General features: G+C 70.9%; 56 protein-coding genes and 2 pseudogenes (2 of these 58 cut by a window edge). 23 read left to right on the top strand and 35 right to left on the bottom strand.

The features are described 5' to 3' along the window. Nucleotides 1-150, top strand: the end of a protein-coding gene (locus tag AB0J74_RS08855; protein WP_363446152.1) for an MFS transporter. Its footprint begins 1089 nt before the window's first position; only the last 150 of its 1239 coding nucleotides appear in the window; its start codon lies beyond the left edge, outside the window; its stop codon occupies nt 148-150. A 23-nt stretch (nt 151-173) separates the two neighbouring features. Here AB0J74_RS08855 and AB0J74_RS08850 read toward each other — a convergent pair whose 3' ends face one another. Further along, on the bottom strand, nt 174-605 hold the full coding sequence (locus tag AB0J74_RS08850) for a VOC family protein (RefSeq protein ID WP_363446150.1): 432 nt from the start codon (nt 603-605) through the stop codon (nt 174-176). Between the two features lie 104 nt (nt 606-709). Here AB0J74_RS08850 and AB0J74_RS08845 point away from each other — a divergent pair, with 104 nt between their 5' ends. Together AB0J74_RS08845 and AB0J74_RS08840 are read left to right on the top strand one after the other, a co-directional pair. Further along, a complete protein-coding gene (locus tag AB0J74_RS08845) occupies nt 710-1621 on the top strand; it encodes a helix-turn-helix transcriptional regulator (RefSeq protein ID WP_363446148.1) in 912 nt (303 codons plus the stop codon). Nucleotides 1622-1638: 17 nt separating this feature from the next. Next, entirely contained in the window at nt 1639-2256 is a 618-nt protein-coding gene (locus AB0J74_RS08840) for an RraA family protein (protein WP_363446146.1), read from the top strand. On the opposite strand, the gene AB0J74_RS08835 is transcribed toward AB0J74_RS08840, so the two are convergent. The 3 genes from AB0J74_RS08835 to AB0J74_RS08825 are packed head-to-tail and all read right to left on the bottom strand — an operon-like array spanning nt 2243 to nt 4006. Further along, the gene (locus AB0J74_RS08835) at nt 2243-3253 is read right to left on the bottom strand and encodes a DUF5937 family protein (RefSeq protein WP_363446145.1); all 1011 of its coding nucleotides are present in this window, start codon (nt 3251-3253) and stop codon (nt 2243-2245) included. The two genes, AB0J74_RS08840 and AB0J74_RS08835, sit on opposite strands and share 14 nt — an antisense overlap. After that, the gene (locus AB0J74_RS08830) at nt 3253-3777 is read right to left on the bottom strand and encodes a hypothetical protein (RefSeq protein WP_363446143.1); all 525 of its coding nucleotides are present in this window, start codon (nt 3775-3777) and stop codon (nt 3253-3255) included. Before AB0J74_RS08830 ends, AB0J74_RS08835 begins: the two co-directional genes overlap by 1 nt. Before the next feature lie 58 nt (nt 3778-3835). After that, the gene (locus tag AB0J74_RS08825; RefSeq protein WP_363446141.1) at nt 3836-4006 is read right to left on the bottom strand and encodes a hypothetical protein; all 171 of its coding nucleotides are present in this window, start codon (nt 4004-4006) and stop codon (nt 3836-3838) included. A 325-nt stretch (nt 4007-4331) separates the two neighbouring features. On the opposite strand from AB0J74_RS08825, the gene AB0J74_RS08820 reads away from it, so the two are divergent. Beyond that, nucleotides 4332-4769 carry a GNAT family N-acetyltransferase gene (locus AB0J74_RS08820; protein ID WP_363446139.1) on the top strand — a complete coding sequence of 146 codons (438 nt, stop codon included), beginning with the start codon at nt 4332-4334 and terminating at the stop codon, nt 4767-4769. On the opposite strand, the gene AB0J74_RS08815 is transcribed toward AB0J74_RS08820, so the two are convergent. Then, the gene (locus tag AB0J74_RS08815; RefSeq protein ID WP_363446137.1) at nt 4756-5724 is read right to left on the bottom strand and encodes a helix-turn-helix domain-containing protein; all 969 of its coding nucleotides are present in this window, start codon (nt 5722-5724) and stop codon (nt 4756-4758) included. The genes AB0J74_RS08820 and AB0J74_RS08815 overlap by 14 nt on opposite strands. A 57-nt stretch (nt 5725-5781) precedes the next feature. On the opposite strand from AB0J74_RS08815, the gene AB0J74_RS08810 reads away from it, so the two are divergent. Both AB0J74_RS08810 and AB0J74_RS08805 read left to right on the top strand, forming a co-directional pair. Beyond that, the gene (locus AB0J74_RS08810; protein WP_363446135.1) at nt 5782-6219 is read left to right on the top strand and encodes a VOC family protein; all 438 of its coding nucleotides are present in this window, start codon (nt 5782-5784) and stop codon (nt 6217-6219) included. A 13-nt stretch (nt 6220-6232) separates the two neighbouring features. After that, complete coding sequence (locus AB0J74_RS08805; protein WP_363446133.1) at nt 6233-6766, top strand: pyridoxamine 5'-phosphate oxidase family protein; 534 nt, start codon at nt 6233-6235, stop codon at nt 6764-6766. On the opposite strand, the gene AB0J74_RS08800 is transcribed toward AB0J74_RS08805, so the two are convergent. Beyond that, on the bottom strand, nt 6747-7670 hold the full coding sequence (locus AB0J74_RS08800) for an NADP-dependent oxidoreductase (protein WP_363446132.1): 924 nt from the start codon (nt 7668-7670) through the stop codon (nt 6747-6749). The genes AB0J74_RS08805 and AB0J74_RS08800 overlap by 20 nt on opposite strands. Nucleotides 7671-7691: 21 nt before the next feature. Next, on the bottom strand, nt 7692-8330 hold the full coding sequence (locus AB0J74_RS08795; RefSeq protein WP_363446131.1) for an HD domain-containing protein: 639 nt from the start codon (nt 8328-8330) through the stop codon (nt 7692-7694). A gap of 126 nt (nt 8331-8456) precedes the next feature. Between AB0J74_RS08795 and AB0J74_RS08790 the strand changes: the two genes are divergently transcribed. Both AB0J74_RS08790 and AB0J74_RS08785 read left to right on the top strand, forming a co-directional pair. After that, a complete protein-coding gene (locus AB0J74_RS08790) occupies nt 8457-9428 on the top strand; it encodes a GlxA family transcriptional regulator (RefSeq protein WP_363446129.1) in 972 nt (323 codons plus the stop codon). Nucleotides 9429-9546: 118 nt separating this feature from the next. Beyond that, the gene (locus AB0J74_RS08785) at nt 9547-11232 is read left to right on the top strand and encodes a hypothetical protein (RefSeq protein ID WP_363446601.1); all 1686 of its coding nucleotides are present in this window, start codon (nt 9547-9549) and stop codon (nt 11230-11232) included. Here the strand turns inward: AB0J74_RS08785 and AB0J74_RS08780 are convergent. Continuing rightward, entirely contained in the window at nt 11214-11939 is a 726-nt protein-coding gene (locus AB0J74_RS08780) for a TetR/AcrR family transcriptional regulator C-terminal domain-containing protein (protein ID WP_363446600.1), read from the bottom strand. The two genes, AB0J74_RS08785 and AB0J74_RS08780, sit on opposite strands and share 19 nt — an antisense overlap. 92 nt (nt 11940-12031) lie before the next feature. Here AB0J74_RS08780 and AB0J74_RS08775 point away from each other — a divergent pair, with 92 nt between their 5' ends. Both AB0J74_RS08775 and AB0J74_RS08770 read left to right on the top strand, forming a co-directional pair. Further along, nucleotides 12032-13015, top strand: coding sequence for an NAD(P)-dependent alcohol dehydrogenase (locus AB0J74_RS08775; protein WP_363446127.1), 984 nt, complete (start codon nt 12032-12034; stop codon nt 13013-13015). Beyond that, the gene (locus tag AB0J74_RS08770) at nt 13012-13677 is read left to right on the top strand and encodes a DUF2306 domain-containing protein (RefSeq protein WP_363446125.1); all 666 of its coding nucleotides are present in this window, start codon (nt 13012-13014) and stop codon (nt 13675-13677) included. Before AB0J74_RS08775 ends, AB0J74_RS08770 begins: the two co-directional genes overlap by 4 nt. A gap of 214 nt (nt 13678-13891) precedes the next feature. On the opposite strand, the gene AB0J74_RS08765 is transcribed toward AB0J74_RS08770, so the two are convergent. Genes AB0J74_RS08765 through AB0J74_RS08750 form a run of 4 tightly spaced genes read right to left on the bottom strand, consistent with a single transcriptional unit; the run spans nt 13892 to nt 17803 of the window. Further along, nucleotides 13892-14935 (bottom strand): ABC transporter ATP-binding protein, encoded by a 1044-nt coding sequence (locus tag AB0J74_RS08765; RefSeq protein ID WP_363446123.1) that lies wholly within the window; start codon nt 14933-14935, stop codon nt 13892-13894. Further along, nucleotides 14935-15753 (bottom strand): ABC transporter permease subunit, encoded by an 819-nt coding sequence (locus AB0J74_RS08760; RefSeq protein WP_363446122.1) that lies wholly within the window; start codon nt 15751-15753, stop codon nt 14935-14937. The genes AB0J74_RS08765 and AB0J74_RS08760 overlap by 1 nt, the downstream gene beginning before the upstream one ends. Beyond that, a complete protein-coding gene (locus tag AB0J74_RS08755; protein WP_363446120.1) occupies nt 15741-16667 on the bottom strand; it encodes an ABC transporter permease subunit in 927 nt (308 codons plus the stop codon). Before AB0J74_RS08755 ends, AB0J74_RS08760 begins: the two co-directional genes overlap by 13 nt. A gap of 5 nt (nt 16668-16672) precedes the next feature. Then, complete coding sequence (locus AB0J74_RS08750) at nt 16673-17803, bottom strand: ABC transporter substrate-binding protein (RefSeq protein WP_363446119.1); 1131 nt, start codon at nt 17801-17803, stop codon at nt 16673-16675. A 291-nt stretch (nt 17804-18094) separates the two neighbouring features. On the opposite strand from AB0J74_RS08750, the gene AB0J74_RS08745 reads away from it, so the two are divergent. After that, a complete protein-coding gene (locus tag AB0J74_RS08745; protein WP_363446117.1) occupies nt 18095-18952 on the top strand; it encodes an alpha/beta hydrolase in 858 nt (285 codons plus the stop codon). A gap of 13 nt (nt 18953-18965) precedes the next feature. After that, nucleotides 18966-19409, top strand: a complete 444-nt coding sequence (locus AB0J74_RS08740) for an SRPBCC family protein (RefSeq protein ID WP_363446115.1) — start codon at nt 18966-18968, stop codon at nt 19407-19409. On the opposite strand, the gene gcvH is transcribed toward AB0J74_RS08740, so the two are convergent. The 4 genes from gcvH to AB0J74_RS08720 form a co-directional block, all read right to left on the bottom strand. Further along, the gene (gcvH, locus tag AB0J74_RS08735) at nt 19399-19794 is read right to left on the bottom strand and encodes a glycine cleavage system protein GcvH (RefSeq protein ID WP_363446113.1); all 396 of its coding nucleotides are present in this window, start codon (nt 19792-19794) and stop codon (nt 19399-19401) included. The genes AB0J74_RS08740 and gcvH overlap by 11 nt on opposite strands. Before the next feature lie 88 nt (nt 19795-19882). After that, nucleotides 19883-20404 (bottom strand): GNAT family N-acetyltransferase, encoded by a 522-nt coding sequence (locus AB0J74_RS08730; RefSeq protein WP_363446111.1) that lies wholly within the window; start codon nt 20402-20404, stop codon nt 19883-19885. A gap of 39 nt (nt 20405-20443) precedes the next feature. After that, nucleotides 20444-21694 (bottom strand): hypothetical protein, encoded by a 1251-nt coding sequence (locus tag AB0J74_RS08725; RefSeq protein ID WP_363446109.1) that lies wholly within the window; start codon nt 21692-21694, stop codon nt 20444-20446. Further along, a complete protein-coding gene (locus tag AB0J74_RS08720) occupies nt 21691-22200 on the bottom strand; it encodes a SigE family RNA polymerase sigma factor (protein ID WP_363446108.1) in 510 nt (169 codons plus the stop codon). Before AB0J74_RS08720 ends, AB0J74_RS08725 begins: the two co-directional genes overlap by 4 nt. Before the next feature lie 35 nt (nt 22201-22235). On the opposite strand from AB0J74_RS08720, the gene AB0J74_RS08715 reads away from it, so the two are divergent. After that, nucleotides 22236-22706, top strand: a complete 471-nt coding sequence (locus AB0J74_RS08715; RefSeq protein WP_363446106.1) for a hypothetical protein — start codon at nt 22236-22238, stop codon at nt 22704-22706. A 5-nt stretch (nt 22707-22711) separates the two neighbouring features. Here the strand turns inward: AB0J74_RS08715 and purH are convergent, their stop codons facing one another. Together purH and purN are read right to left on the bottom strand one after the other, a co-directional pair. Then, nucleotides 22712-24268, bottom strand: coding sequence for a bifunctional phosphoribosylaminoimidazolecarboxamide formyltransferase/IMP cyclohydrolase (gene purH, locus AB0J74_RS08710; RefSeq protein ID WP_363446104.1), 1557 nt, complete (start codon nt 24266-24268; stop codon nt 22712-22714). Further along, entirely contained in the window at nt 24265-24876 is a 612-nt protein-coding gene (purN, locus tag AB0J74_RS08705; RefSeq protein ID WP_363446102.1) for a phosphoribosylglycinamide formyltransferase, read from the bottom strand. Before purN ends, purH begins: the two co-directional genes overlap by 4 nt. Before the next feature lie 144 nt (nt 24877-25020). On the opposite strand from purN, the pseudogene AB0J74_RS08700 reads away from it, so the two are divergent. Beyond that, nucleotides 25021-25302 (top strand): annotated as a pseudogene (locus AB0J74_RS08700) (hypothetical protein); the annotation flags it as partial. Between the two features lie 31 nt (nt 25303-25333). Here the strand turns inward: AB0J74_RS08700 and AB0J74_RS08695 are convergent. After that, complete coding sequence (locus tag AB0J74_RS08695) at nt 25334-26767, bottom strand: DUF6350 family protein (protein ID WP_363446100.1); 1434 nt, start codon at nt 26765-26767, stop codon at nt 25334-25336. A gap of 771 nt (nt 26768-27538) precedes the next feature. Between AB0J74_RS08695 and AB0J74_RS08690 the strand changes: the two are divergent. Beyond that, a pseudogene (locus AB0J74_RS08690) lies at nt 27539-27760 on the top strand (DUF4190 domain-containing protein); the annotation flags it as partial. A 53-nt stretch (nt 27761-27813) separates the two neighbouring features. Here AB0J74_RS08690 and sucD read toward each other — a convergent pair. The 3 genes from sucD to AB0J74_RS08675 all read right to left on the bottom strand — a co-directional run bounded on the left by sucD (nt 27814) and on the right by AB0J74_RS08675 (nt 30600). After that, nucleotides 27814-28701, bottom strand: a complete 888-nt coding sequence (gene sucD, locus AB0J74_RS08685; RefSeq protein WP_363446098.1) for a succinate--CoA ligase subunit alpha — start codon at nt 28699-28701, stop codon at nt 27814-27816. Between the two features lies 1 nt (nt 28702). Continuing rightward, nucleotides 28703-29881: an ADP-forming succinate--CoA ligase subunit beta gene (gene sucC / locus AB0J74_RS08680; protein WP_363446096.1), complete on the bottom strand. Its 1179-nt coding sequence runs from the start codon at nt 29879-29881 to the stop codon at nt 28703-28705. Nucleotides 29882-30195: 314 nt separating this feature from the next. Then, a complete protein-coding gene (locus AB0J74_RS08675; protein ID WP_363446094.1) occupies nt 30196-30600 on the bottom strand; it encodes a cobalamin B12-binding domain-containing protein in 405 nt (134 codons plus the stop codon). Nucleotides 30601-30945: 345 nt separating this feature from the next. Between AB0J74_RS08675 and AB0J74_RS08670 the strand changes: the two genes are divergently transcribed. Together AB0J74_RS08670 and AB0J74_RS08665 are read left to right on the top strand one after the other, a co-directional pair. Beyond that, nucleotides 30946-31653 (top strand): M23 family metallopeptidase, encoded by a 708-nt coding sequence (locus AB0J74_RS08670; protein ID WP_363446092.1) that lies wholly within the window; start codon nt 30946-30948, stop codon nt 31651-31653. A 292-nt stretch (nt 31654-31945) separates the two neighbouring features. Beyond that, nucleotides 31946-32815, top strand: a complete 870-nt coding sequence (locus tag AB0J74_RS08665) for a peptidoglycan DD-metalloendopeptidase family protein (protein ID WP_363446090.1) — start codon at nt 31946-31948, stop codon at nt 32813-32815. Between the two features lie 65 nt (nt 32816-32880). Here AB0J74_RS08665 and pcrA read toward each other — a convergent pair whose 3' ends face one another. Next, the gene (gene pcrA, locus AB0J74_RS08660; protein WP_363446598.1) at nt 32881-35271 is read right to left on the bottom strand and encodes a DNA helicase PcrA; all 2391 of its coding nucleotides are present in this window, start codon (nt 35269-35271) and stop codon (nt 32881-32883) included. Between the two features lie 209 nt (nt 35272-35480). On the opposite strand from pcrA, the gene AB0J74_RS08655 reads away from it, so the two are divergent. Beyond that, the gene (locus tag AB0J74_RS08655) at nt 35481-37313 is read left to right on the top strand and encodes a bifunctional metallophosphatase/5'-nucleotidase (protein WP_363446088.1); all 1833 of its coding nucleotides are present in this window, start codon (nt 35481-35483) and stop codon (nt 37311-37313) included. A gap of 278 nt (nt 37314-37591) precedes the next feature. Further along, entirely contained in the window at nt 37592-37885 is a 294-nt protein-coding gene (locus AB0J74_RS08650; protein WP_363446086.1) for a chorismate mutase, read from the top strand. Nucleotides 37886-37927: 42 nt separating this feature from the next. Here AB0J74_RS08650 and AB0J74_RS08645 read toward each other — a convergent pair whose 3' ends face one another. Continuing rightward, the gene (locus AB0J74_RS08645; RefSeq protein WP_363446084.1) at nt 37928-38677 is read right to left on the bottom strand and encodes a GNAT family N-acetyltransferase; all 750 of its coding nucleotides are present in this window, start codon (nt 38675-38677) and stop codon (nt 37928-37930) included. 70 nt (nt 38678-38747) lie between these two features. Here AB0J74_RS08645 and AB0J74_RS08640 point away from each other — a divergent pair, with 70 nt between their 5' ends. Further along, nucleotides 38748-39680 carry a MerR family transcriptional regulator gene (locus AB0J74_RS08640; RefSeq protein ID WP_363446082.1) on the top strand — a complete coding sequence of 311 codons (933 nt, stop codon included), beginning with the start codon at nt 38748-38750 and terminating at the stop codon, nt 39678-39680. On the opposite strand, the gene AB0J74_RS08635 is transcribed toward AB0J74_RS08640, so the two are convergent. The 7 genes from AB0J74_RS08635 to AB0J74_RS08605 all read right to left on the bottom strand — a co-directional run bounded on the left by AB0J74_RS08635 (nt 39673) and on the right by AB0J74_RS08605 (nt 48467). After that, entirely contained in the window at nt 39673-40710 is a 1038-nt protein-coding gene (locus AB0J74_RS08635) for a dipeptide ABC transporter ATP-binding protein (RefSeq protein WP_363446080.1), read from the bottom strand. The two genes, AB0J74_RS08640 and AB0J74_RS08635, sit on opposite strands and share 8 nt — an antisense overlap. Further along, a complete protein-coding gene (locus AB0J74_RS08630; protein WP_363446078.1) occupies nt 40707-41789 on the bottom strand; it encodes an ABC transporter ATP-binding protein in 1083 nt (360 codons plus the stop codon). Before AB0J74_RS08630 ends, AB0J74_RS08635 begins: the two co-directional genes overlap by 4 nt. Nucleotides 41790-41808: 19 nt before the next feature. After that, on the bottom strand, nt 41809-42801 hold the full coding sequence (locus AB0J74_RS08625) for an ABC transporter permease (protein WP_363446076.1): 993 nt from the start codon (nt 42799-42801) through the stop codon (nt 41809-41811). A gap of 102 nt (nt 42802-42903) precedes the next feature. Next, complete coding sequence (locus AB0J74_RS08620) at nt 42904-44655, bottom strand: ABC transporter substrate-binding protein (RefSeq protein ID WP_363446074.1); 1752 nt, start codon at nt 44653-44655, stop codon at nt 42904-42906. Between the two features lie 92 nt (nt 44656-44747). Then, a complete protein-coding gene (locus AB0J74_RS08615; protein ID WP_363446072.1) occupies nt 44748-45800 on the bottom strand; it encodes an ABC transporter permease in 1053 nt (350 codons plus the stop codon). Between the two features lie 726 nt (nt 45801-46526). After that, complete coding sequence (locus AB0J74_RS08610) at nt 46527-47198, bottom strand: response regulator transcription factor (RefSeq protein WP_363446070.1); 672 nt, start codon at nt 47196-47198, stop codon at nt 46527-46529. 6 nt (nt 47199-47204) lie between these two features. Then, complete coding sequence (locus tag AB0J74_RS08605) at nt 47205-48467, bottom strand: PspC domain-containing protein (protein ID WP_363446596.1); 1263 nt, start codon at nt 48465-48467, stop codon at nt 47205-47207. Between the two features lie 152 nt (nt 48468-48619). Here AB0J74_RS08605 and AB0J74_RS08600 point away from each other — a divergent pair, with 152 nt between their 5' ends. The 3 genes from AB0J74_RS08600 (at nt 48620) to AB0J74_RS08590 (ending at nt 51743) form a co-directional block, all read left to right on the top strand. Beyond that, complete coding sequence (locus tag AB0J74_RS08600; protein ID WP_363446068.1) at nt 48620-50065, top strand: PspC domain-containing protein; 1446 nt, start codon at nt 48620-48622, stop codon at nt 50063-50065. Beyond that, nucleotides 50062-50370: a hypothetical protein gene (locus AB0J74_RS08595; protein ID WP_363446066.1), complete on the top strand. Its 309-nt coding sequence runs from the start codon at nt 50062-50064 to the stop codon at nt 50368-50370. The genes AB0J74_RS08600 and AB0J74_RS08595 overlap by 4 nt, the downstream gene beginning before the upstream one ends. Nucleotides 50371-50495: 125 nt before the next feature. Further along, complete coding sequence (locus AB0J74_RS08590; RefSeq protein WP_363446064.1) at nt 50496-51743, top strand: phosphatidylserine decarboxylase; 1248 nt, start codon at nt 50496-50498, stop codon at nt 51741-51743. Here the strand turns inward: AB0J74_RS08590 and AB0J74_RS08585 are convergent. The 4 genes in view from AB0J74_RS08585 to AB0J74_RS08570 are tightly spaced (each overlapping or abutting the next) and all read right to left on the bottom strand, a layout consistent with a single transcriptional unit that may run on beyond the window. Next, entirely contained in the window at nt 51740-52336 is a 597-nt protein-coding gene (locus AB0J74_RS08585) for an energy-coupling factor transporter transmembrane protein EcfT (protein ID WP_363446062.1), read from the bottom strand. The genes AB0J74_RS08590 and AB0J74_RS08585 overlap by 4 nt on opposite strands. Next, the gene (locus AB0J74_RS08580; protein WP_363446060.1) at nt 52333-53031 is read right to left on the bottom strand and encodes an ABC transporter ATP-binding protein; all 699 of its coding nucleotides are present in this window, start codon (nt 53029-53031) and stop codon (nt 52333-52335) included. Before AB0J74_RS08580 ends, AB0J74_RS08585 begins: the two co-directional genes overlap by 4 nt. Then, nucleotides 53028-54155: a thiolase family protein gene (locus tag AB0J74_RS08575; RefSeq protein ID WP_363446058.1), complete on the bottom strand. Its 1128-nt coding sequence runs from the start codon at nt 54153-54155 to the stop codon at nt 53028-53030. The genes AB0J74_RS08580 and AB0J74_RS08575 overlap by 4 nt, the downstream gene beginning before the upstream one ends. After that, nucleotides 54148-54868: the 3' portion of a fatty acid--CoA ligase family protein gene (locus AB0J74_RS08570; protein ID WP_363446056.1), read on the bottom strand. The gene runs 518 nt beyond the window's last position; the window shows 721 of its 1239 coding nt (coding positions 519-1239); the start codon falls outside the window, past its right edge — the gene reads right to left on this strand; the stop codon is at nt 54148-54150. The genes AB0J74_RS08575 and AB0J74_RS08570 overlap by 8 nt, the downstream gene beginning before the upstream one ends.

The raw sequence follows: 54868 nt of genomic DNA, 5'->3' as shown, positions 1-54868 counted from the left end.
ATAGGCCTGGGCGAACCCGGCTGGCTGGCCCTGGCAGCGATCTTCGCGGCGGCCGGCCTGGTCTACCCACCGATCGTCCGCTGGGCCCTCCGGCCGGCGTTGCCGGCAGGTCAGCAGGTTCCTGTCGCGGCCTGCTACCCCGCCAAGTGATCGACACCTCGGTGCGAGATCGATCAGTGCTGTCGACCAGCGGGCCAGGTGCCAGGCTCGGCGAGCTCGATGATGTTGCCGAGGTTGTCGGTGATGAACGCGATCCGCTGACCGATCTCTGCTACCTCCATGGGGCCACCGATCGTTTCCACGTCGAGGTCGCGCAGCTGGGAGAGGGCCGCGTCAAGATGTTCGACGGCGATGCAGAAGTGGTGCAGGCGCGCCGGGTCCATGCTCGTCAGGACGTCATCGGTCGGCGCCTGACGGTTCGATGCGCCTGCCAGGATCTCGATCTTGACGTCACCGCTGACGATATAGACAAACGTCGTGCCGTGGGAATCGAACCGCTGGTCAACGGTGAAGCCGAGCTTGCTCGAGTACCAACCGACGGTGGCGTCAAGGTCCTCGGCAGTCACGCTGATGCCGACATGGTCGTGGGAGAGAGAAATACTCATGCGACCGAGGTTCTCCGACGGTCGCGCCCGCAACCAGAGACGGGTCGACGGTAGGAACAGGGGTACCACCCTCGACTGGGCGGTCAGGAGCGACAATCAACGGTGTGACTACGGAAGAGACGACGCTGGGTGCGACGTTGCGCGCCTGGCGCGACCGTATGTCTCCAGCAGCGGCAGGGCTGCCCAATGGGCGCGCGCGCCGGGCAAAGGGACTGCGTCGGGAGGAGCTGGCAGAACTCGCCGGGATCTCGGTCGACTACGCCGTGCGTCTGGAGCAGGGGCGGTCCACGACCCCATCGGCGCAGGTGGTCGCCGCACTCGCACGCGCCCTGCAGCTCACGGACGCCGAACGAGAGCATCTCTATTGGCTGGCCGGTCTTGTTCCGCCGTCCCACGCGGAGATCCCCGACCACATCCCCCCAGGTCTTCGCCGCCTCGTCAACCGACTGGATGACACCGCCGCCGCGGTTTTCGCCGCCGACTGGCAGATGATCTGGTGGAACCGCGGCTGGGCGGCGCTCCTGGGCGACCCATCGGCGACGCCGTCCCAGCTACGCAACTTCGCTCGCGACACCTTCCCGATCGACGGCGAGGGTCCACGCCTGTCGCACTGGCCTGTGACCTCGCTCGCTCAAGACACAGTTGAGTCGGCCGTCGTGTCCGACCTGCGCCGTGCGACGGGACGCTTCCCGGACAGCAACCGGCTGACCGACCTGATCCAGGTACTCAAAACGGGCAACGAACGCTTTGCCGAGCTGTGGGCCTCCGGCGCGGTCGGTGCACATCGCGAGGACCACAAGATCGTCCAACATCCCACGGCCGGCCCGATCGCGGTGGACTGCGACGTGATCACCGACGGCGACGCGGAACGGAAGATCGTCATCCTCACGGCGGCCCCGGACACCGAAGACGAGACCAAGTTCCGACGGGCGCTCCTGTCATGGGTCCCCGACCCGGCAAGGGCGGCCGACACAGAGCCCGAGGGCTCGACTCCTTTACCTTCCGCGCGACGCTGACCCACGGAGGACCCGCGTTGACCGACTTCGCCGCCATTCCGACGACGACGCTGGCCGACCTGGTTGGCCGCCCGCAGGTGCTCGATTCCGGCGTTCGGCCACTGTGGACGCCGGTGCCGCGGATCGCCGGCCCGGCGTTCACGGTCCGTTGCCCGGCGGGCGACAACCTGATGCTGCACGCCGCGATCTACCGCGCCGCTCCCGGCTCGATCATCGTGGTCGAGGCCGGCGACGTCGACTACGCGGTGGCGGGCGGCAACGTCTGCGCCGTGGCCCACCGCCGCGGCATCGCGGGGTTCGTCGTCGACGGCGTGATCCGCGACCTGGCCGAGGTGCGCGAGACGGGCTTCCCGGTCTTCGCCCGCGGCGTCATCCCGATTCCCGGCACGAAGGCGGCGGTCGCGCCCCTGAACGCCCCGATCTATTGCGGCGGCGCCCTCGTCAACCCGGGCGACACGGTGGTGGCCGACGAGGAGGGCATCGTGGTCGTGCCGCAGGCCCGGCAGGAGCAGATCCTCCGCGACGCACGGGCAAAACTCGCCAAGGAATCGGAGGAGTCACTCGACGATTGGGAAAACGCCCACCGCGCCCGCATCGACGCCCTCCTGCGCGACGGTGGTTTCACCGAGACATAGGCGCTGCCCGGCCGGCCTTGTCGTGACCGCACGCCGCGACGACGCTGGAGCCCAGGCCGGTGCGCTGGTAGAGGACCCGCCGTCCGCTGCGCCAGCAGGTCACCAGGCCGCCGCGACGCAGGATCGCGAGATGGGAGCTCACGGTGGGTGGGCTCAGGCCGATCGTGCGAGCCAGATCGGTCGTCGACCGCGGCAGGTGGAGGGCGACGAGAAGTTCCGCGCGGGTACGCCCCAGCAGCGCGCCGAGCGCATCCTCCTCCTCGGCCGGGATGGCACTGCCGTCCTGCCACCACGAGCCGATGCCGCGGGCACCGTAGGTCAGGCTCGGGTCCCCGGCGAGGCCGAACTCGATCCAGAGGTGCGGCCAGATGAACACGCACGGGACCAGCGTGAGGCCGCCGCCGTGTAGATCGCCCTCGGTGCGGCTGGCGACCCGGATCGCGTGCTCGTGCAGCTCGATCGACGGATGCAGGTCGGCCATGAGATCCGCGATGCCGCCCCGGGTGAGCTTGCCAGCGCGGTAGGCGACATCGGCGTCCAGGACCGCGCGCAACCGCGGCCAGTAGGGTGCCACGCCGACCCGCCAGTAGTGCTCGAGCGCGCGCGCCACGTGCGGCGGACCGTCCGCGCCAAGGTCGATGAGTCGGCGCGCGGCGGCCGACAGACCGTGGCCGCCGTGAGCCTGCGTCAACTCACTCGCGAAATGGGGCACCGGCCAGTCGGCGACGAGCTGGAGCTGCTGCTCGATCGTTGTCGTCGTCGCCGTCGCGCCCACGAACAGGAACTCGGCGATGTGTCCCCCCGGCGGGACGACCGCGTTGAGCAGCTCGCGGTCGACCCGCCCGAGGTCCGAGCGGACGCGCTCGTACCAGCCGCGGTGCGGCGGCTGGATGGTGCCAGAATTGATCATGTAGAGGCTCTTGGCCGTTTCGGCCAGCGGCGAATAGGCGAAGCGCATTCGCGCCAGGGCGGCCGGGTTGAGCCGGAACCGGATCATCAGGACAGAGTTTCGCACATGTCTTCTACGGTGCCCCGATTCTTGGTGAACTGCCGGGTTCCATCCGGGTTCGCGACGAGCACATGGTTGCCCGAAACCAGGTAGATGCCCGGGGCCGGACTACCGGCGAAGATGGGCGCGATGCCGTTGCCGTAGAAGACGAACGTCGTGCTCCCATCGCCGGCGTGGGTCGCCCGCAGGGTGCCGGAGGCGTCGCGCCGCGCCGACACCCCGGTCTCCACGTTGGAGAACACGACGCCGAGCGGACCGGCCCAGTCCTGCACCTTCGGGCTGCCGTCCGGGAACGTCTCCAGCACCCGGGTGAACTCGTGGTCGTACACGATCTCGCCGTGCAGTTCGAATGAGCAGGCCTCCCCCGCAGGCACGGTGAACGGCGGGGTCCGGAACGGCACCCAGCCCGAGTCTTCGCCGTGCGCGGCATTGGCCGAGGCCGCGCCGGCGGGAGACGCGGCCAGCATCACCGCCGTGCCGAGCACCGCCAGCGCCTTGACAAGTGTCTTCATGCCCTACAGCGTGTGCGGCTCGGTGATCCGCGTCCACGATTAGGTTTCGCTCGAATCGTCATCGGCTCCGAACGTGGCTGGCTACCAGCCCGGCGACCTGGTGACCGAGGTGTGCCCCGTCGACCAGGGACTTGCGGAAGCGGAGCCCGGCCCAGATGCGGGCACCGGTGACGTCGGCGGCGGCCGGCAGACACGGGTAGGTGCGGGTCGTCCCGGCCAGGCGGAGCATCCGGGCGGCGGTGACGGTGCCCTGCCGTCGCTGGGGCGCCGAGACCGCGCAGGGTGCGGCTCCACTGCGTGAAGGTGTTCTCGGCCCAGAACATGGCCGTTTCGGTTTGCGTGGGGCTGCGCACGGTGGAATCGACCCGGCCGTAGGCGGCGACCTCTGCCAGATCCGCAGCGTACTCCCCGCTGGCCAGGGCGCTGGCCGGCGATCCCGCCTTGATCCGGGTCTTTCCCACCTGGTTCACGTGGAGCTCGTTCTCGTCCATCGTCCGAGCCACCGCCGGCTCGGCCGCATGACCGCACCCGTGCGAGGTTGCCAGAATGCGGGCATGGATCTTCAGCTTCGGCCGATTCGACGAGATGATGTTCCCGGGCTGACCGCTCTGCTGGGCCAACTCGGATATCCGACAACCGACGCCGCCGTCCACAAACGACTTGACTATTGGCTCGACGACCGCGCGTCCTGGCTCATCGGCGCGGCCGACGACGACGGGCTGGTGGGCGTCGCGGCATTGCACGTCGCGCCGATGCTCGAGGTGACCGGGAAGCTGGGTCGCCTGCTCGCGCTGGTCGTCGACGAGCGCCGCCGCGGCCGCAGCGTCGGCCGGTCGCTGGTCACCGCGGTCGAAGACCAGGCGCGCGCGGCCGGTTGCGTAAAGCTGGAGGTAACCAGCAGCCGGCACCGGACCAGAACCCACGAGTTCTACCGACAACTCGGCTACGCCGACGTCTGCGCGACCAGTGCCCGCTTCGTCAAGACCCTCTAGCCGCGGCCGCGTTCGTGGTGATGTGGATCAGGCGGTCGCCCTCGGGGGTGCGGTAGTAGAGGACCGAGCGGCCGGCCCGGCGCCGGCGTACGAGTTGCGCCTGGAGCAGGATCTTGAGGTGGTTGCCGACCGAGCCGAGGGCGAAGCCGCTCACCGAGACCAGTTGCGTCGTGCTCATCGGGTTGTCCAGCAGGGTGAGCAGCGTGGCCCGGGCCGGGCCGATCAAGCGGCGCAGCGTGCCCGGTGCGGTCTGGTCGCCCGCGGCCAGCAGGCCGGCGCAGGGGTAGACCACCGAATAGCGGTTCGGCCTGCGCCAGCCGACCCAGCCGCGGGCGCTGGTGCTGGGGATGAACAGGAGTTGGCCGTCGGTCAGGTCGTGCGGCGGATAGTCGTACGCGTTGATCTGTAGTCGACCTTCCCCCAGCCACCGCATGCCGGGGCGCATGTCGTCGAGCGCCGCCGCCCAGCCGCTCGTGCTCAGCCGGCGGGTGCGGGCGATGATGTCGGCCTCGAACGCCCGCTGACGGCGCTGCCAGTCTGGGGCGACAACTCCGGTCCAGACCCAGTCGAGCACCGCGGCGATCCGGTCCGGCAGGTCGGGCACGTCCAGGGTCGGGTCGTCGCCGTGCAGGTCGGCGCGCAGCGCCGCGGGAGCGGCGGTGCGGATGCGGCGCATCTCGTCGTCGAACGTGTGCTCGTCGTCGTCGGGCGGCGGGCAGAGGATGTCGGTCAGCCAGTTGGGCGCCATGGCGCCCTTCACGAACGCGCGACCCACCGGGTCGCCGGCCAGGCGGGCACGGAACGCCGCCCGCTGGTGCGCGGGGCGGGTCAGCTGGCCGGGGCGGTGCGGCCGCCGGTCGGCGAGCACGCCGAGCGTGGCGACGGTCTCGACCAGCGCCGAGGTGCGGAACCGGCTGCCGGCGAGGACGTCGGCGTCGATGAGCCAGATTCCCATGTTTCGCCTCCGCGCGAAACTTTACCGGCGCGACGCGGCAGTGCCGAGACTGGAAACATGATCGAGCGGATGGACCACGTGAGTGTTGTCGTCAACGACCTCGAGGCCGCCAAGGCCTTCTTCGTCGACCTCGGAATGGAGGTGGAGGGCGAGGCGCCGATCGAGGGGCCGTCGGTGGACCGGCTCAACGGGCTCGACGGCATCCGGGTCGACATCGCGATGGTCCGCACGCCGGACGGCCTGGGCCGGCTGGAGCTGACGAAGTTTCATTCCCCAGCGGTGGTCAGCCCCCAGCCGGAGAACGCCCTCCCCAACACGCTGGGCCTGCGCAGCGTCATGTTCACCGTCGACGACATCGACGCCACGGTCGCCGGCCTGCGCGCCCGCGGCGCCGAACTCGTTGGAGAGGTCGTGCGGTACGAGAACAGCTACCGGCTCTGCTACGTCCGGGGCCCCGAGGGGATCATCGTCGCCCTGGCCGAGAAGCTGAGCTGAAGGAGGCACGACCGTGCGACCGGACGAGATCACCGAGGTGCTCAACCGACCCGTCAGCCAGGAGTTGCTGGCCCGCGACCTGACCCGCCTGGCCTACGTGGCCAAGGACGGCACGCCGCGCAACGTGCCGATCGGGTTCAGTTGGAACGGCACCGAGATCGTGATGTGTACGGCGAAGAACGCCCCGAAGCTGCCGTCCCTGCGCCGGAACCCGGCGGTGGCCCTGACCATCGACACCGAGGTGCACCCACCCAAGATCCTGCTTATCCGCGGTCGGGCCGAGCTCGACGTCGTCGACGGCATCCCGGACGAATACCTGGAGATGAACAGCAGCTACACGATGACGCCCGAACAGCGGGTCGAGTGGGAGGCGTCGGTGCGGTCGCTGTACGACGGCATGGTGCGGATCGTGGTCACCCCGACCTGGGCGAAACTTATCGACTTCGAGACGACCCTGCCGACCGCGGTCGAGGAACTGATCCGGCAGCGCGCCGAGCGGGAGCGCGCGACCGGCACCGCCCCGTTGGTCAGTCCACCACCTGGATGATGGTCTTGCCGTGGGTGCGACGGTCGCCGCGGCGGCCGAACGCGGCAGCCGTCTCGGCCAGCGGTCGCACCGCGCCCACGATCACCTTCAGTCGGCCTGCCCGGACGCGCGAAACGAGGTCGGCCAACCGGGCCCGATCCGGTTCGACGACGAAGAACACGGCGCGCCCGTCCTTGGGTGGCACCGCGGGCGGCTGGGCGATGCTCACGACGGTGCCGCCGGAGCGCACCAGACCGGTGGACTTCTCGAGGACCTCGCCGCCGATGACGTCGAGCACCACGTCAACCTCGCCGACGCCCGCCAGGTCGTCGGCGGCCAGGTCGACGAACGTCTCGGCACCGAGGCCGAGCACGAACTCGCGGTCGGCCGCGCGGCCGGCGCCGATTACGCGGGCGCCCACCTCACGCGCGAGTTGCACGGCGATCGAGCCCACCCCGCCCGCGGCGCCGTGGATCAGGACCGTCTGGCCGGTCGTGAGGTGGGCGTGGTCGAACAGGGCCTGCCACGCGGTCAGCCCGGAAATGGGCAGCCCGGCGGCCACGGTGTGGTCGATGTCGGCCGCGAGCGGGGCGAGGTTGCGCGCCTCCACCGCGGTGAACTCGGCCAGCGAACCGTTGCGGGCCCAGTCGGTCAGGCCGCACACCCGCTGGCCCACGGTGAGGCCCGTCGTGCCGTAGCCGAGTTCGGCCACGGTCCCGGAGAGCTCGTGACCCGGAATGCTGGGCGTGCGGTCGTGGCCCGCGCGATCGGTCCACGTCGCCGGCCAGGCCAGCTCGCCGGGAGTGAACCCGGCCGCGTGTACGCGCACGATGACGTCGTTCTCCGCCGTGCTCGGGTAGGGCATGTCGGTCATGGTGAGGCCGCCGACACCTGCGTCGCGGTCGCGTACGGTGAAAGCCTTCATGCTCGACTCCTTTGTAGACGGTTAGCTCGGCCAGGGCGACCCGAGGATGCGGTCGACCGTTGTCGTACGGCGGAAACCGGGAATGAAGTATTCGAGAATGTCGGAGTTGACCGTGCCGTTCGTGGTTTCCGGTCGGTCTTTGAACCCGTCGAACTGGGCCCGGAGAAACTCGTTCTTGAAGTCTCCGCGGGGGTGCGCGGCGAGGATCTCGGCGAGCTGGTCGTGGTCGAGCCCGTCGAGACCGAGGCCGACCACGTCGGTGAGGACGCCGAGTTGGGTGGCCGCGATCTCCGGGGCCATCCGGTGAGGGATGCCCGGCGTGGTGTGCAGCGCGATCGCCGCCCAGACCGTCTCTGCGGCGGCCGTCGAGAAGCCCCGCTCCAGCAGGAATGCGCGGGCGTGGTCGGCGCCGTCGACCTCGAACCGCTGCACGGCCTCGGAAAAGGCGGTGAGCAGGCCGTAATCGTGGAACAGCGCCGAGACGTAGAGCAGTTCCGGGTCGGGCCGCACGGCGAGTTGGCGCCCGTGGATCAGGCCGAAGAAATAGACCCGTCGTGAGTGGTGATACATGAGCGGACTGATCGACTCCCGGACGATCCGGGTCGCCTCAGCGGCCGCGGCAGTCTCAGGAATCTCAATTCCCCCAATGACTTCAGGCATCTCTCCCCCGACTTCGTGAGTGGCTCGACCTCCATGCTGCCCACCAACGGGGGCGTCGCGCAGCCTTAGTCCGGCCAGGAATCCCTCGGATCCGGACATGCGACGCGGGCGTGTTACCAATGAACCGTGCCCGAGCCTCACCGCATCGCGATCCTGGTCTACGACGGGGTGACGCTGCTGGACGTGGCCGGTCCCGCGGAGGTGTTCAAGGAGGCCAACCGGCTCGGCGCCGACTACCGGATGGTGCTGCTGTCGCCGACCGGTGCCGACATCACCTCGAACCTCGGTGTCCGGGTCTCGGTCGACGGCGCCATCCCGGCCGCGCCGGCGTTGGACACGTTCCTGGTGGCCGGTTCCGACCTGTATCCACGCCTGCCGGTCCCCCGCGACCTGGTCGACGCCGCACGGCTGCCGGCGGCGACGGCCGGTCGGGTCGCCTCGGTCTGCACGGGCGCGTTCATCCTCGCCGCCGCGGGCCTGCTCGACGGCAAGCGCGCGACGACGCACTGGAAGGTCACCCACGAACTGGCCGCCCGGTGCCCGACGTGCCGCGTCGAGCCCGACGCCATCTACGTGCGCGACGGCACCACCTTCACGTCGGCCGGTGTGACCGCCGGCATCGACCTGGCGCTCGCGCTGGTCGAAGAAGACCACGGCCCCGACCTGGCGCGCGACGTCGCCCGCTCCCTGGTGGTCTACATGCAGCGCGCGGGTGGCCAATCCCAGTTCTCGGCGCCGTTGCAGGGACCGCCACCCCGCTCGCCGGCGGTGCGCACCGTCACCGACCTGGTGACCGCGAACCCGCGCGGCGACCACTCACTCGCCGAACTCGCGACGCGCCTCAACGTGAGTACCCGGCAACTCACCCGGCTCTTCCACGAGGAGTTGGCCACGACGCCGGCCCGCTACGTGGAGAACATCCGCTTCGACATGGCCCGGGCGCTGCTCGACCAGGGCCACACCGCGACGCAGGCCGCGACCCTCGCCGGCTTCCCGAGCTACGAGAGCATGCGCCGGGTGTTCGCCCGGAAGCTGTCCATCAGCCCTGCCGCCTACCAGCGCCGGTTCAGCACCACCCGCCAGGATTCGGTGGCCTAGGCCGTTGCGGTAAAGGCACCCTTCGGCCGATCCCTTTGTGGACGGGTTCGGTGACATTGTCTCCAGCGTGACAACCACGGGGGCGGCACCGACGAAGGTCCATGCGCTCGAGCCGGCAGTGTTGCCGAGCCCGGCGCCGAGACGAACGAGCCGCTGGCCAGCGGTCCTGCGTCACGAGTGGACACTGGCGTCGCTCGGGTCGATCGTCCTGGCCGCGCTGGTGACCTGGCCGACACTGCGCCATCCCACCCAGACGATCCCGTCCGACACCGGCGACCCGACCATGCAGGCCTGGCAGATGGCCTGGTCGGGGCACGCGCTGCGGACCGACCCGGCGGCCCTGTGGCAGGCCAACGCGTTCTTTCCCGAGCCCAACAGCTTCGCCTTCACCGACACCTTGCTGGGGTACGCGCCCGCCGGTCTGCTCGGCACCGGCCCGGTCGCCGCCCTCCTGCGCTACAACATCGTCTTCGTGCTCGTGTTCGCGCTGGCGTTCGTCGGCGCCTACGCGCTGGTCCGCCAGCTCGGCGCCGGCCGGCTCGGCGGCGCGGTCGCGGGGGCCGCGTTCGCCTACGCACCCTGGCGGCTCGCCCAGTCCGGCCATCTCCAGGTGCTCTCGACCGGCGGGATCGCGCTGGCCCTGGCCATGCTCGCCCGCGGGCACGGCTGGTCGCTGCGAAACGGTTACCGGCCCGAGCGGGCCCGCCCGGGCTGGGTGATCGCCGGCTGGTGCGTCGCCGCCTGGCAACTGTCGCTGGGCTTCGGCATCGGCGTCCCCTTCGGGTACGCGCTGGCGTTCGCCTGCGTAGCCGCGATCGGCGCGTGGCTATGGCACCGGCCCCCGCTGACCCGGCGGCTGCTGCTCGCCGACGGCGCCGGGCTCGCGGTTTTCCTCGCCGTCGCCGCCTTCATGGCCCGCCCCTACCTGCTGGTCGCCGAGCAGTTCCCCTACGCGCGGCGCAGTTGGGAAGACTTGCAATGGGCCTCGCCGCCGCTGCGTGGCTTCTTCACCTCGCCGAGCACCTCGATGCTGTGGGGCGACCTGCACGCCGGCGCCCGCGCGGCACTGGGCCACCGGGGCGAGACGTCGCTGCTGCCCGGCTTCACCCTCTACGCTCTCGCGGCGCTGGGGCTCGTGCTGTCTGTTTGGACGGTCCGGCAGCGCTTGCTGCTCACCGCGGGCGTGGTCGCCAGCATCGTGCTCGGGATGGGCACGGAAGGGCCGGCGGGCGGCCGCTTCACCTACGGCCTGCTCTACGCGCTGCCCGGGTTCGACGGCATCCGTACCCCCGGCCGGCTCGTGATCTGGACGACGCTGCTGCTCGGGGTGCTCGCGGCCGGAGCCGTCACGGCGGCCGTCAGCCGCGTGGGCCGCGTACGCCTGGCGCTCGCGGTGTTGCCCCTGCTCGTCGTGGCCGAAGGGCTGAACACCACGCAACACCCGGTGGTGCCGACCGCGCCGCCGGCCCTGGCCACCGCGCCGGCACCGATGCTGGTGCTGCCCAGCGGCGCGACGATCGACGGCATCCCGATGTTGTGGGCCACCGACCGCTTTCCCGCGATGGTCAACGGCGCGGCCGCGTTCACACCGCAACGGCAGAACGAAGTCCGCCACGCGATGGAACATTTCCCCAGCCCGGAAGGCGTTGCCCTGTTGCGGGCAACGGGCGTACGCGGCGTTGTCGTGGTGCGTGACGCGGTCAACGGGACGCCCTACGAGGGAACCCTGGTGGGCGGCACCGGCGGCCTGCCGATGCGCCGCGTCGACACACCCGAGGCAGTGGTCTACCTGATCGACCCGTGAGGGCCCGACGAGGTCCAGCCCTGCTGGCGTAGGCGTTCGATGCCGTCGAGCAGCAGGTCGAGCGCGAACTCGAACTCGAACTGGTCGTCGCAGCCCTGTCCGACGACCGACGTGTCGTCGTGTGACGCCGCCGTCGCGATCGCCGCCAGGTGCGGGAAGCGGGCGGCGGCCTCGGCCGGGAAGTCCGCCGGCGGTGTGGGATCGGCCGCGCCCGAGCGGCCGGCGCGCCGGGAGTCGTCGAACAACTCCTGGCTGAAGCCGAGCATCCGGCTGCCCATCGCGTGCATCACGTGGTGGGCCAGGTCGGTGGAGAACCCGCCGTCGCGGAGAATGCCGACCATCGTGTTGAGGTAGTCGAGGACCGCGGGCGTCGCCTGGTTGCGCGCCTCGATCGCGAGCGGCGCCCAGGGGTGGCGCAGCAGCACCTCGCGGGCCGAGAGGATGCGCGCGCGGAGAACCGGCTGCCAGCCGGGCCCGGGCCGCGGTGGGTCGATCTCGCCGACCACCACGTCGATCATGCCGTCGAGCAGTTCGTCCTTGTTGGCCACGTGTTTGTAGAGGGCCATCGGCACCACGCCCAGGTCCTGGGCGAGGCTGCGCATGCTGAACGACTCGATCCCGGCCTGGTCGGCGAGGGCGACGGCGGCCCGCAGGACGCGATCTCTGCTCAGCGGCGTCCGGCGCAGCGCCTGCGCCTGCTCAGCCATCACGACAAAACCCTAACCGCCTTGACAGGTGTACGCCGTACACCTACCGTCATTTCCTAGGAGGTGTACACCGTACACCCGGGGAGGGAGTCATGAAGGCGATCGTCCAGGATCGATACGGCCCGCCGGAGACGCTCACGCTCGCCGAGGTCGACCAGCCCGTGCCCGCAGCCGGCGAGGTGCTCGTGCGGGTCGAGGCCGCGGCGCTCAACGCGTACGACTGGCATGTCATGCGGGGTGACCCCCGGATGGCGCGCCTCTCGATGGGCCGGTCGGCACCGCGCGCCCGGATCCGCGGCCGCGACTTCGCCGGCCGGGTCGAGGCCGTCGGCACCGGCGTCAGCCAGCTACGACCGGGCGACGCCGTCTTCGGCGACCTCGGCGAGGCCGACGGCGCGTTCGCCGAATACGTGTGCGTGCCCGAGACCCTGGTCGCCCGCCGGCCCGCCAACCTGACGCCGCAGCAGGCCGCCGCCCTGCCGCTGGCCGGCGTCACCGCGCTCCTGGGGCTGCGCGGCGTCAGGCCCGGCCAGCGCGTGTTGATCAACGGCGCGTCCGGCGGCGTCGGCACCCTGGCCGTGCAACTGGCCAAGGCACTCGGGGCGACCGTGACCGCGGTGTGCAGCACCCGCAACGTCGACCTGGTGCGCTCCCTCGGCGCCGATCACGTCGTCGACTACACCCGCGCCGACTTCGCGGCCGGTGGCGAGCCGCACGACCTCGTCTTCGACCTGGTCGGCAACCGTTCGCTGACGGCCCTGCGGCGGGCGCTGACGCGGGCGGGGACCCTGATGCTCTCCGGCGGCGGCGTCTACCGCGGCGGCAGCCTGGTCGGCCCGGTCTGGCTGATCGCCCGCGGCCGCTTGCTGGCGCCGTTCGTCCGGCAGCGCATCGCGATCCTCACCACCGCACCCGACCGGCGCCATCTCGAGACGCTGCGCGCCCACGCGGAGGCCGGCCGCCTCACGCCGGTCATCGACCGCACCTATCCGTTGCACGAGGCGCCCGACGCGATCCGTTACCTGGAAACCGAGCACGCGCGGGCGAAGGTGGTCATCACGGTGGGTGCCGCGTGACCCGGGCCTGGCGGCTGCCCGCGGCCCTGGTGCTGCTCAGCCTCGTACCGGTCGTCGCCGGTTCACTGCGGCTGGTCGAGGTCGCCGGCGGCACCCAGTCGCTGTCGACCAACCCGCGCGTCGACGCCTCGCCGGCGCCCGTCGTGGTGCACATCCTCGCCGCGGCCCTCTACGCGTTCCTCGGCGCGTTCCAGTTCTCCGCCCGGCTGCGTCGCCGCCGGCCGGGCTGGCACCGCGTCTGCGGGCGAGTGCTGGTCGGGACCGGGCTGGGCGTCGCCGGCTCCGCGCTCTGGATGACCCTGTACTACCCCGGTGCTCCCGGCGGCGACCTGCTGTGGGGGATCCGCCTCGTGGTCGGGTCGGCCATGGCCGCCGCCATCGTGCTGGGCTTCGCCGCCATCCGCCGCCGCGACATCGCCGCCCATCGCGCCTGGATGATCCGGGCCTACGCGCTCGCCGTCGGCGCCGGCACCCAGGTGTTGACGCAGGGCATCGGCGAGCCGCTGTTCGGCACCAGTGACCTCAGCACCGCCCTCTCGGTGGGGTCGGGCTGGGTGGTCAACGCGATCGTCGCCGAATGGGCCATCCGGCGCTCGTCGCCTGCCGGGCCGCGGCGCCGCGCGCCGGCCACCCGACGCGCGGACCCGGCGGCTTCATCCTGAACGCGCGGACGACACGCTCAGCCGGCGGGAAGGCGCCTGGCTGCGGGCCGGGGCCCGGCAACGGATTCCGGGCCCCGCCCGCGGGCCTGGGCCTGCCTCGTGGATCAGGGTGGTGCTCCGTCCGGGCCCGGCGGAATGCCGGCATCGTCCACGAGACAGGCCCGGCACGCCGTCCGGGACCGGCGGAATGCCGGCATGGTCCACGAGACAGGCCCTAAGCCGCCGTGACGACCACGGGAACGGGTCGCAGGATGACCCGCACCGCCGTGCCCGGCGGCAGGTCGGGCAGCCGGGCGCTGGCCAGTTGGGCGACGACGATGGTCTCGTCCGGGAGCGCGGCGGTGACCCGGGCCGTCGGGCCGAGGAAGCTCACTGCGACCACCCGGCCGGTGCCGGCCGGATCGGCCGTCACGTCGACCGACTCCGGGCGGACCAGCGCGGTGACCGCACCATTGTGGACGGTGGCCGCGTCGACCAGCGGCAGCTTGGTGTCGAGCACCTCGACCACGTCGCCGGTGACCCGGCCGGGCAGCCGGTTGCTCAGGCCCACGAACTCGGCGACGAACGGCGTCGCCGGGCTCCGGTAGATGTCTTCCGGCGAACCGATCTGCTCGAGCCGGCCGGCGCGCATCACGCCGACCCGGTCGGCGATGGCCAGCGCCTCCTCCTGGTCGTGGGTCACGAACAGGGTGGTGGTGCCCACCTCGAGCTGGATGCGGCGGATCTCCTCGCGCAGCTGCACGCGGACCTTCGCGTCGAGCGCCGACAGCGGCTCGTCGAGCAGCAGCACCTGGGGCTGGAACGCGAGCGCCCGCGCGAGCGCGACGCGCTGCTGCTGACCGCCGGACATCTGCTGCGGATAACGGTCGGCGTGCGCGCCGATGCCGACCAGCTCGAGCATGTCGCGGGCCCGCTGGCGGCGGGTCGCCGCGTTCTGGCGCCGCAGCCGCAGGCCGAACTCGACGTTCTCCACCGCGGTCAGGTGCGGGAAGAGGCTGTAGGCCTGGAACACCATGCCCATGTCGCGCCGGTTGGCGGGCACGTTCGCGACGTCCTTGTCGCCCACCATGATGCGGCCCGAGTCGGCGTCTTCGAGGCCGGCCAGGATCCGCAACGCCGTGGTCTTGCCGCAACCCGACGGGCCGAGCAGGGCCACCAGCTCGCCCGGTGCCATGTCGAGATCGAGCCCGTCGAGGGCGTGTACGCCACCGAACTGGCGGCGTAGCCCGTCGAGGCGCACTCCGACGCTGTTGGACATCACGATGTCTTCCTTTCCCGATGGCGCCTGCGACCGGCGAAGGAGAGCAGGAACAGCAGAACGAACGCGAGCACCAGCGCCGCGAGCGAGACCGCGACGGACATCTGCGCGCTGCTCTTGCCGAGCTGGTTGATGGCGACCTGGATGTTGTCGCGGTTGAGCAGGGACGCGATGGTGAACTCACCGAGCACCAGGGCGACGGTCAGGAACGCGGCGGAGAGCACGGCCGAACGGATATTGGGCAGCACCACCCGCCACATGACCGTTGCCCAGCTGGACCCGAGGCTCCGGGCGGCCTCCGAGAGCGTCCGCACGTCGATCGCCGACAGGCCCGCGTCGATGGCGCGATAGGCGAAGGGCAGGGCGAGGATGGTGTACGCGAACATCAGCGTCCACGACGACCCGCCGACGAAGTAGACGACCCAGGCGTACACCGGTGCCAGGCCGACCACGAGCACGATGGCGGGCACCGTCAACGGCAGCAGGCTGATGAACTCGACCAGCCGCCTGATCCGGGGCAGCCGCAGGCGCACCCAGACCACGGTCGGCACCAGCAGCACCAACGTCAGCGCGACCGAGAGCAGCACCAGCCAGAACGAGGCCTTCATGCCGGTCCACAGGATCGGATAGGCCTCCCCGAGCGCGGGCCAGTCGAAGAAGACCCGCCAGGTCTCCCACGACAGGCTGTCTCCCGGGCCGCGGGTGGTGAACTCGAGCATCGCGAAGAGCGGCAGCACGAACAGCACCGCCAACACGGTGACGACGATCCAGCGCAGGACGCGCTGCCGGCGGGCGCGCCGCTTCCTCAGTCCAGCCATCGGGTCGTCCTTCGCTGTAGCAGGCCGTAGAGCCACATGACGAGCGCGACGACGACGACCATGCCCAGCGCCATCGCCTTGCCGAGGTTCTCGCGGCCGAGGAGCACCTCGCTGGTCAGCGCGGAGCGGATCTGCAGCGGCACGATGGGGCTGCCCTGGCTGACCAGCGCGGCGGCCGTCGCGTAGGCCGAGAAAGCGTTCGCGAACAGCAGCAACGTCGAGCCGAGGAACGCGGGCGCCAGCAGCGGGCCCGCGACGTGCCGCCAGTAGTACCAGGTCGACCCGCCGAGGCTCTCCGTCGCTTCCCGCCACTGTGGACGAATGCCGTCGAGGGCGGGCAGGAACACGATGACCATCAAGGGAATCTGGAAGTACGTGTAGACGAGCACCAGACCCGGCAGGTCGAAGAGCCAGACGCCGCCGGCGAAGATGTCGATGCCGAGCGAGTCGTGCAGGAACACCGTGACGAAGCCGCTCAGCCCGATCGTGGCGATGAAGGCGAACGCCAGCGTGACGCCGCCGAACTGGGCCAGCACGCCGCACGCCGAGGTGACCAGCCGGCGGACCAGGCTGTCCGGCCCGGCGGTGACCACCGCATAGCCGACCAGCGCGCCGATCACCGCACCGATGATCGCGGTCACCGCCGACAGCGTGATGCTGCGGACGAACGCGTCGACGATGTAGCCGTCGGACAGGGCCGAGATGTTCTCGAGCGTCGGACGGCCGTCGTCGCCGGCGAACGCGCCGATCACGACGACCAGCGTCGGGATGAACAGGAAGATGGTGACGAAGACGAAGAACGGCAGGACGCCGAGCAGGTCGCGGTGCAGCCACCGGCGACGCCGACCACACCGTACACCGGTGGTGGTCGGCGCCTTGACCTGGTCGATCGTCCCCGTTGTGGGGGCGGTCATCGGCCTTAACCGATTGCCTTGGCCCAGTTGGCGGCGAGATAGTCGTTGGCCGTCTTGGTCTGTGCCTCGGTAAGGAAGACCGGCGTGCCGCTGACCGCCGGGAGCGCCTCGAACAGCGCGTTGTCGAGCGTGCCGGCCGCCTTCATGGCGTCGGCGCGCACCGGCCGGGCGCCGCCCTTGAGCCACAGGTTCTGGCCCTCGTCGCTGTAGAGGAACTCCTGCCAGAGCCGGGCGGCCGCGGGGTGCGGCGCGTCGGCGCTGACGGCCTGGACATAGTAGGAGCCGAGAACCGCGTTGGCGGGTACGACGGTCTTCCAGTCGACCTTGCCCTTGAGCTTGGCGCCCTGAGCCACGTTGAGGTAGTCCCAGTCGAAGACGACCGGCGTCTGGCCCGACTCGATCGTCGCCGGCGTCGGGTCGACGGGCAGGAAGTTGCCCGACTTCTTCAGGTCCTTGAAGAAGTCGACGCCCTTGCTGATGTCGTCGGCCGAACCGCCGCTGCCGAGCGCGACCGCGACGACGCCGTTGAACGCCGCGCCGGCCTGCGTCGGGTCACCGTTGAGGGCGACCTTGCCCTTGAACTCCGGCTTGAGCAGGTCGGCGACGCTGGTCGGGGCCGGAACCTTCGACGAGTCGTAGCCGATCGACATGTAGCCGCCGTAGTCGTTGACCCAGGTGCCGCTGGCCTCCTTGAGCGCGGCCGGGATGTCGTCCCACGTGGTGACCTTGTAGGGCGCGAACGTCGCGGTGTTGGCCAGCGCCACCGAGGAACCGAGGTCGAACACGTCCGGCGCGCCGCTCTGACCCTTGAGCTGCTTGGCCGCGTTGATCTCGTCCTGGCTGGAAGCGTCGGGCTGCGCGGAGTTGACGGTGATGCCGTACTTCGCGGTGAAAGCCTTGGTGATCTCGCCGTAGTTGGCCCAGTCCGGAGGCAACGCGATGACGTTGAGCGCGCCTTCCTTCTTGGCGGCCTCGACCAGCTTGTCGATCCCGCCGAGGTCGGCGGCGCTGGTGGCCTTGGCCGCGTCACTGGCGGCGGCCTTGTTGTTGCTTGACGGAGGTGAGCAGGCCGTCAGGCCCACCATCGCAGCGGTGACCGCTACCAGGGCGGTCCCGCGGGCAATCGAGAATCGCACGGATCCTCCCTTCTGCGCCGACCCACGGTTGGGCCCGGCGTCATAGATCCTTTGCCGGCTGAGCCGGTCGGTGATCACTATGCGGCGGCCCTGACAGCCCGCCGGGCAACGCCGGAAGGCCGCTCCGTGGCGATTGGTCGACGCGCCGATGACGAGGCCGCCGGCGGCGCGGCGGGATGGGCCCGATCGTCCGGATCATGCCTGCGCGTCACCCGCCGCGACGACGGCCCGATCGCGATCGGGCGTAGCGTCGGACGCAGGACCGTGCCACCCGACCGCAGAGGCAAGTCCATGACTCAACTGACATCGCCGACGCTGACCGTCGAGGCCGACAACGGCACCACTTTCGCCTATCGGCGCTTCGGGAAGCAGTCCGACGTACCGCTGGTGCTCCTGCAGTGTTTCCGCGGCAACATCGACCTGTGGGACCCGATCATGGTCGACACGATCGCCGCGGAACGCGAGGTGATCACGGTCGATGCAAGCGGTGTGGGCCGTTCCACGGGCAGCACGCCGCACAACATTCCCGACTACGCCCGCGACATCATCTCGTTCGTCGACGCCCTCGGCCTGCACAACATCGACCTGCTCGGCTTCTCGCTGGGCGGGTTCGTCGCGCAGGAGCTGACCCTGATGCGCCCGTACCTGGTGCGCCAGCTCGTGCTGGCCGGCACTGGGCCCGAGGGCGGCCGCGGGTTCCACAAATGGGCCGACGAGTTGCAGAGCCATGCCTTCAAGGAGGAGCAGGACGCCGAGGACCTGCTCTACCTGTTCTTCACCCCGTCCGAGGACAGCCGGGCCAAGGGCATGGACTACATCGGGCGCGTCTTCAGCCGGGAGACCGACCAGGACGCGGTGACCTCACTGGAGACCCGCGACGCGCAGATCGACGCGATCGCCGACTGGGGCATCCCGGACCCGAGCAAGTTCTCCCGGCTGGCCGGCCTGCGCCAGCCGACGCTGGTCGCCAACGGCGACCACGACATCATGGTGCCGACGCCCAACAGCTTCCTCCTCGCGGGCCACCTGCCGAACGCCGAACTGGTCCTCTATCCGGACGCGGCACACGGCGCGCTGTTCCAATACCCGGAAGACTTCGGCAACCGGGTCAACGAGTTCCTCGAATCCGCCGAAGACCCCGCGTGGTAGGGGGTTTGCCGACATGGACATCGACCGCCAAGCCCCAGCCGTCGTCGAGGTCGAGCGGATCATCCGGGCACCGTTGGCGACGCTCTGGAACCTGCACGCCGACATCGACGGCTGGCCGCGCTGGAACAGACACATCTCCAGCGCCAACCTGCGCGACCCGATCGGCGCCGGCGCCACCTTCGACTGGGAGACCGAGGGCCTCACCATCACCTCGACCATCACCGAATACGAGCCGATGCGCCGCATCGCCTGGACCGGCACGGCCAGCGGCATCGAAGCCCGGCACACGTGGACGTTCACGCCGCGATCCGAGCACGCGGTGCTGGTGCACACGGCCGAGTCCTGGAACGGTGAACCGGTCCGGGCCGACCCGGGCGCGATGCGCGCCGCGCTGGACGGCAGCCTGCAGGGTTGGCTCACGGCATTGGAAAGCGAAAGCGAGCGCGTCACCCACTAGCCAGGTCCTGGTAAGCCGACGGGCTCAGCAACGATGCCAACTGCTCCTCGCGGGTGGCCGGATCGACCGAGACTTCGAGCAACCAGCCATCGCCGTACGGGTCTTCGTTGACCTGTTCCGGGCTGCTGTCCAGGGCGTCGTTGCGGGTGCGCACCGTGCCGGTGACCGGAGCGACCAGGTCGCTGAGTGACTTGGTCGACTCGATCTCGCCGCACGCCTCGTCGGCGCTGATGCCGGCGCCCGGGTCGGGCAGCGTCACGTCCACCACGTCGCCGAGGGAATCCTGCGCGAAATCGGTGATGCCGACCCGGACCGTCGCGTCGCCAGCGGGGCGTACCCACAGGTGGTCTTCGCTGTAACGCAGGTCGTCGGGGATCACGGTCATCGTCGGATCACCTCGTCTGTGCTCGCTGTGGCTGGTGTGGCCATGGGCGGATGCGCCTCAACCAGCCATACCCCGTTGTGGATCGACGTCACCGGTCGAGCATGATCCAGTAGCGCCGGACCGGGCCGTGGACGGTCTCCCGGATGCCTTCGAGCACGCCGCCGTTGCGCTCGATCGTGCGGGCCGACGCGACGTTGTCGGCGAGGCAGGGAACGAGGATGCGGTCCAGACCCAGGACGGCGCGGGCCTCGACCAGCATCGCACCCAGCGCCCAGGACGCCAGACCACGACGGCGCGCCGACGGGCGTACGCCATAACCGATCTGCCCCAGATCGTCGTCGTACTTGTGCCGCAGTGCGATCCCGCCGAGCACGCGGCCGTCCTCGACGATCCACCGTGGCGACGCATGCCGTTCGGCCGGGCACGGCTCACCGGCCCCGTGCGTCAGCCGGAGCCGCTCGGCCACCCAGGTGGCGAAGCCGTCGGGCGAGCGCACGTCGTCGTCGGCGCCCAGGCCGAAGCCGTCTTCGTGGAGGCCCGGACCCCAGTCGTCGCAGCACTCGACGAAGGCGGCGTGCAGGCGGGTGGTCGGCGCGATCAGTTCAGCCATGACCGCCACGCTAGGCCCGCACACCACATGGCGCGAAGCTCAGCCGAGCGGCCGCCGGGGCCAGGTCGCCGGGTCGTCGGCGTCGCCGGCCGGCACCAGCCCGGCCAGGATCGCGCCGGCCTCGGCCTCGCCGCCGGGCCCGTGGACCACCCACGCGCCCACCTCCGGACTTAGGGTCCGCAGCGGGGTCTGGCCGGTCGACGACACCCGGCCGCTCTCCTCCGTCGCGCTGACGCCCGCCGGGGTGCCGCCAACCGGGCTGCCACCCGCCGGCGTCGGCGACTGCGACCCCGGCGACCCCTCGTTACCCGGCGGCGTCGGGGTGGTGGTCTCCGGCGCGATCGACGTCGCGGACGGGTCGGCCCCAGGGTCATTGCCCGGCAGGGCGCGATAGTCGACCTCGACCATCCGGCTCCCGGCCGACAACACCACCCAGCCGTCCCAGGAACCGGCTGCCGATTCGAGCGCCGAGACGCTGCCGGAACAGGTGAGCAGCCGGGCGTCCGCCGGCGCGACCGAGATCCGGAACGGCACCCGACAGGCCGTCGTCGTGTCGAGTCGGACCGCGTCGGCGAACGCCTTCAGGTCGTCGATGCCGACCACCTCCGGCCCTGACCGCACGCCGCTCCCGCCCTTCGAGCCGGACGCGACGAGCTCGACCCGCATGGTCAGGCCTGTTGCCGGATGCCAGGTAAGCCACTGGTTCGGGCCCCAGTCGAACTGCTCCTGCTCGACCACGGCGGGATGCCCGTCGATCTCGACCTCCGACGTCGCGTTGGGCACCGACGCGTTGTCGGCCGAGCCCCGGGCCGGGCCGCGCCACATCGACACCCGCCCGGTGACGATCTCGTCGCCGGACACCATCTGCACGTCGACCTGCTCGACCCCGTCGCGGCTCGTCCAGCTCACCGCCTGCACCGGCAACGGCGCCCAGGGCACCGCGAACCGCAACACCGTGGGATCGGCGCCGACCAGTTCAGGGCGTTTGGCCGCACCGGGCTCGCCGGCCACCGCCGGGAGCGCCGGCACGCTGTCCCAACTGGCCAGCCCGTCGGCACTGCCCTTGCCGGTGCTCGTCACCACGGCCGGGCCTCCTGCGCCGCCGCCGTCGAGCAGCAACGTTGCCGCGACGGCGCCGGCGACACCCGCGCTGACCACCGCGTAGGCGGCGTGCCGGCGGCGCTTGCGGGCCCGGCCCGCGGCGAGCGCGGCGGCGAGCAGCGCGTCGGCGTCGACGGGGCGGTCGGCCCGCTCGCGCATCAGCCCGGCCAGCTTGTCCTCGATCATCATGGCTTGCTCCTCATCGGGAGAGCGGAGGGGAATCCGGCCGGGCCGACCTGCGCGCGGAGCGTCGCGATCGCACGCATCACGTGCGTCCGGACGGTGACGGCCGAACAGCCGAGGATCTCCGCTATCGCCGCGTCGTCGAGATCCTCGTAGTAGCGCAACACGAGGGCCGCCCGCTGGCGCGCCGGCAACCCGGCCACCAGCCGCCACAACGCGTCGCGGTCGGCACTGTCCACACCGGACGCGGAGGCGGGCAGCGTGTCGAACCCGGTCAGCGAGACCTCGCGCCGGCGCATCGCCCGCCGCCACCCGGAGTTACGCGCGTTGACCAGCATCCGGCGCACGTAGCGGTCGGGATCGTCGGCTCGCGCGATGCGGGCCCAGCGCGGGTATGCCCGGGCGAGCACCTCCTGCACCAGGTCGTCGGCCCGGTGGTCGTCGCCGGCCAGCAACCGCGCGAGCCGGACGAGGGCGGGACCCCTGGTGAGCACGTACTCCTCGAACGTCACGCCCTACAGACGCCGGCCGCGTTCGCCGCGTTGACATGGAAACCGGGAACCTGGCCCGGCCGTCGCGGCTCGGTCCGGGCATGGTGATCGGTGTGAGAATCGCGGGCGCGCTGCTGGCCACCTCGACGGCGCTGCTGGCCGGCTGTTCGGCCGACGAGGAGGCCCCCGCCTGCGGGCTACCGGCCAACGGCGAGATGCGGGGCACCGGCACGCTCTGGGCGCTGTTCTTTCCCATCCAGGGCCGGTCTGCCCCGATGGTGGCCGGCGAAGAGGTGAAGATCGTCTGGAAGATCGGCGGAACCGGCGACTTCACCATCAAGGCGGTCGGCCCGGACGGGGCGGAAGCAACGCCCGTCTGGGGCCCGACGGGCCACGGCGACAGCACCTGGGAACGGCCCGGCAGCGAGTACGGGACCGGGTTCCGGTTGCCCGCACCCGGCTGCTGGACGTTCGCCGCGCAACGCGACAGTGGCGAGAAGGGCGAGGTTCGCGTCACCGTGGCCTAAGTCGATCAGTGGAAGAAGTGCCGCGCCCCGGTCAGATACATGGTCACGCCGGCCGCTGACGCCGCCGCGATCACCTCGTCGTCGCGGACCGAACCACCGGGCTGCACGACCGCCCGCACACCGGCGTCGGCCAGGATCTGGAAGCCGTCCGGGAACGGGAAGAACGCGTCCGACGCGGCCACCGAGCCCGCCGCACGGTCGGCGCCGGCCCGCGACACCGCGAGCCGGGCCGAGTCGACCCGGTTGACCTGGCCCATGCCGACACCGACCGAGGCGCCGTCGTGCGCGAGCAGGATCGCGTTGGACTTCACCGACCGCACCGCCCGCCACGCGAACGCCAGGTCGGCGAGCACGTCGTCGGGGGCCGGGGCGCCCGCGACCAGCCGCCAGGCGGCCGGGTCGTCGCCGGGCGCGTCGATCGCGTCGCGCATCTGCACCAGCACACCGCCGGTGATCGGCCGCCACTCGGCTGGCAGCGGCGCGAACGCCGGCGCCTTCAACAGGCGGATGCTCTTCTTCCGGCTCAGGATGTCGAGCGCACCGTCGGCGAAGGACGGCGCGACCAGCACCTCGGTGAAGATGTCGGCCACCTGCGTCGCCATCTCCACGGTCACCTCGCGGTTGACCGCGATCACGCCGCCGTAGGCCGACACCGGGTCGCAGGCGTGGGCCTTGCGGTGCGCCTCGGCCACGTCGTCGCCGACCGCGATGCCGCACGGGTTGGCGTGCTTGATGATCGCGACCGCGGGCGCGTCGAAGTCGTGCGCCGAGCGCCAGGCCGCGTCGGCGTCGACGTAGTTGTTGTAGGACATCTCCTTGCCGTGCAACTGCTCCGCCTGGGCCAGGCCGTCCGGCGCCGCGGGGTTGGCGTAGAGCGCGGCCTGCTGGTGCGGGTTCTCGCCGTAGCGCAGCGGGGTCAGGGCGTGCAGGGTCAGCCCGGCGAAGGTCGGCCAGTCGGCCGGCGCCACGGTCGTCGCGAAGAACTCCGCCACCGCCACGTCATAGTCGGCGATGTCGGCGAACGCGCGCGCCGCCAGCGCGCGCCGCTGTGCGAGCGTGAAACCACCGTCGTTCAAGGCGTCGAGCAGCATGGGGTACGCCGCGGGCGAGGTCACCACGGCCACCGAGGCGTGGTTCTTCGCGGCCGCGCGTACCATCGCCGGCCCGCCGATGTCGATCTGCTCGATGCACTCGTCGACCGTCGCGCCCGACGCGACCGTCTCCTGGAACGGGTAGAGGTTCGAGACCAGCAGCTCGAAGGGCGCGATGTCCAGATCGGACAGTGCCGCGACGTGCGAGTCGAGCCGGGTGTCGGCGAGCAGGCCGGCGTGCACCCGGGGGTGCAGCGTCTTGACCCGGCCGTCGAGCACCTCGGGGAAGCCGGTCAGGTCCTCGACCCGGGTGACCGGCACACCGGCGGCCGCGATGGCCGCCGCGGTCGAACCGGTCGACACGATCTCCACGCCGCCGGCGTGCAGGGCGGTCGCCAGTTCGGCCAACCCGGTCTTGTCATACACACTGACCAGGGCCCGCCGCAGCGGCCGCCGCGCGTCGTCGTTCATGGGATGGTGACCTTCCTTCCGGTGATGGTCCAGCCCTCGCGGACCAGGCGGCCGACGGTGTCGACGAGTTGCCGGCGCTCGGCCACCTTGATCCGCTCGGTGAGCGTGTCTTCGGTGTCGTCGTCGAGGACCGGCACGGCGACCTGCGCCACGATCGGTCCGGTGTCGACACCCGCGTCGACGAAGAACAGCGTCGCGCCGGCCAGCTTGACCCCGTAGTCGAGCGCGTCGCGCGGCCCGTGGATGCCAGGGAACGCGGGCAGCAGCGCGTTGTGCGTGTTGAGGTAGCGGTCGCCGAACGCGGTGAGGAACTGGGTGCCGACCAGCTTGAGGAAGCCGGCGGAGATGACCAGGTCGGGCTTGTGTTCGGCGACCCGGTGGGTCAGCGCGACGTCCCAGGCCTCCCGGGTGGGGTGGTCTTTCACCCGTTCGACGAACGTCGGCAGCCCGGCGGCGGAGGCGCGGTCGAGCCCGGCGATGTTGTCCCGGTCGGCGCCGACGGCCACCACCGTCGCGCCGTAGCCGGGTTGGGCACAGGCGTCGAGCAGGGCGGCCAGGTTACTGCCGGAGCCGGAGATCAGGACCACGATGCGAGCGGGCGCGGGCACGTAGGTAGACACTACCGGGCCGCCGGTCCACCACCTGCGACCGGCCTTGACGCAGTGATGATCTTCCAGGAACATCTCCAGGCCAACTACCCTGGAAGGACTCTTGTGAGCAACCCTTACCCGCCGGAGGGCTACGGGCCGCCCGGATATGGCCCGCCCGCGCAGCCGCAGAACACGCTGGGCCTCGTGTCGATGATCCTCGGCATCATCTCGATCCCGCTCGCCTGCTGCCGTGGCATCGGCCTGATCTTCGGCATCGCCGCCATCGTGCTCGGCTATCTGGGCAAGCAGAAGGTGGCACAGGGCCTCGCCAACAACGGCAGCCAGGCCCAGACCGGGTTCATCTGCGGCATCGTCGGTGCCGGGCTGGGCATCCTGCTGATCATCCTGACGGTGATCCTCAGCGTCAATCTTCCCGGCAACTGACCCAGCGTTCCCCGGGTCCTCGCGCGTTGGCCTACGGGCCGGCGAGGGCCCGGGTGGCGGCGGCACCCACGGTGGCGCCGATCGTGACGACCACCGTTCCGGCCAGGGCGACCTGCCAGGCCACCGGGCCCATGTCGGCCAGCAGCGGCCCGCCGACCGAGCCGCGGGAGACCTGCGCGGCCAGGCCGAGCAGCAGGCCCGCGACCGGCCCGCCGACCGCGGCCGCGCCGACCAGCGCACCCCACGAACGGTGCCGGCCGTAGCGGTCGCCGGCCCGCAACCGGAGCACCCGGCGGGCCAGCAGCCAGCCCGCGATCATGCCGGCCACCAGGGGCAAGGCGAGCAGCAGCGCGCCCAGGCCGCCGACCGGGCCCTTGGGGATGCCGGCGGCCAGCGGCAGCGGCAGCAGCGAGCCGACGTCGACCTCGGTCGTCCGCACGGTGGTGTCGACGCCCACGGCGAAGCCGGGGCCGAGCAGGTAGGCGGTCGCCCAGACGGCGGCGTTGGGCGCGTAGGCCAGGCAGATCAGGGTGATGCCGACCTGGCCGGCGACCCCGGTGCGGTAGGCGCCGAGCACGTCGGCCGCGTCGCCGCCGCTGAGCGCGATGGACAGCCCGGCCATCGCGGCGCCGGTGCCGAGAACCAGGACCGCGCCGACCACGCCGGTGCGGATCCCGTCGCGGAGCACCGGCGGCATCCGCACCGCGGTGACCCGCAGGGCCCCGGTCACCCGCAGGGCGCCGACCAGCGCCGCGAGCGTGCCGAAGACGGTGAGGTGCAGGAACGCCCGCAGCGCGGAGACCTGGATGCCGGGCTGGTCGGCCAGCAGCGCGGCGGCGGTGCCGACCACGCCGTAGCCGAGCCCCACGGTGATGGCCACGGTCGCGGCCTGCAGCGGTGAGCCGCGCTGGGCGATGCCGTAGGCGCGGCTGGTGTGCACCCCGGCACGGGCCACCCGCCACGCGGCGAAGACGGCGATCGCGAGGGGTGGCAGACCGAGCGGACCGAGCGACGTGCCCACGGGTACGCCGTGCGCCAGCAGCCAGCCGGCCAGCCCGGCCTGGGTGGCCCCGCCGAGTTCGCTGACCCCCTCGGTGAGCTGGGCCAGGGTGAGCGCGACAGCGACCGGGAGGAACGAGACGGCCGCGGCGAACAGGGCGGCGACCGACCCCGCGATCAACAGTGGCGCCCGGCCGGCGTCGCGCGGCGCCGACCGCTGGCGGGGCAGCCGGACGGTCTCGCGGTTGCCGACGTCGATCCGCTCGGTGAGCCGGTTGTCGGGCTCGAGTCCCGGTTCGGGATCGGAGTCGACCTCGGGCGGGCGGCGCAACGGCGGATCGTCGTGGCGGGGCAGGTCCAAACCGATCGCCGACTGGTCCGTGCCCATGCCGGGGATGGGGCCCGCCGGCGGGTCCCGCTGGTCGTCGGCGGCCGGTGGTTGGCCGTCAGGGGTCGGACTGCGCATCGCCGCCTACTTTTTCACGCCGGCCCCACCGGCCCGGCGCGACACCACGGACATCGATCATCGCGTCAACCGGCGAAAGCGGACAACCCTCGTAAAGCAGGAGATAGCATACGGCGAACCGTGTAATCGGTCCGAACGACCGGGAGGCGTCGCATGACCGCCGAGTATCCGCCCCGCGGGCAGGAGCCGGACGAGCCGCACCGACCAGCCGGCTCGCCACCACCCGGCGGCCCTGGCGGCCCGGGCGAGTCGGGGTCGGGGCCGGCCGAGCCGCCGTCGGACCCCGACTACGGGCCGACCGGGCCGTCCTACCCGCCCGGCGGGCCGGTGACGCCCGGAGCGCAGCCAGATCCGCCGGGCGCCTATCCGCCGGCGCCCGGCACCCCGGCCGACTACCCGGCCGCGCCGGCGAACCACCCCGGCCAGGAACCCGGTTATCCGTCCTATCCGCCGCCGGGCCAGGAGCCGCCGCCGGGCACCGGGTATCCGCCGCCCGCGGGCTACCCGCCGGGTCAGGAGCCGCCCCCGGGCACCGGGTATCCGCCGCCCGCGGGCTACCCGCCAGGTCAGGAGCCGCCTCCGGGCACCGGATATCCGCCGCCCGCGGGCTACCCGCCGGGTCAGGAGCCGCCCTACGGGCCGCCCGGCGGCTACCCACCGGGCCAGCCGGGCTACGGACCGCCGGGCGGTGGTGGCGGCGGACCGGGTGGTCCCGGCGGGCCGGGTGGTCCCGGCGGGCCGCGTTACGGGCGCGGGTCGGGCTGGGGCGCGCAGGACCACACCACGTTCTGGGGCGCGCTCGGCATCGTCATCGGCCTGATCTGCTGCGGCGTGCTGGGCATCATCTTCGGCATCCTGTCGCTCAGGGACGCCCGCCGCTTCGGACGGTCACAACTGCTCGGCTGGCTGGCGATCGCGCTCAGCGTGATCAACATCGTGGCCAGCCTCGTGCTCAACTTCACCCGGCAGTACCCCGGGGTCTACTACCACTGAAGACAGCGAAACGGGGGACGGCAGCGCGCCGTCCCCCGTACCCCTGTCGTGGTCTAGCCGTTCTGGATGACCTCGCGCATCAGTCGCGCGGTCTCGCTCGGCGTCTTGCCGACGCGCACCCCGGCCGCCTCCAGCGCCGCCTTCTTGGCGTCGGCGGTGCCGGACGAGCCGGAGATGATCGCGCCCGCGTGGCCCATGGTCTTGCCGGGCGGCGCGGTGAAGCCGGCGATGTAGGCGACCACCGGCTTGGTCACGTTCTCCTTGATGAACGCGGCCGCGCGCTCCTCCGCGTCGCCACCGATCTCACCGATCATGACGATCGCGTCGGTGTCGGGGTCGTCCTGGAACGCCGCCAGCGCGTCGATGTGCGTCGTGCCGATCACCGGGTCGCCGCCGATGCCCACGCTGGTCGAGAAGCCGATGTCGCGCAGCTCGTACATCAGTTGGTAGGTCAGCGTGCCGCTCTTGCTGACCAGGCCGATCCGGCCGGCGGGCGTGATGTCGGCGGGGATGATGCCGGCGTTGGACGCACCGGGCGAGGCGATGCCGGGGCAGTTGGGCCCGATGATCCGGGTCTTCTGGCCCTTCTCGACGTTGTAGGCCCAGAACGCGGCGGTGTCGTGCACCGGCACGCCCTCGGTGATCACCACGGCCAGCGGGATCTCGGCGTCGATCGCCTCGACCACCGCGGACCTGGTGTGTGCCGGCGGCACGAAGATGACCGACACGTCGGCGCCGGTCTCCTTCATCGCGTCGGCGACCGACGCGAACACCGGCAGCGCGGTGCCGTCGAAGTCGACGGTGGTGCCCGCCTTACGCGGGTTGACGCCGCCGACGACGTGGGTGCCCGCGGCCAGCATGCGGCGCGTGTGCTTGGAACCCTCGGAGCCGGTCATCCCCTGCACGATGACCTTCGAGTCCTTGGTCAGCCAGATTGCCATCTCAGACCCCCGCAGCCGCGAGTTCGGCGGCGCGCTCGGCCGCACCATCCATTGTGTCTACCCGCTCGACCAGCGGGTTGGCCGCGCCGTCGAGGATCGCGCGACCGGCCTCGGCGTTGTTGCCGTCCAGGCGCACGACCAGCGGCTTGGTGACCGCCTCGCCGCGCTGCTCGAGCAGTGCCAGCGCCTGGATGATGCCGTTCGCGACCTCGTCGCAGGCGGTGATGCCGCCGAAGACGTTGACGAAGACGCTCTTCACGCTCGGGTCGGACAGCACGATCTCCAGGCCGTTGGCCATCACGGCCGCGCTCGCGCCGCCGCCGATGTCGAGGAAGTTGGCCGGCTTGACGCCGCCGTGCCCCTCGCCCGCGTAGGCGACCACGTCGAGCGTCGACATGACCAGGCCCGCGCCGTTGCCGATGATGCCGACCTGGCCGTCGAGCTTGACGTAGTTGAGGTCCTTGGCCTTGGCGGCCTGCTCGATCGGGTCGACCGCGCTCTGGTCGACCAGCGCCTCGTGGTCGGGGTGCCGGAAGCCGGCGTTCTCGTCGAGGGTCACCTTCGCGTCGAGGCAGAGCACCCGGCCGCTTGCCACCTTGGCGAGGGGGTTGACCTCGACCAGCGTGGCGTCTTCGGCCACGAACGCCCGCCACAGCTTGATCGCGATCTCGATGATCTCGTCGGCGACCTCGGCCGGGAACTGCGCCTGGGTGACGATCTCGCGCGCGGTCGCGACGTCGACGCCCTTATTGGGGTCGATGGCGACCTTGGCGACCTTGTCGGGGGTCTCCGCGGCGACCTGCTCGATATCCATGCCGCCGGCCACGCTCGCGATGCACAGGAACGTGCGGTTGGCGCGGTCGAGCAGGTAGGAGAAGTAGTATTCCTCGGCGATGTCGGCGGTCTCCGCGAGCATCACCTTGTGGACCGTGTGGCCCTTGATGTCCATCCCGAGGATGTCGGTCGCCCGGGCCACCGTCTCATCCGGGCCGTCGGCCAGCTTGACGCCGCCCGCCTTGCCACGGCCACCGACCTTGACCTGAGCCTTCACGACCACGCGGCCACCGAGCCGTTCGGCGATCGCGCGGGCCTCCTCGGGGGTCTCGGCGACACCACCGGCGAGCACGGGGAGCCCGTGTCGCTCGAAGAGATCGCGCCCCTGGTACTCGTACAGGTCCACGTTTACGCGTCCCGTCCTCGTCTCCGCGGCGCACCCTTGCGCCGCGCCCATTCTGGTGTTTGCCAGGAGCCTATCCACGCGGGCGGCGTCGGCAACCCGGCCGGGTCGCGGGTGTGCGGCACTCCACAGGTGGCCGGCTTCCGGAAATTTCTGAGATGGCGCGTAACCGCCGGATAAGGGCGTCGTTGACTTCAGTGTCGGCACGCAAGCGACAAAGCCGACGAAGACGGCCGATGCCCTGTCGGTCGAGGGGTGGCGGCGGGGCATCGTGCATAGAGAGGCCGGGCGTGTGAGGGGTGCGTCCGGCCTCTCCCTTAACTGACTGGTTGCGCGACGTTTTCCCGCACCCATTCGACGATGGTCTGGGTGGTCGCGCCCGGCGTGAAGATCTTTGCCACGCCTATCCGCTTCAGCTCGGGAATGTCCTCTTCGGGAATGATGCCCCCGCCAAACACGACGATATCGGCGGCGCCCCGGGATTCGAGCAGTTCGATAACCCGCTTGAACAGCGTCATGTGCGCGCCCGACAGAACGGACAGGCCGACGGCGTCGGCGTCTTCCTGGATGGCGGTCTCGACAATCTGCTCCGGCGTCTGATGCAGGCCGGTGTAGACGACCTCCATGCCCGCGTCGCGCAACGCGCGCGCGACAATCTTCGCGCCACGGTCGTGCCCGTCCAGCCCGGGCTTGGCGACCACGACCCGCACTCGTGAGCTCATCGATCCTCCACAGGGCTTCATTGCCTGAACGAACGGTAACCCGGTCAACCCCGTAGGGGCGACACCGGGCTCGGCGCGCCACATAACAATAAGTAATGCTCAATGTGACGGAGAGCTATTAACGAGGCTCCCCACAAAAGGTTACGAAATCAGGCATTCCACTGCGGACGGTCGGACTTAATGTCCGCGAAACGCTCGTCCAACTTGAGAGTCGCTTAAGGGTTGGCTACCGTGTCCCACGGCTGCCAATCCGTTCCCCCCGGAAAGGCACTGCGGATCACCGGCGTTCACCCCCCGTGACTGACGCCATGACCGCCCAAGCTGTTCCGACAACGGAGGGTGTGCGTGCGCCAGCGCTTGTCGTCTGAGAAGGACCGATATCGCGGTCGGCGACGCGTCCCTACCCCGCCTCGCAGCCGCTACGCGATCGTCGTCACCGGCGCGTTCGTCGGAGCCGGTGTGGTCGCCCTCGGCGCCAGCGCGATGCCGGACGCGAAGACGGTCGACCCCCAGGTCCTCGCCAGCCTGCACGACGGCGGCGTCGACAACGCCCTGCAGGCTCGCGCACAGGAAGCCAGCAAGGCCTCGCGGTCCGAGCGCACGGAAAACAAGTTGGAGACCTCGCTCGCCGAGTCTCCCGACGTCTGGCAGCTCCCGCTCTCCGGCTACACCTTCACCACCCCCTACGGCATGCAGGGCAACGAGCTGCACGCCGGGATCGACCTGGTCGCGCCCGAGGGCGCGCCGTTCTCCGCCGTGCACGACGGTGTCGTCAAGGAAGCCGGCTGGATCGGTGGCTACGGCATGGCCGTGATCATCGACAACGGCGACGGCAGCGAGGTCATCTACGCACATGCCCGGCAGCTGCTCGTGCAGAAGGGCCAGCAGGTCAAAGCGGGCGACATGATCGGCCTGGTCGGCAGCACCGGCCACGCCCGCGGGCCGCAGTTGACCATCGAAACGCAGGTCAACGGCGAATCCACCGACCCGATCCCGTTCTTCCGCGAGCGCGGAGTGGACATCCAGCTACAAGTGGACTCAATCTACGGCTGAGTAGCCGGCCCCGCACCCAGGGTATTGTCCGTCGAACCGCCCGTCGCCAACGCGATGGGCGGTTTTTTGTCGCCCCTGACCAGGCAAAGTTTCCTGCGCCACACCGGCCGATGTGACGGCCGCCACTCCGCTGAGCGGAACCCGTACCGGGTTGTAGCGGGCCAGATCGGGACATAGCCGCCCTCACTCAGCGTGGTCATCACCACGGCCTTCGGATGGCCATCGCTGGGCTGCACACGGCTCGTACAAACATTTCCCGGTCCGTGCCGCACAACCACGGAGGTTCCCCCTCGTGCAATCGAACTACCCGTACGGCCAGCACCGCGAGCCCGAGAACAGCGCTCAGGACGGCCACACCGAGCAGACGCCCCCGTCGCCGCTCGGCCTCCGCGACCGCGTGCGCCTCGGCTTCGCCGGGCGTGGCCGCGTGGTTGCGCTGGCCGCCGTCGGCCTCCTCGGCCTCGGCATCGCGGGTGGCGCCGTCGCTACTCTCGGTAACGATGAGTCGACTCCGGACACGATCGCGGTCGCTGACCAGCAGGCCCGCGCCGACGCCGCCAGCCGCGCCGACCGCGCCGTGCGCTCGCCCCTCGCGGTTCCCACCGTGAGCCCCACCACCGCGAGCGCCACCCCCAAGGCCTCGCTGGAGCTCGCGACGCCGCCCAAGGCGGTCGTGAAGCCCCCGGCGACCAAGAAGGTCGCTCCGAAGACCACCCCCAAGAAGGTCGCGCCGAAGGCCGGCCCGGTGGTCTCCAAGGCCGGTTGGACCTCGCCGATGCCCGGCTCCGAGGTGACGTCGTGCTTCGGCATCCGCTGGGGAGTGCCGCACCAGGGCATAGACTTCGCGATGCCGGAGAACACGCCCGAACTCGCCGCCGCCGCGGGCACCGTGTTCGCCGCTGGCTGGAACTACACCGGCTACGGCATCTCGGTCGTCATCGACCACGGCAACGGCATCTACACCCACTACGCCCACATGAACCGCACGGCCGTCGAGGTCGGGCAGACCGTCAAGGCCGGCCAGGTCATTGGCTACGAGGGCTCCACCGGCGACTCGACCGGCCCCCACCTGCACTTCGAGGTGCACCAGGGCGCCATGTGGAACCAGATCGACCCGGCGCCGTTCCTGAAGGCCAAGGGCGTGCCGATCGTCGGCTGCTGAGCTACCCCACCCCCCGGTAGATGGTGGGCCCGGTCCGTTCGTCGGACCGGGCCCACCGTCAGCTTCTAGAGCTTTTCGACCGGGGCATGCCGGAGGACGAGCCACATGGTCTGGTCGCCGAAGTCGATCTGGGCACGGGCGTTGGGGCCCTGGCCCTCGACAGCCAGGACCCGGCCGAGGCCGTAGCGCTGGTGGTTGACGCGGTCGCCGACCGCCACCTTGGGGGCCTGGCGCAGCTCGCTGGCCGTCGAGAGCTTGCTGCCGTCGATGCCGAGCCGCTGGGCCAGGGCCGCCGCCTTCGGGGTGCCGCCGGAGAAGCCGCCGCCGCGGGCCGCGCCGCCGCTGGGTGACGTGGTGGACCGGCCGCCCACGCCGCCGCCGCTGCCCGACCACGACGTGTAGGCGCCCTCGGTGCGCTCCCAGCGGACCAGCTCTTCGGGCAGCTCGGCGACGAAGCGCGAGGTCGGGTTGTAGGACGGCGCGCCCCACGCCGAGCGGGTGACCGCCCGCGACAGGTAGAGGCGCTGCCGTGCCCGGGTGATGCCGACGTAGGCCAGGCGGCGCTCCTCTTCGAGCTCGGTGTTGTCGCCCAGGGCGCGCATGTGCGGGAAGACGCCGTCTTCGAGACCGGTCAGGAAGACGATCGGGAACTCGAGGCCCTTGGCGGTGTGCAGCGTCATCAGGGTGACCACGCCCTGGTGCTCGGGGTCGTCGGAGGGGACCTGGTCGGCGTCGGCGACCAGGGCGACCTGCTCGAGGAAGCCGGCCAGGGTGGCCTGCTCGTCGTTGCCCTCGACCCGCTCGGTGAACTCGCGCGCGACGCTGACCAGCTCCTGCAGGTTTTCGACCCGGCCGGCGTCTTGCGGGTCGGTGCTCTCCTCGAGCTCGGCCAGATAGCCCGAGCGGGTCAACGCGGCCTCGAGCACCTCTTCGGGCGGTGCCGTGTCGGACAGCTCGCGCAGGCCCTCGAGCAGCGCCACGAAGTCGCCGATGCCGCTCAGGGCGCGGCTGGAGATGCCCGGCGCCTCGCTGGCCCGGCGCATCGCGGCCCCGAACGAGATGCGGTCGCGGCTGGACAGGGCCTCGATCGCGCCCTCGGCCCGGTCGCCGATGCCCCGCCGAGGCGTGTTCATCACCCGGCGGATGCTGACCGTGTCGTCGTCGTTGACGATCGCGCGCAGGTAGGCCAGCGCGTCGCGGACCTCGCGCCGCTCGTAGAACCGGACCCCGCCGACCACCTTGTAGGGCAGGCCGACCCGGATGAACACCTCTTCGAAGACCCGGGACTGCGCGTTGGTGCGGTAGAAGACGGCCACGTCGCCCGGGCGGGCTTGGGCGTCGTCGGTCAGCCGGTCGATCTCACGGGCGACCCAGTCGGCCTCGGCGTGCTCGGTGTCGGCCACGTAGCCGACGATGCTCTCGCCCGCGCCCTGGTCGCTCCACAGCCGCTTGGGCTTGCGCGACGGGTTGCGGGAAATCACCGCGTTGGCGGCGTTGAGGATCGTCTGGGTGGAGCGGTAATTCTGCTCCAGCAGGATCGTGCGGGCGTCGGTGTAGTCGCGCTCGAACTCGAGGATGTTGCGGATCGTCGCGCCGCGGAACGCGTAGATCGACTGGTCGGCGTCGCCGACCACGCACAGCTCGGCCGGCTCGACGCCCTCGGTGCCGGAGACCAGCTCCTTGATCAACTGGTATTGCGCGTGGTTGGTGTCCTGGTATTCGTCGACCAGCACGTGTCGGAAGCGCCGCCGGTAGGTCTCGGCCACGTGCGGGTGCGACTGGAACAGGTGCACCGTCGTCATGATCAGGTCGTCGAAGTCGAGCGCGTGTGCCTCTTTGAGGCGGCGCTGGTAGAGCGTGTAGGCCTCGGCGACGGCGCGCTCCATCGGGCCCTTGGCCCGGTCGGCGAAGGTCTCCGGGTCGACCAATTCGTTCTTCAAATTGGACACCTGCGCGGCCAGGCCGCGGGCCGGGTGGCGCTTGGGATCGAGGTCGAGCTCGCGCGCGACGAGTTGCATCAGCCGGCGGGAGTCGTCGGCGTCGTAGATCGAGAAGGTCGACTTGAGCCCGGCGTGCTCGTGCTCGGCGCGCAGGATGCGCACGCAGGCCGAGTGGAACGTCGACACCCACATCAGCCGGGCGCGCGGGCCGACCAGCGACGCGACGCGCTCCTTCATCTCGCCGGCGGCCTTGTTGGTGAACGTGATCGCGATGACCTGGCCGGGGTGCACGTCGCGGGCGGCCAGCAGGTAGGCGATGCGGTGGGTCAGCACCCGGGTCTTGCCCGAGCCCGCACCGGCCACGATCAGCAGCGGCGACCCGGCGTGGGTGACCGCGTCGCGCTGTGGCCCGTTGAGCCCGGACAACAGCGCCTCGGGGTCGAGTTTGGGGCGCGCGGGCCGGCGCGGCTGGTCGCCGTCGGGCACGGGCACCGCGGCTTCGCCGCCGTCGGACATCGGGATTTCGAAGAGAGCACGCATCGCACCGCGAAGTCTATTCCGACCGTCCGACAACTTCCGGGCTCCCCGACGGCAGGTCCGTGTGCCTATCCGACACCGTGTTGTCATCGATGAGCCTCTGGTGTCTTGTCGCCCGAAAGAGAACGATGACCTCTGTCGCGTCCCCTCGTCCGGGTGACGCCCCCCTCGATCACACAGGAAGTGACATGCCGATCACGAGTCGACCTGGCCGCTTGCTGCGCTACCTCGCAGCACCGGTCCTCACCCTCGGGGTGATCGTCGCCCTGCCCGGGGCCGGTGCGTCCCCCGCGGCGGCCGCACCCGCGCTGGCGCCCGTCTCCGTGGCGTTCGGAAACTCGCACGGTGCCAACCTCGCCGAGGGCAACCTGCTCGCCTTCAACGACTTCCACGGCTCCATCGACCCGCCCACCGGGTCCGGCGCCGCGGTCAACGGGGTCCCGGCCGGCGGCTCCGAATACCTGACCACCGCGGTCAAGAAGCTGCGCGCTGAGGCCGAGGGCGAACACCGCCTCAGCACCACGGTCGGCGCCGGCGACATGGTCGGCGCGTCGCCGCTGGTCAGCGCCGCGTTCCACGACGAGCCCACGATCGAGTTGCTCAACGTGCTGGGCATGGAGATCACCTCGGTCGGCAACCACGAGTTCGACGAGGGCACCGACGAGCTGCAGCGCCTGCAATACGGCGGCTGCCACCCCGTCGACGGCTGTCAGGACGGCGACCCGTTCTACGGCGCCGACTTCACCTACCTCGCGGCCAACGTGGTGACCAAGCGGCTCAACCTGCCGCTGCTGCTGCCGTTCAACATCCGGATCGTCGGCGGCGTGCCGGTCGGCTTCGTCGGCATGACCCTCGAGGGCACCCCCGGCATCGTCAACCCGGCCGGCATCACCTCGGTCACCTTCAAAGACGAGATCGAGACCGCCAACAAGTACGCGACCCTGCTGCGCCTGCTCGGCGTCAAGTCGATGGTGCTGTTGCTGCACGAGGGTGGCGCGCAATCCGGCACGCCGCAGCCGGTCGACGGCTGCAACAACTTCAGCGGGCCGGTCGTCGACATCGTCAAGGGCCTGCGCCCCGAGTACGGCATCGTCGTCTCCGGGCACACCCACCGGTTCTACTCGTGCAAGCTGCCCAACTCGGCGGGCAACGACGTCGTGGTCACCAGCGCCGGCACCAACGGCCAGATCGTCACCGACATCGACTACTCGCTCGACAAGAAGACCGGCAGGTTCGCCGAGATCACCGCGCGCAACGTGATCGCCGAGAACGGCATCCGCAACGCCGACGGCACCTACCAGACCAACCCCGACGGCACGTTCGTGCGCAACCCGGCACTGGTCGACCCGGCCGCGAAGCGCCTGGCCGACAAATACCGCACCGCGGTGGCGCCGATCAGCAACCGGATCGTCGGCTCGATCACCGGCGACATCACCAGGGACACCGCGGCCAACCAGGAGAGCCCGCTCGGCGACGTGATCGCCGACGCCCAACTCGGCTGGACCCAGGCCGACGGCGCCCAGATCGCGTTCATGAACCCGGGCGGCATCCGGGCCTCGCTCACGTTCGCCAACTCCCCCGGCGGCGAGGCACCCGGCCAGGTCACCTACGGCGAGGCGTTCACCGTCCAGCCGTTCAACAACCTGGTGGTCACCCAGACGGTGACCGGGGCGCAGCTCAAGAACGTGCTGGAGCAGCAGTTCCCCGGTTTCGGCGGGCAGACGACGCAGCGGGTGCTCCAGGTGTCGGCGGGCTTCACCTACACCTATGACACGCGGCTGCCGGCGGGTTCGCGAGTCAGCGACCTGGCGCTCAACGGCACCCCGATCGACCCGGCCGCCACCTACCGGCTCACCACCAACGACTTCCTGGCCAACGGTGGTGACGGCTTCACCAACCTGACCGCGGGCACCAACCGCACCACCGCCCCCGGCTTCGACGTCGACGCGCTGGTCGGCTACCTGGGCGCGAACGCCCCGGTCGCACCCGGCCCGGCCAACCGGATCACCCGGCTCGGCTGACCCGGTGGTGTGGCGCCCACGGCGGCAAGCGGTGGGCGCCACACCCTGGTCGCTCTTGCGTCGGTTTGGGCACGCGGGCATACTTGCCAACGTGATCCAGCGGTCGCGATCCTACTTTTACTACGGCACCGGGAGTCCGGCAGCCGTAGGTCGCGCCTGAACACAAGACCTGCGAGAAGCCCCGGGCTCCTGGAGCCCGGGGCTTTTCTCGGCCTCGGGGTCCAAGCGGCCCGCCGACCAGCCAGAGAAACAGTGAGATGGCCTCCGAGGAGCACGAAATGAGCACCAACGCCGTCGCCCAGCCGAGCACCGGGACCGAAGACGCCGACGCCGCCAAACGGATCCGGGGCATGCGCGAGCGCATCGACGAGATCGACGCCGCGATCATCGAGTTGTGGCAGGAGCGCGCGGCCCTGTCCCAGCAGGTCGGCGCGACCCGGGTGGCGTCCGGCGGCACTCGCCTCGTGCTGTCCCGCGAGCGGGAGATCCTGGAGAAGTTCCGCACCGCGCTGGGCGCCGACGGCACCCAACTGGCTTTGCTGATCCTCCGGGCCGGCCGCGGCGCGCTCTGACCCGCGTCGGCCGGGCCCGCAGGGGTGCCGGCCGGCCCGGGGTCAGGCGGGCAGGAATACGGCCCAGGTCTGCGCGGTGCGGAAGCCCATCGACTCGTAGAGCGGCTCGCCCAGTTCGGTGGCGTGCAGGAAGGCGTGGCGCGCGCCGGCCGCGTACCCGTCGCGCAGCACCGCCGCGGTGGCCGCACGGCCGTAGCCGCGCCGCCGGTGCTCCGGCGGGACCGCGATGTTGAAGATGCCGATCTGGTCGCCCACCAGCACGCCGAACGACGTGGCGACCACGGTGCCGGCGACCTCGACGACATACGCGCGCATGGCCGGGTGGTCGAGCAACGCGGGCCCGCTGAACCCGTCGAAGATCGACTCGGGGGCTTCGTAGCCGTCGGCGAGGGCTTTGCGGTAAAGGTCGCCGTCGGCACCGGACACCCGGCGGACGGCCGGATCGGCGTCCACCGGCCCGGTGAGCTCCGCGAGCATGAACGGCAGCGGCATCCGCCGGGCCAGTCCGTGCCGCGCGGCGACGGGCGCGAACCGCTCGGCGTCGTCGTCGCGCACCTGGACGCTCCAGGGCACGGTGGCCAGCCGCGGCGAGCCGGCATAGGCCGACACCTCGGCCACGTCGGCGGCGCCGGTGACGGCGAAGACGCCGTTGAGCGACGGCACCGGTAAGCCGGTGATGATCTCGGTGGTGCCGTGCGGACCGGTGCGCGCGAAGCCGCCGGGCAGCGCGTCGGCACACAGCCCGATCGCCCGGAGCCACGCCTCGACCGCGACGGTTGCCTGTTCCCCCATGGGCATGACCGTAGCCGCCACCGTTGTCGGGGTTGCATCTCCACCCGGTGGAGGTTGCAGAGTGATCGGCATGCGGGAGCACTACTCGATCGGTGACCTGGCGCGCCGCACCGGACTGCCGGTGCGGACGATCCGGTTCTACTCCGACGCGGGGCTGCTGCCGCCGACCGACCGTAGTTCCGCCAACCACCGCCGCTACGACGTCGCGGCCGTCGCCCGCCTGGACCTCATCCGCACGCTGCGCGAACTGGGCCTGGATCTGGGGGCGATCCGCCGGGTGCTGGCCGAGGAGCTGTCGGTGGCGCAGGCCGCGGCCGCCCACGCCGACGCGCTCGACGTGCAGATCCGCATCCTGCGGCTGCGCCGGGCGGTGTTGCGGGCGGTGGCCAGGCGGGGATCAGACCCGAAGGAGCTGGAGTTCATGCACCGCGTCGTCCAACTGTCCGAAGACGAGAGACACCGGCTGATCAACGACTTCATCGACAAGACGTTCGGCGGCCTCGAAGCCAACGACGACTTCGTCGAGCTGCTGCGGTCGATGCGGCCCTACCTGCCCGACGAGCCGACCACCGCACAGGTCGACGCCTGGATCGAGTTGGCCGAACTCGTGCAGGACGAGGACTTCATCGCCAGCGTGCGGCGGATGGCCGCACACCAGGCGGCCGAGCGCGCCGACGGCGGCCGGATGGGCCTGCACCACGAGCTGACCATCAAGGTGCGCGACCGGGTCACCGCGGCGATCGCGGCCGGCGTCGACCCGGCCTCGCCGGCGGCCAGCGAGGTGCTCGACGAGGTCGTCGCCCGCTACGCCGAGACGTTCCAGACGAGCGACAGCGCCGCATACCGGGCCAAGCTGCTGACCCGGCTGCGCACCGCCAACGAACCGCGGACCGAGCGCTACGTGCACCTGATCGACATCATCAACGACTGGCCGGTCCCGCCGCCGCTCGCGCCGGTCTTCGAGTGGTTGATCACCGCGCTCGAAGAGCGTCCTGCTATTTGATCGTGCCGTCCTCCGGGAAGTGGCACGCGGCCAGCGACCCGTTCGGCTTGATGCTCAACGGTGGCTCCTGGGTGGCGCAGATCTCCTGCGCCTTCCAGCACCGGGTGCGGAAGCGGCAGCCCGACGGCGGGTTGAGCGGCGTCGGGACGTCGCCCTCCAGCCGGATCCGGCCCGAGGCGCCCATCTTCGTCACGTCGGGCACGGCCGAGAGCAGCGCGCGGGTGTAGGGGTGGGCGGGGCGCTCGTAGATCATCTCGCGGTCGCCCACCTCGACCATCTTGCCGAGATACATCACGGCGATCCGCTGGCAGAAGTGGCGGACCACGGCCAGGTCGTGCGCGATGAAGACGAACGCCAGGTCAAGCTCGCGCTGCAACTCGCGCAGCAGGTTGATGACCTGGGCCTGGATCGACACGTCGAGCGCGGAAACCGGCTCGTCGGCCACGATGATCTTCGGGCGCAGGGCGAGCGCGCGGGCCACACCGATGCGCTGCCGCTGGCCGCCGGAGAACTCGTGCGGGTAACGGTTGTAGTGCTCCGGGTTGAGGCCGACCAGCTCCAGCAGCTCCTGGACGCGCTTCTTCACGCCGCCCGGCGGCTTGATGCCGTTGACCTGCAGCGGCATCGCGACGATGCGGCCGACCGTGTGGCGCGGGTTGAGCGACGCGTAGGGGTCCTGGAAGATGATCTGCATGTCCTGCCGGAGCTGACGCAGGCCGGAACCCTTCGAGTGGCTGATGTCCTTGCCCTCGAAGGTGATCTTCCCGCTGGTCGGCTCGAGCAGGCGGACCAGCATCCGGCCGGTCGTGGTCTTGCCACAGCCGGACTCACCGACGAGCCCGAGCGTCTCGCCCGCGTCGACCGAGAAGCTCACGCCGTCGACGGCGCGCACCAGGCCGGACTTGCCGAACATCCCGGACCGCACCGCGAAGTGCTTGGTCAGGTCGTCGACGATCAGCAGCGGCTCGGCCCGGCGACGGGACGGCTCGACCGGCGCTGCGCCGGGCTCCTGAACCAGGGTCTCGGTCATTGCGCGACTCCAGCGGACGGTGCGATGTCTTCGGCGTAGAACTTCTTGCGGTCGGCCTCTGACAGATGACAGGCGACCAGGTGTCCACGCTCCTGGACCTGGTGGAGCTCGGGCACCTCGGTGAACGAGCGGTCGCCGTTGCGGCCGGCGTAGCGGCAGCGCGGGTGGAACGCGCAGCCGGTCGGGAGGTTGATCAGCGAGGGCGGGTTGCCCTTGATCGGCACGAGGTCGGCTTCGGCGTCGCCGTGCAGCGACGGCACGCTGGCCAGCAGGCCCCAGGTGTAGGGGTGCTGCGGGCGCCGCATGACCTGCTCGACGCTGCCGAACTCGACCTGGCGGCCGCCGTACATCACCAGCACGTCGTCGGCGACCTGGGCGACCACGCCGAGGTCGTGGGTGATCATGATGATCGCCGAGTTGAACTCGCTCTGCAGGTCTTCGAGCAGGTCGAGGATCTGCGCCTGCACGGTCACGTCGAGCGCGGTGGTCGGCTCGTCGGCGATCAGCAGGTCGGGGTCGTTGACCAGGGCCATCGCGATCATCGCGCGCTGCCGCATACCGCCGGAGAACTCGTGCGGGTATTGGTCGGCGCGGCGCGCGGGCTGCGGGATGCCGACCCGGCCGAGCATGTCGACGGCGCGCTTGCGGGCCTCGGCCTTCGACGCCTTCGGGTGGTGCACCTGGAAGGCCTCGGCGATCTGCGCGCCCACCTTGAAATAGGGGTGCAGCGCGGACAGCGGGTCCTGGAAGATCATCGACATGTCGCGGCCACGCAGGCGGCGGGTCTGCTCTTCGGACATGCCGACCACGTTGCGACCGCCGACCAGGATCTCTCCCGAGATCCGGGCCCGCTTGGTGTTGTGCAGGCCCATGATGGTCAGCGACGTGACGCTCTTGCCCGAGCCGGACTCGCCGACGATGCCCAGCGTCTTGCCGCGCTCGACCGAGAACGACACGCCTTCGACGGCCTTGACGACGCCGTCTTCGGTCGGGAAGTGCACCCGCAGGTCGTTGACCCTCAGGTAGGCACCCGTATCGGCGGTCGCCGGGGTCTGTGGCGCCGAGGTTGGTGCGGTCACTGTTGTTCTCCCTCGCGCTTCAGCTCAGCCGGACCCGTGGGTCGATCACGGCGTAGAGCACGTCGACGATGAGGTTCGCGACGATGATGAACACTGCTGCCAGCAGCACCGTCGCGACGACGATCGGCAGGTTGAGGAAGTTGACCGCGTCGACGGTCTCCTTGCCCAGACCGCGGAAACCGAAGATCGTTTCGGTGATGAACGTGCCGCCGAGCGACGCGCCGATGTCGAGACCGGCGATGGTGACGATCGGCGTGATCGCGGCGCGCAGCGCGTGCTTGGTGTAGACCCGGCGCAGCGGCAGCCCCTTGGCGCGGGCGGTGCGCACGTAGTCCTCGGAGAGTGTCTCCAGCATCTGGGCGCGCGAGAGCCGGGCGTAGATCGCCGAGTTGAGGAAGCCGAGCGTGAGCCACGGCAGCACCAGGCCGAGGGCCCACTGAGCCGGATTCTGGGTGATCGGCGTATAGGACGGGAACGGTAGCAAGTGGGTCAGGTAGACCAGGACGTAGAGCAGGATCAGGCCGAAGAAGTAGACCTGCATCGACGCGCCGGTCAGCGAGATGCCGATCGCGACCTTGTCGAAGAGCGTGCCTCTTCGGAGCGCGGAGATCATGCCCAACGAGATGCCGATCAGCAGCCAGACCACCGCGGCGCCGGCGACGATGCTGATCGTGACCGGCACGGTGCGGCTGAGGATGGCCGTCACCGGCTCGTTGTTGCGGAACGAGTAACCCAGGCAGGGCGCGTCGCAGCGCTGCTCGAAGTCGGTGCCCTTGGCGTAGGTGCGGCCGACGAAGATGCCCTTCATGAACTTGGTGTATTGCGTCGTGATCGGCTCACGAATGCCGAGCCGGGTCTCCACCGCGGCGATCTGAGCCGGGTCGCAGTTCTTGCCACACATCACCTTGGCCGGCGACGACGGCACGGCGAAGAACAGCCCGAAGACGATGATGCTGATCGCGATGATCGTCGCGACGCCGACAAGCACGCGACGGGTGATGAACCGGACCATGGGATGCACCTATTCGATGGAGACTGCCGCCCCGGGTGCGGGTGGCCCCCCGGTAGGAGAACCACCCGCACCCGCCTAACGGCGTTGCGAAGTTACGAGCTACTAGCTGGTCTTCACGAAGACCTTGTTGAGCTGCAGGATGCCGAACGCGTCGCTCAGGTAGGCGTTGCCGACCTTCGAGCCGTGGAGCACGTACGTCGCGTCGTAGTAGGCCGGGATCTCGGGCACGAAGTCAGTCATGAGCTTCTTGTCGAGAGCCATCCACGCAGCGTCCTGCTCCGCCGCCGGCAGCTTCTTCACCCGGTCGATCTCGGTGTTGATGCTGGCGTCGTTGAAGTAGGACAGGTTGTTGTTGCCCTCCGGGCCGATCTCGCGACCGTCGTAGAGCGGCGGGATGATCGTCGAACCGGTCGGCCAGTCCGAACCCCAACCGTGCAGGTAGATGTCGTACGGGTTGTTCTTGCGACCGACCTCGTCGTAGTAGCTGGTCGACTCGATCGGCTTCAGGGTGATCTTGAACCCGGACTTCTCCAGGCCCTCCTTGATCGCCGCAGCCTGCGCGGTGCGGAGCGGGGTGTTGCTGTGCGCGAGAACCAGCGCCGGCGGGGTGGTGCTGCCGAGGATCTCCTTGACCTTCGCCGGGTCGCCGGTGGGCGGCACGTTGTAGGCGTCGTAGGCCTCGAAGCCCGCGGTGGTCGGCGACATCAGCGTGCTGGCCGGCGAGCCGGCGGAGGTGCCACCGATCGCCTTGAGCGCGCCGTCACGGTCCAGCGCGTAGTTGAGCGCCTTGCGGACGTTGAGGTCGGAGATCCGCTGGTTGTTGATGGCCAAGTACCACACGTACTGCGTGGGGCCCTTGACGACGCGCGGCGCGACGGCCGGGTCGGTCGTGCGCGGAAGCACGGCCGGGGGAACGTCGGTCCAGGTCAGACCGGTCTGGTCGGCGGACGCGTCGGCGACCAGCCGCTCAGCGATCTGCTCCGCCTCGAGCGTGAAGGTGAACTTCACGGTGTCGGGGTAGGCGTTGCGGATCGGGTCGGTGTTGGGGTCCCAGTTGGTGTTGCGCTCGAGCACGAGCGTGTTGTCCCGGGTGTAGGACTTCACCTTGTAGGGGCCGGACGAGAACGGACGCAGGTCGTACTGCGCACGGGTGTCCTTGGCCTGCGGAACCGGCGCGGACGTCGGCAGCGCGGCCGCGTACGGCATGTCGCAGTGCGGCTCGGCGAAGGTGAACTTGATGGTCTTGTCGTCGGGCGTCTCGATGCCCTGCGGCGACGGCGCACCACCGTTGTAGGGGCCCTTGTAGGTGTCGTTGTAGGCGCCGCCCGGGTAGAGCCACTGCTGGAGGTAGTGCGGACCCTCGTTGAGCTCGTCGGCGAAGCTACGGGCGATGCCGTAGGCGACGTCCTTCGAGGTGATCGCCGAGCCGTCCTCGTACTTCAGGCCGTCGCGGAGCTTGAACTCCCAGACCTTGCAGTCCTTGTTGACGTCGGTGCCCGGGTTGGTCGCCAGGTCGCCGACCAGCTTCATCTGGCCGGAGCCGTTCTCCTGGTAGCCGTTCAGCGACCGGTAGATCAGGTTGCCCGTGACCTGCTGCACGTTGACGTAGTTACGGGCCGGGTCCAGGTGCTCGAAGTCGCCCACCTGGAACACGTTGATCTCGCCACCCTTGGTGGCACCGTCAACCGCCTTGGCCGGGCCGGTGTTGTCGGCGGCGTCGTATGAGATCGCACCGCTCTGGGTCTTGGCGGGCTCGTTCGAGCCACCATCATTTTGAGTGGTTTCACTACAAGCCGAGGCGCTGAGCGCCACGGCAAGAGCGCCGACGATCAGCGCTCCTCCTTTAAATCGCACGATCTTCTCCCTTCCCGCCCGGCTGGGGCTACCTCAGCTCCCGAGACGACCGAACGAAACGTGCGTGGTGCGAAAGTCTTGGTTTCCCGGGGCTATCGCGAGGACTTCGGGTCCAGCGCGTCACGCAGCGAGTCACCCAGCAGGTTGAACGCGAGCACGAGGATGAAGATCGTCAAGCCCGGCCAGAGCGTGTAGAACGGGTCCGTCGCGACGTACTTGATCGAGTTGAAGATCATGCGACCCAGGTCGGGGGTCGGCTCGATCACGCCGATGTTGAGGAACGCGAGGGCGGCCTCGGTGGTGATGAAGGCCGGCACGTTGAGCGACAGCGTCACCAGGATGGGCGCCCAGATGTTGGGCAGCAGCTGCCGGAACAGGATGTGGCCGGTGCTGGCGCCGGCCGCGCGCGCCGCTTCGACGAACTCCCGTTCGCGCAGCGCGATCACCTGGCCGCGCACGAGGCGGGCCGTGTAGGTCCAGCTGAAGAGCGCGAACGTGGAAATGATCAGGACGACCCGGAAACTGGCCGGGATCGCGTCGCGGTCGCCGTAGAAGCGGTCTTCGAGAATCGGGATGATCGCGAGCGCGAAGATCAGGAACGGGAAGGCCAGCGTCAGGTCGATGACCCAGTTGATCCCGGTGTCGAGCCAGCCGCGGGCGTAGCCGGCGACGATTCCGATCACGACACCGATCGCGGAGGCGATGATCGCGGAGGCGAACGCGATCAGCAACGAGGTGCGCATCCCGTAGACCAACTGCATCAGGATGTCGCGGCCGAGTTGCGGCTCTAGCCCGAGCCAGTGCGTGCCGCTCATGCCGCCGGCGTAGCCCAGCGGGATGGCACTGAAGTTGTTGAGCTTGTCGTTGAACTGATCGGTCGGCGCCATCCCCCGCAGCGCTTCGATCACCGGCGACAGCAACGCGATAATGCCGAGCACCACCAGCGTTACGGCACTGACGGCCGCCGTGCGGTCACGCTTGAGCCGCAGCCACGCGAGTTGGCCGGGCGAGCGCCCGACGAACTCCTTTTTGGGCTGTTGATCTGCGGGCACATCGGCCGGGGAGTTGACCTCCAATGCGACGTTGCCACTCATGCCGTCGGGGACGGCTACAGGGGCGTCAGGCGCCGAGTCGGTCTTACTCATGGACGGGGGCCTCCTAGATCGGACGAAGGGTCGCTCCGCCTGTTCGGCAAAAACTAGCCGTCGTGAAGCGAGTTCGGAATAGTCGAATGCATCGTTCAGATAACAGTGATGTCTCCGAACGAGCAGTCAGGTGTAACAGCGAGGCGACTGTGCACATCAGACGGAAGGCAGCGCAAATCGGACCAAATCGAATCGCCTCCACGCGATCGATTGGGACGTTTTTGCGCTGTTCCATCAGTGCGCCCAGCAGCCAACCGCCATCATTCCGACACGCTCTGTGCAGATGACGAGACGCGTCGGCGGAGATTTTAGGTTGCATGGGCGACGGAAGATTGTCGTGAACTTGCGGGCACGCGGCGGGTTGTGCGTGCCGTCGGGCCCGCCCGCGGCAGGGTCACCGCCCGCGGCGGTCCCACATCGGACCGCCGACATGGTATGCACGCCATCTCCAGCCCACCGAGTTCCCACGCGACCGGCCCCGCACGGGACACGCGGCAGCGTTCGCGGTGCGGACGACTCCACGCGGGCGCGGAGCGGACGGGGTCTACACGGCAGCGCGCGAGCCTAGATCAACACACTTCCGGTCGGGAAACAAGAGGTTGCCGCGACAAACAACAGGTTGCCGCGACCAACCGCGGACCTGGCAGCGAAGCGAAGCGAGCGCTGTCTGGCGGGAGCGACGATCTGGACCGCCACGAACCCGAGTAAATGCCTATATTCGAACATTCACACTAGGCGGCGGTCTGCGGCCCAACGCGAGAGTTCGTAGCGGTTCGACATCTGAAGCTTGCGCAACACGTTGGACACGTGCGTCTCCACCGTCTTGATGGAGATGAACAGCTCCTTCGCGATCTCCTTGTAGGCGTAGCCGCGGGCCAGCAGCCGCAGCACCTCGCGCTCGCGGTTGGTGAGCTGATCCAGCTCCGGGTCGGCGACCGCCGTGTCGGAGCGGCTCGCGAACGCGTCGAGCACGAAGCCGGCCAGGCGCGGGCTGAACACCGCGTCGCCCTCGGCCACCCGGCGGATCGCGGCCGCCAGCTCCTCGGAGGAGATGGTCTTCGTGACGTAGCCGCGGGCACCGGCCCGGATCAGGCCTATCACGTCTTCGGCGGCGTCCGAGACGCTCAGCGCGAGGAAGCGCACCTGCGGGTGGGTCCGGCGGACCACCTCGAGCACCGCGCGGCCGCCGCCGTCGGGCATGTGCACGTCGAGCAGCACCACGTCGGGCTCCAGCGCGCCGATCCGGCTGACCGCCTCGGCCACCGTGCTGGCCTCGCCGATCACGTCGACCCGGCCGGCGAGCTCGGCGCGGACGCCGGCCCGGAACATGGCGTGGTCGTCGACGACGAACACCCGCAGCGCCTGGGGTGCCTCGGTCGGCGTCGGGCTATCGGTCATCGGAGCTCACCTGTCCTTGCTGGCATCGGCATTAGCTGGGGCGCGGGGTACCCGCGCGATCGGGAGGAACAATCGGACCTCGGTGCCGGTGCCCGGCTCGCTGCGGATCTCCGCCCGGCCACCGTGTCGGGTCATCCGGCCGATGATCGAGCCGCGCACCCCGTGCCGGGTCTCTTCCACTGTAGATGGGTCGAAGCCGGCCCCGCGATCGCGGACGAACACGCTCAGCTGCTCCGGCTCGGCCTCGGCGTAGAGGGAGACGGTCTGCACCTTGGCGTGCCGGGCGGCGTTGACCATGGCTTCCCGGGCGGCCGCGACCAGCGCGCCGACCCGCTCGTCGGTGTCGCGGTCGCCGACCACGACGGTCTCCACGGTGATCGCGAAGGTGTCTTCGACCTCGGCCGCCGCCTGCTCCAGGGCCGCGGCGAACCGCTCGGTCGGCGACGCGGTCGGCTTGTAGAGCCAGTTGCGCAACGAGCGCTCCTGGCCGCGGGCGAGCCGCTGCACCACCTTGACGTCGCCGGCGTTGCGCTGGATCAGGGCGAGCGTGTGCAGCACCTGGTCGTGCACCATGGCCGCGACCTCGGCGCGCTCCGTCTCCCGGATCCGGCCCTCGCGCTCGGCGCGGAGCTGGTTGAACGTCCGCCACAGCGCGGGGCCGGCGACCACCGCGACGCCGAACAGGCCGACCAGCGCGAAGATCACGCCGTTGACGACCGCGCCGATGTCGCCGGACGGTGCGTAGACCGCGACGACGCCGATGATGCCGGTCGCGACCAGCACGCCGCCGCCGATGAAGCGCAGCAGGAAGGCCCGGCGGTCGCTCTCGTCGACCACCGCCGCGAGCCAGGGCATCTGGGGCAGCGTCTCGCTCCACTGCCGGCGCCGCTCCGGGTCGGACTGGTGCCAGATCACGCCGGCGCCGACCGCGACCAGCGCGATCAGCCAGCCGCCGGTGGCCGCGGCACCGACCGAGTTGAGCAGGATGCCCTGGGTGATCAGCACCGCGATGCCCATCACCACGAACGGCAGCACCTGGGCGAGGCTGCGGCGGGTGGCGTCGTCGGAGGTGCGGGCCCGTTGCGGCAACACCGCCCAGAACGCGGCGTAGAGCAGCAGGCCCAGCCCGCTGAACCCCAGCAGCAACACGAACGCCACGCGCACCCGGGACGCCGGTATGCCGAGGTGGTCGGCCAGACCGGCGGCCACGCCGGCGACCATGCGGCGGTCGCGGGCGCGGTAGAGGCGCGGTGCAGTCGGTGCGGTGATGACGGGCTCCTTCCGGGTGGTTCCGATCGTCACACGCAACGCCACACAATGACCACGGGGAGGCCCCCTAACCTGGGCGCCCGATATCTCAGGGTGGCGTCAGGGTCCGTTCCTGAGGCCGCTCGGGCACCCGCACCGCCAGTATCGACGGTATGACCGACACCCCCGAGACACCGGCCGGCCAGCGCCCGGCGGACGAGGCCGCCGCGCCGCCGCCCGGACCACCGCCGCCCCCGCCGCCGGGTGCGGGCACGACAGGCGGATTCACCACGCGGTACGGGCTGGTCCGCCCGCACAACGGCCGATACCTCGCCGGGGTCTGCGCCGCGATCGGCCGGGCCACCAACACCGATCCGATCCTGTGGCGGGTGCTGTTCGCGGTGCTCACCGTCTTCTTCGCGGTCGGTGTGCTGATCTACGTGACCGCCTGGCTGCTGATCCCGGCCGAGGGCGACTCCGCGTCGCCGGTCGAGTCGGTGCTCGGCAAGGGCCGGTCCAGCATGTCGCCGGTCACCGCGATCATCCTCGGCGTCGGGTGCGCGGTGCTCTTCGGCTTCCTGGTCTCTGACGCATTCCGGGCCGTCCTGCTCGGCGCCGCGATTCTGATTGGAGGCGCGTTGCTACTCAACCGCAACCAGCGCGGGCCGCAGCCGGTGCCGTCCGGCGGCCCGGCGGGCGAGCGTTTCGGCTGGTCGACCGTGTCACCCTGGGCGGGCAGCGCACCGTGGCGGGCGACGCCGGCACAGCCGACCGGGCCGACCCCGACCCCGGCCGCGGCGCCGCCGCCGGCCGCCGTCGACGAGCCGACCCGGGCCTACGAGGCACCGGCGCCGACCGCTCAGTTCCCGCCGCCCGCGACCGGGCCCTTCCCGCCCCGGCAGCAGCAGGGCTATCAGCCGCCGTTCGCGCCGTACGGGCCCTACGGCGGGCCGCCACCGCCGCCGCCCGTGGCGGCCAAGCCACCGAAGCCGCCGAAGCCGCCGAAGGAGCGGTCGGCCCTGGGCGCCGCCACCTTCTCGATGATCTTCGTGGCGATGGGCGTCGTGGCGATGCTCGACCTGCTCAACGTGATCCGGGTGCGCCCGACCACCTACTTCGCGGCCGCGCTGCTGGTCATCGCGCTCGGCCTGCTTGTCGGCGCCTGGCTGGGCCGGGCCCGCTGGTTGATCGCGCTCGGCGTCGCAGCCGCGGCGGCCCTGGGCATCTCGTCCATCGCCGAATACCAGGTCGACCACGACAACAACCTCGGCGCGCGGACGGCGGTCTGGGAGCCGATGACGATGACCGAGTTGCGGCCGAGCTACCGGCTGCCCTTCGGTGACGCCCGGCTCGACCTGACCAACCTCGACTTCGCCGGCCAGACCAAGGACGTCGACATCTCGATCAACGCCGGCGAGCTCGACGTGGTCGTCCCCGACAACGTCGACGTGGTGGCCGACGTCAACGTCGACGCCGGTGACGCACAGGTCTTCGACCGCTCGACCGGCGGGTTCGGTCAATCCATCACCGTCGCCGACAACGGCGACGACGGAGCGGGTGGTGGCACCCTGCGGCTGACCATCAGCGTCAACACCGGTCACGTGGAGGTGTCCCGATGAAGCCGCACCGCACCGACCTGCTCTCGCTGACCTTCGCGATCGTCTTCCTGGCGATCTTCGGCTGGTGGGTCTTCGCCCAGGTGGTCAACGTCGACGTGCCGGCGCCCGGCTGGTGGGTCGCGTTCGCGCTGATCCTGCTGGGGCTGCTGGGGCTGATCGGTGCGATCCGGTCGACCCGCAATGCCAGCGCGGCACAGCGCCCGGCCGTGCCGGCGGCCGATCTCGACCCGGACCCGGCCGGCGAGCCGACCGCCGAGCTCGGCGACCCCGTCTCGGCTCCGCCGCGTGGTCAAAACCACGACTAGCGTCCCGCGCCACCTATGCTGGCCGGTGGAGGTTTCGCCTCCGCCGGCCAGCTGGTTTTCGCGCCCCGCTCGGGTGCGCGTGCCGCCGGCCCACCGATCCCGACCCGCCGAGGAGCCAGCCCGACATGACCGCCTCCCCCGCGCACCAGGCCACCAAGGGCCGCGACAACGTCGGCGAGCGCGCCGCGCGCACGCTCACCACGGAGCTTGCCCGCCACGCAGGCCCGAAGTCGGCCCTGGTGGTCGGTGCCGCGCCGGGGTCGGCGGTGCTCCAGGCCGCGATCGACACCCTGCTGCCGGGCGACAGCCTGGTTGTCACGCCGGCCTCGGGCACCACGAGCGCCGCGCTGCGCGCCCACGTCCACCAGCAGGGCCAGTGGGTCGATGACCGCGTCCGGGTGGCCGAGTCGGTCGGCGAGTCCGACGCGGCGCAGATCGTGATCGTCGCCGAGCCGCTCACCGGTTCGGCCGAAGACGCCCGGGCCACCATCGACGGGCTGGCGAAATACCTCGCCGACGGCGGCGTGCTCAGCATCGCGGCGCCGGCCCTGCCCGGCCTGACCGGTGGCGCCGCCGCCGAGCTCGACCGGCAGGCGGCGCTCTTCGGCGTCGGCTCCGACCTGGTGCTGGCCAACCGGCCGCCGGTCCGGGTGCACCGGCTGCGGTTCTCCCCCGCAGAGGCGGCGGCGGCCGAGCGGCTCGCGCCGGCCTACCGGCCGTCGAGCGTGCCGCTGACCCGCGGCATGCACATCGACTCCAACGGCGTGGCCGCCGCCGGCATCGCGTTCGGTCTGGCCGCGCTGGCCCGCCGGGCCCGGCCGCAGTCGAAGCTCTGGCTGGTGCCGGCCCTGGCCGCCCTGCCGGTGGCCGCCTTCTTCCGTGACCCCGAGCGCGACGTGCCCGAAGACGCCTCCGCCGTGGTCGCCGCCTCCGACGGCAAGGTGCTCTCGGTCGAGCGGCTGGCCGACGACCGCTTCGGCGACAGCGAGTTCCTCCGCATCGCGGTCTTCCTCTCCGTCCTCGACGTGCACGTCAACCGCGCGCCGGTGGCCGGCAAGGTGGTCGACTACTTCGTCACCGACGGTGGCTACGCGGCGGCGATGAAACCGGCGGCCGAGCACAACGTCGCCGCCTACACGGTGCTCGACACCCCGCGCGGCACGGTCGTGGTGGCACAGCGCACCGGCCTGATCGCCCGCCGGATCGTGCAGCGAGCGCCGGTCGGCGCGCTGCTGGCCCGGGGCGAGCGCCTCGGCCTCATCCGCTTCGGCTCGCGCACCGACGTCTACCTGCCGGCCGACACCGCCGACGCGCTGGTCGCGCCCGGCGACCGGGTGCTGGGCGGCGCATCGGTGATCGCGCGCTGGCGCTAGTCGACCCCGCGGGCGGTCAGCGCGTCGGCCAGGTCGTCGGCGTGCTTGAGGGCCATCACCAGGAGGGGCACGACAAAGGCGAGCGGCGCCACCGGTACGCCACGGGCGCGCTGGGCCTCGCGGATCTGGGCCGCGTACCCGGCGATGACCGGGATCGTGGTGATGGTCATCGAGAGCATCAGCGCGACCCGGCCCGGGTTGACCCGCAGGTGCCGCAACGGTGCCAACGCCCGCTCGATCGCGTCGACCAGGTCGTCGGTGCGGGTGGTGAGGGTGACCAGGTTGGCCAGCAGGATCACCGCGACGACCCGCACGACGTTGGCCGCCACGGTGCGCCCGGGCAGGAAGAACACCTGGCTGACCACCATCACCACGACGAGCCAGCGGAGTGTCCAGAGCTGCCGGCCGGCCTCGGCCAGCCCCAGGCCGGCGAGCAGGTAGCCGCCGGACACCAGCACGGCCGTGCCGGCCAGCAGCCACGGCTCGGCCGGCGCGAGCGAGACGGCCAGGGCCAGCGCCATCACGACCAACAGCTTCGGGCCGGCCGGGAGCCGGTGGAACACGCTGTCGCCGGGCCGGTAGAGCGAGATCACGCCAGGTCCTGGTCCCGCTCGTAGCGGGCGATCACCGGGCCCGGCTCGCCCTGGTCGACCAGGCGCCCGCCGTCGAACCGCACCGCGACGTCGCACCGGGCGGCGAGCCGCAGGTCGTGGGTGACCAGCACCAGTTGCTGCGGCATCTGGTCGAGCAGGAACCCCGCGATGCGCCGGCTGTTGACCCCGTCGAGGTAGGCGGTCGGCTCGTCGGCGACCACCAGGCCGGGCTCCCCGATCAGCACCGCGCACAGCGCCAGCAGTTGCTTCTCACCGCCCGAGAGCGAGTGGGCCGGCGAGTCGGCGTAGTCGCTCAGGCCGACCCGCTCGAGCGCGGCCGCGACCCGGGCGGCGATCTCGGCCCGGGACAGGCCGCGGCGGCGCAGCGAGAACGCGGCGTCCTCGGCCACCGTCGGCATGATGATCTGGGTGTCCGGGTTGCTGAACACGAAGCCGACCCGGCGACGCAGTTCCTTGGCCTGCCGGGTCGGATCCAGCCCGTGTACGCGAACCGTGCCGGTGCTCGGGGTGACCAGGCCGTTGAGCGTGCGGGCGAAGGTCGACTTGCCGGAGCCGTTCGACCCGATGACCGCGATCCGGCGCTCGTTCAGCCGCACCGACAACTCGCGCACGGCGGTGCGGCCGCCCGGGTAGTCGACGCTCACGTTGTCGAGCACGATGGCGCGCTCGCTCATCGCACGACCTCGAACAGGGCGGCCACGCCCAGGCCGCCGCCCACGGCGGCCGTGGCCAGGCCGAGCGTGCCGGCCGGGGCGCCACCGCGGACAAGCCGGCTGAACAGCCGGACCACGCTCACCGCGGCGCTGGCACCCCAGGGGTGGCCGAGTGCGAGCGCGCCGCCGTCGGCACAGACCCGCTCGTCGACCTCGTGTGTCTCGGCGTCGGCGAGGCCCAACCGGGTCAGTGAAGCCAGCGCCTGTGCGGCGAAGGCCTCGACGAGTTCGATGGCGGCGATCTCGGCCAGGTCGCGGCCGGCGTTCTTCAGCAGGGTCTCGACGGCGCCGACCGGGCCGAGGCCGGGCAACGCCGGATCGCAGCCCACGGTGGCCGTCGCGATGATCGCCAGCCCGGGCGCCCCGCCCGTGCCGATCGCGACCGCCGCGGCACCGTCCGCGTCGCGGCAGGAGTTGCCCGCGGTCAGCGTGCCGCCCGCGTCCGGGAACAGCGGCGGGAACCGGCCGAGCATCGTGGGCACCCGCGCCCGCGGACCACTGTCGGCGGTCACTGCGTCGACCGGCACGATCTCGGCGGCGAACCCGCCGCGGTCCCGGGCGGCCACGGCCAGGCGGTGGCTGCGGGCGGCGTACGCGTCCTGCCGGTCCCGCCCGATCCCGTCGAGCACGGCCAGGTCCTGCGCGGCCCGCACCATGTCGGGGTCGGCGTGCCCCGGCGGCGCGAACGGCGCCCGGCGGTAGGCGACCCCGTCCGCGATCCGGGTCGGTGCGGTCGAGCAACTCTCCACCCCGCCGGCGATCCGCAGCCGGCCGTCACCCGCGCGGACCGATTCGGCGGCCGTGATGATCGCCGCCAACCCGCTGCCGCACTGCCGGTCGATGGTCATGCCGGGCACCGCGACGCCGAGCCCGGCGGCCAGGGCCGCCACCCGCGCGATGTTGCCGCCCGGACCCATCGTGTTGCCCAGCACGACATCGCCGACCGGTCCGAGCGGCCCGGCGTCGTCGACGCAGGCCCGGATGACCGGCGCGGCGAGTTCCGCGGCGGTGCGGTGGGCCAACCCACCGCCGTTGACCGTGATCGGGGTACGCCGGGCGGCGACCACGACAGGGAACTCAGACAACCCGAGCCACCCGACCTTCGATCGCGCCCTGCCTGATCTGCTCCCGGGCCGGCTTGCCCGCGGCGGTCCGCGGCAGCCGGTCGACCCAGAACCAGCGGCGCGGCCGGTGCGTGCCGGTCAGCAGCGTGCCCACCCGGGCCCGCAGCTCGCCGGCGGTCGGCGGGCGCCGGCCGGCCGCCGGTTCGATCACCGCCGCGACGAGGTCGCCGGCCCGCTCGTGCGGCAGGGCGAACACGACGGCGTCGGCGATCCCGTCGATGCCGAGCAGCGCCGCCTCGACGTCTTCGGGGACGACGGTGGCGGCCGCGGTCAGGATCGCACCGTCACCACGGCCGCGTAGCCGCAGTGGGATCGGGCCGTCGGCGGCCAGGTCGCCGACCGTTCCCCAGCCGTCGGCGGTGCGCCGGAACGGTCCGTCGACGTCGCCGAGATAGCCGCCGGCGAAATAGCCGGAGCGGACCCACAGCACGCCGTCGACGACCCGGATCTCGACACCGTCGAACGGGCGCAGCCCGCTGCCGTCGGCGTCGGTGGCCACGAAGGACAGTTCGGCGGCGCCGTAGTAGCTGACCACCGCGATCCCGGCGGCCTCGGCCCGGGCCCGCAGCCGGGGATCGAGGCGCGCACCCCCGACCAGGGCGACCCGCAGCCGGTGTGCCGAGCCGGACTCGATCCGCTCGAGGATGTCGCGCAACGCGTACGGGGTGCCGTGC

Source organism: Asanoa sp. NPDC049573 (assembly GCF_040676615.1).
In the GTDB taxonomy this organism is placed as follows: domain Bacteria; phylum Actinomycetota; class Actinomycetes; order Mycobacteriales; family Micromonosporaceae; genus Asanoa.
This window is presented reverse-complemented; position numbering and strand designations above follow the sequence as displayed.

Excerpts from the sequence above, each read along its gene's own strand:
- AB0J74_RS08850 (WP_363446150.1), bottom strand. The coding sequence starts at position 605 with ATGAGTATTTCTCTCTCCCACGACCATGTCGGCATCAGCGTGACTGCC.
- AB0J74_RS08835 (WP_363446145.1), bottom strand. The coding sequence starts at position 3,253 with ATGATCCGGTTCCGGCTCAACCCGGCCGCCCTGGCGCGAATGCGCTTC.
- AB0J74_RS08830 (WP_363446143.1), bottom strand. The coding sequence starts at position 3,777 with ATGAAGACACTTGTCAAGGCGCTGGCGGTGCTCGGCACGGCGGTGATG.
- AB0J74_RS08825 (WP_363446141.1), bottom strand. The coding sequence starts at position 4,006 with ATGCTCCGCCTGGCCGGGACGACCCGCACCTACCCGTGTCTGCCGGCC.
- AB0J74_RS08820 (WP_363446139.1), top strand. The coding sequence starts at position 4,332 with ATGGATCTTCAGCTTCGGCCGATTCGACGAGATGATGTTCCCGGGCTG.
- AB0J74_RS08815 (WP_363446137.1), bottom strand. The coding sequence starts at position 5,724 with ATGGGAATCTGGCTCATCGACGCCGACGTCCTCGCCGGCAGCCGGTTC.
- AB0J74_RS08810 (WP_363446135.1), top strand. The coding sequence starts at position 5,782 with ATGATCGAGCGGATGGACCACGTGAGTGTTGTCGTCAACGACCTCGAG.
- AB0J74_RS08800 (WP_363446132.1), bottom strand. The coding sequence starts at position 7,670 with ATGAAGGCTTTCACCGTACGCGACCGCGACGCAGGTGTCGGCGGCCTC.
- AB0J74_RS08795 (WP_363446131.1), bottom strand. The coding sequence starts at position 8,330 with ATGCCTGAAGTCATTGGGGGAATTGAGATTCCTGAGACTGCCGCGGCC.
- AB0J74_RS08780 (WP_363446600.1), bottom strand. The coding sequence starts at position 11,939 with ATGGCTGAGCAGGCGCAGGCGCTGCGCCGGACGCCGCTGAGCAGAGAT.
- AB0J74_RS08775 (WP_363446127.1), top strand. The coding sequence starts at position 12,032 with ATGAAGGCGATCGTCCAGGATCGATACGGCCCGCCGGAGACGCTCACG.
- AB0J74_RS08765 (WP_363446123.1), bottom strand. The coding sequence starts at position 14,935 with ATGTCCAACAGCGTCGGAGTGCGCCTCGACGGGCTACGCCGCCAGTTC.
- AB0J74_RS08760 (WP_363446122.1), bottom strand. The coding sequence starts at position 15,753 with ATGGCTGGACTGAGGAAGCGGCGCGCCCGCCGGCAGCGCGTCCTGCGC.
- AB0J74_RS08755 (WP_363446120.1), bottom strand. The coding sequence starts at position 16,667 with ATGACCGCCCCCACAACGGGGACGATCGACCAGGTCAAGGCGCCGACC.
- AB0J74_RS08745 (WP_363446117.1), top strand. The coding sequence starts at position 18,095 with ATGACTCAACTGACATCGCCGACGCTGACCGTCGAGGCCGACAACGGC.
- AB0J74_RS08740 (WP_363446115.1), top strand. The coding sequence starts at position 18,966 with ATGGACATCGACCGCCAAGCCCCAGCCGTCGTCGAGGTCGAGCGGATC.
- gcvH (WP_363446113.1), bottom strand. The coding sequence starts at position 19,794 with ATGACCGTGATCCCCGACGACCTGCGTTACAGCGAAGACCACCTGTGG.
- AB0J74_RS08730 (WP_363446111.1), bottom strand. The coding sequence starts at position 20,404 with ATGGCTGAACTGATCGCGCCGACCACCCGCCTGCACGCCGCCTTCGTC.
- AB0J74_RS08725 (WP_363446109.1), bottom strand. The coding sequence starts at position 21,694 with ATGATGATCGAGGACAAGCTGGCCGGGCTGATGCGCGAGCGGGCCGAC.
- AB0J74_RS08715 (WP_363446106.1), top strand. The coding sequence starts at position 22,236 with ATGGAAACCGGGAACCTGGCCCGGCCGTCGCGGCTCGGTCCGGGCATG.
- purH (WP_363446104.1), bottom strand. The coding sequence starts at position 24,268 with ATGAACGACGACGCGCGGCGGCCGCTGCGGCGGGCCCTGGTCAGTGTG.
- AB0J74_RS08695 (WP_363446100.1), bottom strand. The coding sequence starts at position 26,767 with ATGCGCAGTCCGACCCCTGACGGCCAACCACCGGCCGCCGACGACCAG.
- sucD (WP_363446098.1), bottom strand. The coding sequence starts at position 28,701 with ATGGCAATCTGGCTGACCAAGGACTCGAAGGTCATCGTGCAGGGGATG.
- AB0J74_RS08675 (WP_363446094.1), bottom strand. The coding sequence starts at position 30,600 with ATGAGCTCACGAGTGCGGGTCGTGGTCGCCAAGCCCGGGCTGGACGGG.
- pcrA (WP_363446598.1), bottom strand. The coding sequence starts at position 35,271 with ATGTCCGACGGCGGCGAAGCCGCGGTGCCCGTGCCCGACGGCGACCAG.
- AB0J74_RS08655 (WP_363446088.1), top strand. The coding sequence starts at position 35,481 with ATGCCGATCACGAGTCGACCTGGCCGCTTGCTGCGCTACCTCGCAGCA.
- AB0J74_RS08650 (WP_363446086.1), top strand. The coding sequence starts at position 37,592 with ATGAGCACCAACGCCGTCGCCCAGCCGAGCACCGGGACCGAAGACGCC.
- AB0J74_RS08645 (WP_363446084.1), bottom strand. The coding sequence starts at position 38,677 with ATGGGGGAACAGGCAACCGTCGCGGTCGAGGCGTGGCTCCGGGCGATC.
- AB0J74_RS08640 (WP_363446082.1), top strand. The coding sequence starts at position 38,748 with ATGCGGGAGCACTACTCGATCGGTGACCTGGCGCGCCGCACCGGACTG.
- AB0J74_RS08635 (WP_363446080.1), bottom strand. The coding sequence starts at position 40,710 with ATGACCGAGACCCTGGTTCAGGAGCCCGGCGCAGCGCCGGTCGAGCCG.
- AB0J74_RS08625 (WP_363446076.1), bottom strand. The coding sequence starts at position 42,801 with ATGGTCCGGTTCATCACCCGTCGCGTGCTTGTCGGCGTCGCGACGATC.
- AB0J74_RS08615 (WP_363446072.1), bottom strand. The coding sequence starts at position 45,800 with ATGAGTAAGACCGACTCGGCGCCTGACGCCCCTGTAGCCGTCCCCGAC.
- AB0J74_RS08610 (WP_363446070.1), bottom strand. The coding sequence starts at position 47,198 with ATGACCGATAGCCCGACGCCGACCGAGGCACCCCAGGCGCTGCGGGTG.
- AB0J74_RS08600 (WP_363446068.1), top strand. The coding sequence starts at position 48,620 with ATGACCGACACCCCCGAGACACCGGCCGGCCAGCGCCCGGCGGACGAG.
- AB0J74_RS08595 (WP_363446066.1), top strand. The coding sequence starts at position 50,062 with ATGAAGCCGCACCGCACCGACCTGCTCTCGCTGACCTTCGCGATCGTC.
- AB0J74_RS08590 (WP_363446064.1), top strand. The coding sequence starts at position 50,496 with ATGACCGCCTCCCCCGCGCACCAGGCCACCAAGGGCCGCGACAACGTC.
- AB0J74_RS08580 (WP_363446060.1), bottom strand. The coding sequence starts at position 53,031 with ATGAGCGAGCGCGCCATCGTGCTCGACAACGTGAGCGTCGACTACCCG.